The sequence below is a fragment of the Pseudomonas sp. BJa3 genome (assembly GCF_026343815.1).
Lineage (GTDB): Bacteria > Pseudomonadota > Gammaproteobacteria > Pseudomonadales > Pseudomonadaceae > Aquipseudomonas > Aquipseudomonas soli.
In genome coordinates this window covers 1-53,521 of sequence record NZ_JAOXMC010000023.1, presented here as the reverse complement: position 1 = coordinate 53,521, position 53,521 = coordinate 1, and the positions used below count along the sequence as shown (strand labels likewise).

Genomic DNA, 53,521 nt, shown 5'->3' with positions numbered 1-53,521 from the left:
AACGAACTCCGCAGGCACCTGGTTGGGGTGGTCGGTCACGGTGTCTCCCTGAAATGTTGATAGCCCCGTTGCACGGGGGTGATGTCCTGGCCTTGCGGGTCACGCAAGGTCACGCCCTGGCCTTCCAATACACGACCGATGACGTGCACCTCGCGGGCCAGGGCCGTCAGTGCGCTTTCCGGCACGGTGAACGCCAGCACGTAGTCGTCACCACCAGTGAGCGCTGCATGCAAGGCCGCTTCTCGACCGAGGAAAGCCTGTAAAGGAGCAGACACGGGGACCTGCGCCAGGTTCACCTGCAGCGCCACGCCGGACGCCTTGGCGATATGCCCGCAGTCCGCCAGCAGGCCATCGGAAATATCCAGCGCCGCCGTGGCCAGGCCGCGCAAGCGCTCGCCCAGTTGCAGTTGCGGCACGGGCGACCAGTAATGCTCGAGCAATGGCCCGGCCACATCGGCTGCCGCCTCGCGTTCGCCCAGCACCAACGGCAAGGCCCCTGCCGCATTACCAAGGAAACCACCAACACACAGCAGGTCGCCCGGCTGCGCGCCGCTACGGCGCAGCGCCTGGCCGGTCGGCACCCGGCCGAACACGGTCACGGTAATGCTCAACGGGCCGCGTGTAGTATCGCCACCAATCAGGCTGATAGCGCAGCGCGCGGCCATGCGGCCGAGCCCGTCGGCAAAGCCGGCAAGCCATTGCGCGCCGACCTGGGGCAAGGTGAGGGCAAGGGTGAAGCCGATGGCCGTGGCGCCCATGGCCGCCAGGTCACTGACCGCCACGGCCAGCGCGCGCTGGCCGAGCAGCAACGGGTCGCAGACTGCGGGGAAATGCACACCGGCCACGAGCGTGTCGGTGGAGATCGCCAGCTGCTCGCCGGCAGGCAGGTCCAGCAAGGCACAGTCGTCGCCGATCCCCAGGGCCACACCCACGCCGCCCTGCGCACAGGGCGCGGCGGCGAAGTAGTGACGGATCAGCTCGAACTCACCCATGGCTGGTCAGCGCCGCGATCAGCGCTTGTTCGCCTTGACTTCCGCCTCACGCAGACGCGGAGCCAGCTTGTCGAGCACGCCGTTGACGAACTTGTGCCCGTCGGTGGCACCGAAGACTTTCGCCAGTTCCACACCTTCGTTGATGACCACGCGGTACGGTACGTCGACGCGCATCATGAACTCCCAGGTGGACAGGCGCAGCACGGCCAGTTCGACCGGGTCGAGCTCTTCCAGTGGCGTGTCCAGGCAAGGCTTGAGCGCCTCGTCGATCTCGGCCTTCTTCGCTGGGACCCCGTGCAGGATCTCGCGGAAGTAGGCGCCGTCGATATCGGTGAAATCGTTGTCGACCCGGAACTGCGCTTCGACCTCGTTCAGCGAATGCTTGGCCATGTGCCACTGGTAGAGCGCTTGCGTGGCGAGCTTGCGGGCTTCGCGACGCTTGGCGCTCTTCGAGGGCTTGCCGGCATCCGCGGGTTTTGGATCGCGCGGGTTGAAACGATCGCTTTCGTCGCTAATCACTTGGCCTCCAACTGCGCCAGCAGGCTGACCATTTCCAGAGCGGACAGGGCAGCTTCGGCACCTTTGTTGCCGGCCTTGGTGCCGGAACGCTCGATGGCCTGTTCGATGGAGTCGACGGTCAGTACGCCGAAGGCCACCGGAACACCGAACTCCATGGACACCTGGGCCAGGCCCTTGGTGCACTCGCCCGCCACGTATTCGAAGTGCGGGGTACCGCCACGGATCACCGCGCCCAGGGCGACGATCGCGTCATAAGCGCCCTGCTGGGCGACTTTCTGTGCCACCAGCGGGATTTCGAACGCGCCCGGGGCACGGATGATGGTGATGTCGCTTTCGCTGACGCCGTGGCGTACCAGGGCATCGACTGCACCGCTTACCAGGCTTTCGACGACGAAGCTGTTGAAGCGGCCAACCACCAAAGCATAGCGACCTTTGGGGGCGATGAAGGTACCTTCGATGGTCTTCAGGGTCATTCCGGAGTTCTCATCTTCAAGAGCGAGGCCGCGCTGTGGCGGCCTCGGGAGGGTTTTGACTCGAGCTTAGGGGCGATCAGGGCGCCTCAAGTCACTCGGAGGGCACGTATTCTACAACTTCCAGATCGAATCCGGATATCGCATTGAACTTCATCGGCGAACTCATCAGGCGCATCTTGCGCACACCGAGGTCGCGCAGGATCTGCGAACCGGCACCGACAGTGCTGTAGGTGGTGGGTGCCTTGGGCTGCGCATCGCCCGCGCTTTCGCGGATGTGCGCCAGCAGCACGTCGCCGTCCAGCGGGTGGCCCAGCAGCAGGACCACGCCGCTGCCGGCCTCGGCCACCGCGGCCATGGCCGCGCGCAGGCTCCAGCGCCCCGGCTGCTTGACCAGCAGGAGGTCGCGCAGCGGGTCCATGTTGTGCACCCGCACCAGCGTCGGCTCTTCGGCGCAGATCTTGCCCAGTGTCAGGGCCATGTGCACGTCGCCTTCCACCGCGTCACGGTAGGTGACCAGGTTGAATTCGCCCAGCTCGCTCTCGATCGGCTGCTCGGAAACGCGCTGCACGGTGCGCTCGTGGATCATGCGGTAGTGGATCAGGTCGGCGATGGTGCCGATCTTCAAGCCATGCTCGGCAGCGAACACTTCCAGCTCGGCGCGGCGCGACATGGTGCCGTCGTCGTTCATCACCTCGCAGATCACCCCGCTCGGCTCGAAACCGGCCATGCGCGCCAGGTCGCAGGCGGCCTCGGTATGGCCGGCGCGGGCCAGGGTGCCGCCGGGCTGGGCCATCAGCGGGAAGATATGCCCAGGGCTGACGATGTCTTCGGCCTTGGCGTCCTTGGCCGCGGCGGCCTGCACGGTGCGGGCGCGGTCGGCGGCGGAGATGCCGGTGGTGACGCCTTCGGCGGCTTCGATCGACACGGTGAACTTGGTGCCGAAGCCCGAACCGTTGCGCGGCGCCATCAGCGGCAGCTTCAGGGTTTCGCAGCGCTCGCGGGTCATCGGCATGCAGATCAGGCCGCGGGCGTGCTTGGCCATGAAATTGATGTGCTCGGGCAGGCAGCACTCGGCCGCCATGATGATGTCGCCTTCGTTCTCGCGGTCTTCGTCATCCATGAGGATGACCATTTTGCCCTGGCGGATGTCTTCGACCAGTTCTTCGATGCTGTTGAGCGCCACGCGGCACCCCCTTCTCAATCAGGATTTCAAGAAGCCGTTGGCGGCCAGGAAGCTTTCGGTGATGCCACTGCCTTTGCTCGGCTCGGCGGCCTTGTCGCCCAGCAGCAGACGCTCCAGGTAACGGGCCAGCAGGTCGACCTCAAGGTTCACCCGACGCCCTGCGCGGTAGTCGGCCATGATGGTTTCAGACAGGGTGTGCGGGACGATGGTCAGCTCGAACTCGGCGCCATCGACTTCGTTGACCGTCAGGCTGGTGCCGTCGACGGTGATCGAGCCCTTGTGGGCGATGTACTTGGCCAGCTCCTTGGGCGCACGCACGCGGAACTGGATGGCGCGGGCGTTATCAGCGCGCGAAACGATTTCGCCGACACCGTCGACGTGGCCGCTGACCAGGTGTCCGCCCAGGCGAGTGGTCGGGGTCAGGGCCTTTTCCAGGTTGACCCGGCTGCCGCTCTTGAGGTCGACCATGGCGGTACGCTTGAGGGTCTCGACGCTGACGTCGGCCCAGAAGCCGTCGCCGGGCAGCTCGACGGCGGTCAGACACACGCCGTTGACCGCGATGCTGTCGCCAAGCTTGACGTCGGCCAGGTCGAGCTTGCCGGTTTCAACGTAGACGCGCACATCACCGCCCTTGGGGGTGAGGCTGCGGATGGTGCCGATGGATTCGATGATGCCGGTGAACATACTGTTCTCCTCAAGTACGGGCTGCGCGAAGCAAGCCAGGCATTATACGCCGGGGGCCGGCAGGGGGATGGCAGTGACTCGCCAGTCATCGCCGACCGCGCGCATGTCGGTGATCTTCAGCCGCGGCGCCTCGCTCATTTTCGACAGCGGCCAGTCCAGCAGCGGACGGGCGTCGGAGCCGAGGAAGGTGCCGGCGACGAACAACTGGTACTCGTCGACCAGGCCCTGGCGGGCGAAGGCGCCGACCAGACCGGCGCCGGCTTCCAGGAGGATTTCGTTGACGCCCCGCCCGGCCAGCACCCGCAGCAGGGCCGGCAAGTCGACGCGGCCGTCGCTGCCGGGCAGGTCAAGCAACTCATGGCCGGCGGCGGCATAACGAGGGTCCTCGCCGGCGGCGGTCACCACCAGCGCCGGGCCGGCCTGGAAGAACGGCGCGTCCAGTGGCAGGCGCAGGCGCCCATCGATCAGCACGCGCAGCGGCGGGCGCGACACGGCCAGGGCGGTGAGCGCCTCATCCAGGCCAAGTTCCTCGCCACGCACGGTCATGCGGGCGTTGTCGAACAGCACGCTCTCGGCGCTGGTCAGCACCACGCTGGACCGGGCGCGCAAGCGCTGGACCGCGGCACGAGCGGCGGGGCCGGTGATCCACTGGCTCTCGCCGCTGGCCATGGCAGTGCGACCGTCCAGGCTCATCGCCAGCTTGGCGCGCACGAATGGCAGGCCGTGCTCCATACGCTTGAAGAAGCCTGTGTTGAGGGCGCGAGCCTCGGCTTCGAGCACCCCGCTGGCGACCTCGATGCCGGCCTCGCGCAGACGGCGCAGGCCATTGCCGGCCACTTGCGGGTTGGGGTCCTGCATGGCCGCGACCACCCGCGCCACCCCGGCGTTGACCAGGGCTTCGGCGCACGGCGGCGTGCGGCCATGGTGGCTGCAGGGTTCGAGGGTGACGTAGGCACAGGCGCCTCGGGCGCGCTCGCCGGCCTGGCGCAGGGCATGGACCTCGGCGTGCGGCTCGCCGGCACGCACATGCCAGCCCTCGCCGACCACCTCGCCATCGCGCACGATCACGCAGCCCACGCGGGGGTTTGGGTGGGTGCTGTACAGGCCCTTGCGGGCCAGTTCCACGGCCCGGGCCATGTAGTGGGCGTCGAGAATGGCTTGGCTGGACATGCTTACTCTTTGGCTGGCTCGCGGGCCAGGCGGTCGATTTCTTCGCGGAATTCGTCGAGGTCCTGGAAACGTCGGTAGACCGAGGCGAATCGGATGTAGGCCACTTCGTCGAGCTTGCGCAGCTCGGCCATCACCATCTCGCCGACCACCAGCGATTTCACTTCGCGCTCGCCGGTGGCACGCAGGCGGCTCTTGATGTGCGCCAACGCCGCTTCCAGGCGCTCGACGCTGACCGGGCGCTTTTCCAGCGCGCGCTGCATGCCGGCGCGCAGCTTGTCTTCATCGAAGGGCTGGCGCGTGCCGTCCTGCTTGATCAGCCGCGGCAGCACCAGCTCGGCGGTTTCGAAGGTGGTGAAACGTTCGCCGCAGGCGACGCACTCGCGACGGCGACGCACCTGTTCGCCCTCGGCGACCAGGCGCGAGTCGATGACCTTGGTGTCGTTGGCCCCGCAAAACGGACAGTGCATGGTGACAGGCAACAAAAAAAGGGAGGGCCATGGTAGCGCATTGCACTGGCAAGACAAGCCAAAGGGGTTACCATCCATGCAAATCTGCCCGTGAAGGACGACCCCATGTACCCTCGAGCGCTCGTCGTGCTGTGTTGCGCCGCCCTGCTCGCCGCCTGCGGCAGCGACCGCCCAAAGCCGGAGCAAGCCCCGGCCCCGGTGCCGGCCAAGGTGGCAAAGAAGACCGAACCCCTGGGCCCGCTGCCGGCCTACCAGCGCGAGCTGAGCGGTACCCTGATGGAAATCCCGGCAGGTGCCGATGTGGAGCTGGCCCTGCTGGTAATCGACGAGCGTGGCCGCCCGCAGCAACTGCTGGCCAGCAGCACCCTGAGCGGCACCGGCCAGGCCTTGCCCTACCGACTGCGCTTCAACCCCGAAGCCTTCCCGGCCGGCGCGCGGGTCGAACTGCGCGGCCGCGCCAGCCGCTCCGGCCAGTTGATCCTGCACCTGCCTCCGGTACCCATCGCCCAGGCCCAGACCCAGGCCACCGGCCCGCTGCGTTTCGAAAAGGCACCATAGATGGCCCCGCTGGCCCTGCAACAGGCCTTGAGCGGCCTGATCGGCGAAGCACGCCTGATCGTCAGTGAACTGCCCGAGTGCGACCTGAAACTCTGGTTGATCGACGACCAGAACATGGATCGCGCATTCAGCAGCGAGGAAACCCGGCGCATTCTCGAAGAGCCTCCCTACTGGAGCTTCTGCTGGGCCAGCGGCCTGGCCATGGCGCGCTACCTGGCCGAGCAACCGCACTGGGTGCGTGGCAAGCGCGTGCTGGACTTCGGCGCCGGCTCCGGCATCGCCGGGATCGCCGCCGCCCGGGCCGGCGCGCTGGAGGTGGTGGCCTGCGACCTCGACCCGCTGGCCCTGGACGCCTGCCGCGCCAACGCCGCACTGAACAACGTGACACTGGGCTACAGCAGCGACTTCTTCGCCGAGGCCGACCGCTTCGACCTGATCCTGGTCGCCGATGTGCTCTACGACCGCGCCAACCTGCCGTTGCTGGACGCATTCCTCGGCCGTGGCCGCCAGGCGCTGGTGGCCGACTCGCGGGTGCGCGATTTCAGCCACCCGCTGTACCGTCCGCTCGGCGTGCTGGAGGCGCTGACCCTGCCGGATCTGGCCGAGCCGCACGAATTCCGCCGGGTCAGCCTGTACCACGCCAGCCGCGAGCCCTTATAGTGGGGGCATTCACGGATTTGCGAGAGTCACGATGAGCCAGGAAACACCATTTATCTTCGATGCCACCGATGCCACCTTCCAGCAGTTGGTCATCGAGAACTCCTTCCACAAGCCGGTACTGGTCGACTTCTGGGCCGAATGGTGCGCGCCGTGCAAGGCGCTGATGCCGCTGTTGGCGAAGATCGCCGAGGGCTACCAGGGCGAGCTGCTGCTGGCCAAGATCAACTGCGACGTCGAGCAGCAGGTCGTCGCCCAGTTCGGCATCCGCAGCCTGCCGACCGTGGTGTTGTTCAAGGATGGCCAACCGGTCGACGGCTTTGCCGGCGCGCAGCCCGAGTCGGCCATCCGCGCCATGCTCGAACCCCATGTGCAGATGCCCGCGCCGCCCGCCGCCGCGCCGCTGGAGCAGGCCAAGGCGCTGTTCGCCGAAAGTCGCTTCAGCGAGGCCGAGGCCCTGCTGCAGGTGCTGCTGGGTGAAGACAACAGCAATGCCGAGGCGCTGATCCTCTACGCCCGCTGCCTGGCCGAGCGTGGCGAGCTGGGCGAGGCCCAGGTGGTGCTCGACGCGGTCAAGACCGACGAGCACAAGGCCGCACTGGCCGGCGCCAAGGCCCAGCTGACCTTCCTGCGCCAGGCCGCCAGCCTGCCGGAAGCCGCGGAGCTGAAGAGCCGCCTGGCGCAGAATCCGCAGGATGACGAAGCAACCTACCAGCTGTGCATCCAACAGTTGGCACGCCAGCAGTACGAGGCCGCAATGGATGGGTTGCTGAAGCTGTTTCAGCGCAACCGCGCCTACGAGAACGGCCTGCCGCAGAAGGCGCTGCTACAGGTGTTCGAGCTGCTGGGCAACGAGCATCCGCTGGTCAGTGTGTACCGCCGCAAGCTGTCCTCAGCGTTGTTCTGAGGCTGCTGGGGCTGCTATGCAGCCCCTCATCCCACCCAGCGATACACCGGCGCATCCACGCCACTTTCCACCTTCACCTCACTGCTATGGCGCAACCGCACCAGCAGCCGCTTGCCTGCCGCCACGCTTCCGGCCAAACCTTCCAGACGCTCCAGCAGTTCCGGACCACCCATCTGCCCCGCCTGACGCAGCACTTCACGCGCCGCCACCCACTGTCCGTCATCCTGTCGGGGTACGGGGCTGGCGCTGACCGGCGCAGCTTCCACCGGGGCCTGGACATCCATCCTACGCCCCAGCTGCGCCCACTCATGCGGCTCCAGCTCGACAGTCAGGTCCACCGGCCACGCGCCGATCTGCCCACGAATTCTCACGATTATTTCCTTGTTTCCAGGCTCGATTACGCCATGCTCCCACGAACATGAAACCTGTGCCAGGCAGGCTGGCGGGGCAAATGCAAATTGTTATAACATCACAAATTCATCCTAAGCCGCCTGTGGAGCCGTCCATGCGTCGTCTGTTGCTCGCCCTGCCCTTTGCCCTGCTTCCCCTGGCCGTGGCCCATGCCCACGACGATCACGACCATGATCACGATCACGCCCATGGCACCCTCGGCGCCCATGAGCACGGCGTGGCCAAGCTCAACGCGGTACTCGACGGCAACGTCCTCGAGCTGGCGCTGGACAGCCCGGCAATGAACCTGGTGGGCTTCGAACACGCCGCCAGCAGCGACGCCGACAAAGCCAAGGTCGCCGCCGCCCGCCAGCAGCTCGAACAACCCCTGAAGTTGTTCGCCATCGCCCAGGCCGCCGGTTGCAAGGAGGAGGCCCAGGACCTGGAAAGCCCGCTGTTCGGTAATGCCCCCGAGGCTGGCGGCGACGCGCATCAGCACGCCGACATCAATGCTCGTTACCAACTGACCTGCGCCACCCCGGGCAAACTCACCCAGATCGACCTCGGCCGCCTGTTCAAAACCTTCCCGCAAACCCAGAAGATCAACGTGCAACTGATCGGCCCGAATGGCCAGAAAGGCGTGGAAGCCACCCCCGCCAAGGCCGTGGTCGAGTTCTGAATGAGCCAGCCGCTGATCGAACTGCATGACCTGGTGTTCGCCTGGCCTGGCCAGGCGCCGCTGCTGGAGATCCCGGCGTTTCGCCTGGAGCCCGGCGAGGCGTTGTTCCTCAAGGGCCCCAGCGGCAGTGGCAAGACCACCCTGCTCGGCCTGCTGGGCGGGGTCAACCGCCCAGGCCAGGGCAGCATCCGCCTGCTCGGCCAGGACTTGGCGACCTTGGGCCAGGGCGCGCGCGACCGCTTCCGGGTCGATCACACCGGCTACATCTTCCAGCAGTTCAACCTGCTGCCGTTCCTCTCGGTGCGCGAAAACGTCGAGCTGCCCTGCCGCTTCTCGAAAAGCCGTGCCGTTCGCGCCGCCCAGCGCCACGGCAGCATCGACCAGGCCGCTGCCCAGTTGCTCGCTCACCTGGGTCTGGACGACCCGGCCCTGCTCGCCCGCCGCGCCGACAGCCTGTCGATCGGGCAGCAGCAGCGAGTCGCCGCGGCCAGGGCGCTGATCGGCCAGCCCGAGCTGGTGATCGCCGACGAGCCGACCTCGGCCCTCGACGCCGACACCCGCGAGGCGTTCATCCGCCTGTTGTTCGACGAATGCCGCGACGCCGGCGCCAGCCTGCTGTTCGTCAGTCATGACCAGAGCCTGGCGCCGCTGTTCGACCGCCATCTGTCCCTGGCCGAGCTCAATCGCGCCGCCAAGCCCCGGGAGGCCTGATGTACCTGCTTCGCCTTGCCCTGGCCAGCCTGGCCAACCGCCGTTTCACCGCCCTGCTCACCGCGTTCGCCATCGCCCTGTCGGTGTGCTTGCTGCTGGCCGTCGAGCGGGTACGCACCGAAGCCCGCGCCAGTTTCGCCAGCACCATCAGCGGCACCGACCTGATCGTCGGCGCCCGTTCGGGGTCGGTGAATCTGCTGCTGTACTCGGTGTTCCGCATCGGCAATGCCACCAACAATATCCGCTGGGACAGCTACGAGAATTACGCCAAGGATCCACGGGTGAAGTGGGCGATCCCGATTTCCCTGGGCGATTCGCACCGCGGCTACCGGGTGATGGGCACCAGCGCCAACTACTTCAGCCATTACCAGTTCGGTCGCCGCCAGCACCTGGCACTCGACCAGGGCCGGGCGTTCGCCGACGATCCGTTCGAAGTGGTGCTGGGTGCCGAAGTCGCCGAGGCGCTGCACTACAAACTGGGTGACAAGCTGGTGCTGGCGCACGGCGTGGCCGCCATCAGCCTGGTCAAGCATGACGACAAGCCATTCACCGTGGTCGGCGTGCTCGAGCGCACCGGCACCCCGGTGGACCGCACCCTGCACATCAGCCTGGCAGGGATGGAGGCGATTCACATCGACTGGCACAACGGCGTCCCGGCCCGTGGCGCCGGACGCATCAGTGCCGAGCAGGCCCGCGCCATGGACCTGCAACCCACCGCCATCACCGCCTTCATGCTCGGGCTCAACAGCAAGATCGCCACTTTCAGCCTGCAGCGCGAGATCAACGAGTACCGTGCCGAGCCCCTGCTTGCGATCCTGCCCGGCGTGGCCCTGCAGGAGCTGTGGAGCCTGATGGGCACGGCCGAGCAGGCACTGTTCGTGGTGTCGTTGTTCGTCGTGCTCACCGGCCTGATCGGCATGCTCACCGCGATTCTCACCAGCCTCAACGAACGCCGCCGGGAAATGGCCATCCTGCGCTCGGTGGGGGCCCGTCCCTGGCACATCGCCGGGCTGCTGGTGCTCGAGGCACTGGCCCTGGCATTGTCGGGCATCGCCGCCGGGCTTGGCTTGCTGTATGCCTGCATAGCCCTGGCACAGGACTATGTGCAGGCCAATTACGGGCTGTACCTGCCATTGGCCTGGCCAAGCGCCCATGAGTGGACGCTGCTGGCTATCATCCTTGGCGCGGCGCTGCTGATGGGCAGCGTGCCGGCCTGGCGCGCCTACCGACAGTCGCTGGCCGATGGCCTGTCGATTCATCTTTGAGAACCTTCATGAGCGCGACGTCCATGGACAAAAGGCAGGCTTCCACCGCTTGGCATTACCTGTTACTGGCAGTGGTGTTGCTGGCATCCACGGTGTGCGCCGCCGAACCTCGTGAACTGGACTGGCCCGCCCTGATCCCCGAAGGCGCGCCGATCATCCCGCCGCAACTGACGCCACTGCACGACCTGTCGCAGATCAGCGACGCGCTGGCCGCCGAGGCCGCCCCCGCCGCGCGCCAGCAGGCGCCCAACGCGCCGGTGGTGAAGGCACTGGACGGCCAGCCGGTGAAGATCCCCGACTACATCGTGCCACTGGAGGTCAGCGACGAAGGCCGCACCACCGAATTCCTGCTGGTGCCCTACTACGGCGCTTGCATCCACGTGCCACCGCCACCCTCGAACCAGATCGTGCACATCTTCAGCGAGATGGGCGTGCGCATCGAAGACCTCTATCAACCCTACTGGATCGAAGGCACGATGCAGGTCAAGGCTTCCAGCAGCGAGCTGGCGGATGCGGGCTACCAGATGGAAGCCGAGAAAATCTACGCTTATGAGCTTAAGTGAGAACTGTGCACGCCCGTTTGAAGAGGCTTCGTTGAGCTGGGTCAAACTTTCTGTTTAGTCAGCTTCGTACCATTGGACTACTCGATTACTCACGTCCTCTGGGAGCTTCCATGAACAAGTCCTTGCTCAGTGCCTCGCTCGTCGCGTTGGCGCTCGCAGCCCCTGTTGCCCACGCCCACCAGGCGGGGGATTTCATCCTCCGCGCCGGCGCCATCACCACTGCGCCGAACGAAAGCAGCGGTGACATCAAGCTCGATGGCGCCAAGGTCTCGGGCACCAAGGCGACCCTGGACAGCGACACCCAGCTGGGCCTGGCCTTCGCCTACATGCTCACCGACCACATCGGCCTCGAGCTGCTGGCTGCCACGCCGTTCCAGCACACCGTCGGCGTCAAGGGCCTCGGCCCAGGCCTGGACGGCAAGCTGGCCGACATCAAGCAACTGCCACCGACCCTGTCGCTGCAGTACTACCCGATGGAGCCAAGCTCCAAATTCCAGCCCTACGCCGGCGTGGGCATCAACTACACGATGTTCTTCGATGAAGACCTGAAGAGCAATCGTAAGGCCCAGGGCTTCAGCAACATGAAGCTGAAGGACTCGGTGGGTATCGCCGGCCAGCTGGGCATGGACTACATGCTTACCGACAACCTGCTGCTCAACGCCGCGGTCTGGTACGTCGACATCGACACCAAGGCCAGCATCGATGGCCCGAGCGCCCTGGGCGTCGGCAAGACCAAGGTCGACGTGGACGTCGATCCATGGGTCTACATGGTCGGCATCGGCTACAAGTTCTGATCCGCAGGCAAGCCCGTTCCTTCTGGAGCGGGCTTGCCCCGCGCCGTCTCGCCCCACCACAGGTACCCCCAGTAGCCCAAGGCAACCGCGCTTATCCCCGCCCCCAGCCCGCACACCGCCACCCAGCCCCACTGCCCATACACCCAGGTCGCCACGACCGCACCCACCCCGCTGCCCACTGAATAGCAGCACATGTAGGCACCGATCAGCCGGCTGGCCATCTCGCCGCGCCCCGCCAGCAACAGGCTCTGGTTGGTCACATGCACGGCCTGCACGGCCAGGTCCAGCATCAGCACCCCGATCACCAGCGCCAGCAATGACTGCTCCAGGTAGGCGCTGGGTAGCCATGACAGCGTCAACAGCCCGAGGGCCCAACCGCTCACCCGCCGGCCATGCCCCTGATCCGCCAGGCGCCCGGCACGCGATGCCGCCAGCGCGCCAGCCACGCCGGCCAGGCCGAACAACCCGACCTGGGTGTGATCGAGCGCCAGCGGCGGGGCGCTCAGGGGCAACACCATCGCGCTCCACAGCACGCTGAACGCCGCGAAGATCAGCACCGCAAACACACCGCGCTGACGTAGCAGACGGTCATGCCGGTACAAGCGCAGCACTGAAACCAGCAGTACCCGATAGCGCTGCCTCGGCCCCTGCGGTTTGACAGCAGGCAAGCGCCAGGCCAGCAACAACGCTATGGCCAACGCCAGCCCCGCAGCCACGACGTATACGCCGTGCCAGCCCAGCAGGTCAGCCAGTGCACCCGAGACCAAGCGCGCTGACAGGATGCCCAGCACCACGCCACTGGTGACAGTCCCCACCGCCTGCCCCTGCTGAGCTGGCGTGGCCAGTGTGGCGGCATGCGCGACCATCACCTGCACCACCACCGCAGCCAGGCCGACCATGGCCATCACCGCCAGCAACATGGCCCAGTCCACGGCAAACGCCACGGCCAACAACGCGCCGGCCGATGCCAGCAACTGACCAACGATCAGCCGGCGGCGATCGACCAGGTCGCCCAGCGGCACGATCAGCAACAGACCCAAGGCATAGCCGGCCTGGGTCATGCCCACCACCAGGCCGGCGTGCGCAGCGCTTACGCCGAGGCTTGCGGCCATGGCCTCCAGCAGCGGCTGGGCGAGGTACACCGTGGCCACGGCCAGGGCGCAGGCGGCAGCCAGCAACAGCGTCAATCCGCGGGTGAGCGGTGGCATCAGCAATCCCTCCAAATCTGGTTTCAATTTAAAACCATGAAACTGGATTTCTGGCAAACATGGTTTTATTCTGCAACTAGATCACCCCCAAGGAACGCCTCATGCTCGACGAGAACAACCAGCAATGCCCAGTGGCCCGCGCCCTGGAGGTGCTCGGCGACCGCTGGGCGCTGATGATTCTGCGCGATGCCTTCGATGGCCCGTGCCGTTTCAGCGAATTGCAGAAAAACCTCGGGCTGGCGAAGAACATCCTCGCTGCGCGTCTGAAACTGCTGGTGGAGGCCGGGCTACTGGCACAGCAGCCTGCATCCGATGGCAGTGCCTACAAGGAATATGTGCTGACGGAGAAGGGCCGTTCGGTGTTTCCGATCGTGATCGGCTTGCGCCAATGGGGGGAGCGGTACCTGTTCACGTCAGGAGAGTCACGCTCGCAGTTGGTCGATGATCGCGGCCAGGGGCTGGAGACGTTGCAGGTGCGGGCCCGGGACGGGCGAGTGCTGGGGCCGGAGGATTGCCGGCGACAGCTGATCCGGCATTCGTGACATCATCGCGGGGCAAACCCCGCGAGAGGCTCAAGCTTTGCCGAGCAAGCGGGCGAGGCCTTCGACAAACGGCGTCGGCTCAGGGAAGTCGAAACGTGCCAGCAAACGCGAGTTGTCCGCCCGCGAATGGCGGATGTCCCCCGACCGTGCCTGGCCGTAGCTGATTGCAGGCAAGCCGCCCACCACCTGCTCCAGCGCCTTGAGCAACTGGTTCAGCGAGGTCGCCTGGTTCAGGCCGATGTTGACCGCGCCCTCTTCCACCGCCTGCTGCTCGAGCGCCTGCACCATTACCTGGACCAGGTCACCGACAAACAGGAAGTCGCGGGTCTGCTCGCCATCACCGAACACCGTGATCGGCTTGCCACTGGTGGCGCGCTCGCAGAAGATGCTGATCACCCCGGAATACGGCGAGGAAGGGTCCTGGCGTGGCCCGAAGATGTTGAAGAAGCGGAACACCACCGGCTCCAACCCGTGCTGGCGGCGGTAGAAGTCCAGGTACTGCTCGCTGGCCAGCTTGTCCACCGCGTAGGGGGTGAGCGGCGCCTTGGGGGTATCTTCGGCAATCGACTGGCCTTCGCCGTTGTTGCCGTACACCGCCGCGCTGGAAGCGAACAGCACGCGGCGGATGCCGTTCAGGCGCATCGCCTCGCACACGTTCAGCGTGCCGATGAAATTGCTCTGATGGGTCTTCACCGGGTCTTCCACCGAGGCCTGCACCGAGGCCACCGCGGCCAGGTGCACCACCGCCTGGCAGCCAGCGGCGGCACGGGCCACCAGCGCGGCATCGGCGACATCGCCCTCGAGCAGTTCCAGGCGCGGGTGGCCAAGCTGCAGGTTGTCGCGCTTGCCGGTCGACAGGTCGTCGAGGATACGCACTGCGTAGCCTTTCTCCAGCAAAGCATCGCACAGGTGCGAGCCAATGAAGCCGGCACCGCCGGTGATCAGGATGGGGGCATCAGCCATGTCGGTAGAATCGGTCCAGTAGGGGCGGCAAGCCGGCGCGCCAGGCGCGTGGCTTGATGCCGAAGGTATGAAGGATCTTCTTGCAGGCCAGGACCGCGTGCTGCGGCTCCTCGCTGGCATCCGGGCGGGCGGCGTGGGCCTGGGCGGTAGGCGCCTGCACGGCCAGCTTGCGCCACTGGGTGGCCTCGGTGAGGATCGCCTGGCCGAGCACCAACGGCGTGGTGGCCTCGTTGCCGGCGTAGTGGTAGGTACCCCACAGCGGCGCCTGGCAATCGAGTTGCTTGAGCACTGAGAGGATCACCCGCGCGGCGTCGTCCACCGGCGTCGGGTTGCCGCGGCGATCATCGGCCAGCAGCAGTTCCTGGGGCTGCTCGGCACGGGTCAGGAAACGCCCGAGCGCGCCATCGAGGCTTTCATCCAGCAGCCAGCCGAAACGCAGCAGCACATGCTGCGGGCAGGTGGCGCGCACACTCTGCTCGATGCGCCACAGCGCCTGGCCACGCAGGCCGAGCGGTACCGGCTCGTCCTTCTCGCTGTAGGCCGTGGCGCGCGAACCATCGAACACCCGATAGCTGGACGGCTGCACGAGGATCATCTCGTGGTGCTGGCACAGTTCGGCGAGCCGCTCCACCGCCCGCTCCTGCTGGGCCAGGCGTTGCTCGCTGACCGACTCGGCCTGGAACCAGTCGAAGTAGTAGGCCAGGTTGATCACGGTGTGCGGGCGCTGCTCGTCGAGCAGCAGGGTCAGGCTGGCCGGATCCCAGCCGTTTTCCGGAGGGCGAGGCGCCAGGAAAGCGATATCTTCCTCGGCCCCGAGACGAATCAGCGCTTGCCCGAGGGCATTGCCACCACCCAACAGCATCAGGCGCATACGCATAGAGTCAACAGGTCCGGTCTGGTCGATGGAGGAAAGGGTTCATTTTGCTGTTTCCGACAGGGGAAGTCCAACCCAGGCAAGGCCTGGCGCGCACCGCGTGCCGATTGGCGCCGATCGGACGGGTGTTCCGCCTTTGCCGACAGCTACTTATACTGCGCATGGCCTGTTCAAGGAGATCAACATGGATGCCGAGTCGAACACCGCGCTGCGCGCCAGATGGCAATACGACGAACCCGCTCCCGGCCCGGAACGCTTCATCGACGAGGCTTTCGACGGTTATCGGCAACAGGCCCGCCTGCTGCTCCCGGTACATGAGTGCGCCCCCACGGTCTTTGTGGTCGGCGGCGCCCGCTCCGATTTCACCCGCCTGAACCCTTTGCTCTATCGCCTGCAACAGCAGGGGATCGGCTCGCTGACCGGCAACCTCTCCGGCCACAGCCTGGCCAGCGAGCCTGGCGCAAAGGACGCGTCGTTGGCCAGCAACCTGCAGGAAGCCCTGCGCTTCCACCAGCATCTGGATGCGCGCAGCGACACCCTGGTCGGTCACAGCCTGGGCGCCGCCATCGCCCTCAAGCTGGCCGCCCAGCGCCCCAACGTGCGCAAGCTGGTGCTGATCTGCCCGGCGGTCTATCCCGATGCGGCCCATGTCGCCCCCTTCGGCCCAGCCTTCAGCGAAGCGATTCGCAAGCCTTATGCGTTCCTCGACTGCGACAGCTATGCCTTCCTGCGCCAGTTCCAGGGCCGGGTACTGTTGGTGATCGGCGAATATGACGGGCTCAACTCCAAGGTCCACGGCCAGGAACCCGGGACCTCGGCCGGGACCCGGCGCCTGGCGGGTGTCGAGCGCTACAGCCCGATCCCCGAGGAAGTCACCCACGCCTTGTTGCGTTCGGTGCCGGCGCCCCATGTGGAATGCCTGATGCTCACCGACTGCGACCACGGCATCGCCGCGCACCTGCGTGACCGGCCACAGGTGGCGGATCAGGTGGCCGACGCGGTGGCGGCGTTCATTCTCGACTAGCTCTGCGGGCGCCCACGAGTCAATGCGCCATCAACGTTGATTCACTCGATCTCGAACAACCCGTTGCTGATCATCCCCGCACTGAGGCGGTCGCGGATATCGTCGTCGATGCGCGGATCGTCCGGGCGGTAAAGCTTGATCTGGCGGAAGGCGTTGATGCGGTTGATCTCCTCGCCCAGGTATTCCCACACCACGCGGGTGCAGGCCGGGTTGCGCCGGTCACCGCTGGAAACCCCGGTCTTGAGGCCGTTCAGGCGGCTGATACGGCTCTTGAAGCTGGGGATGAGCACGGTCTGGCTCATCTCGTTGAGGGTCAGCGACTCGTAGTCGATCAGGAACATCCGGTCCTGCAGCTGGAACGCCGCACCCAGGTAGCGGCAGCGCACCTCGGCATGCCGGTCGAGGCCGCTGCTGCGCTCCTGGCGTTCCTGGCGCTCGAACAGGAAACTGCCGCGCTCCTCCCACAGGTGCACCAGCGACACCAGGATCGAACCGGGCACCGACATGCAGTTGGAGTATTCGAAGTAGTAGCCGCAATAGCGCGAGAGGTTGCCGGCTTCTTTATGCAGTGGCTTGAACAGCTCGCTGATGGGGTCGTCCTGGGGGCCGACAGGCTGCTGCTGGTTGCGTGCGCCGATCAGGCGGGCGAACTGCTCGGGCGGCAGGCCCAGCTCGTAGTCCTCCACACCGAAGAAGTCGCCGATGCGCTTTAGGTTGTAGGCCGTCGGACGGCTCTGGCCGCTCAGGTACTTGTTGAACTGCGCCCGGTTGATCGACAGCTGCCGGCAAACCTCGGAGATAGAGCGGTAATGGCTGCAGGCCAATTTGAGGTTGATAGCGAAATGATCGCCCATGATACGCGGGTCCAGGTGATGCGAGTGGCGTCATTCTAGCATCAACTCGCACCAAAATGGAGCAACCCGCGAAATTGTAACCATAGTTGTCATGGCCAACCATGCGCCCCCAATGAATAGCGGTGCGCCTGCCGTCCGCTGGTCTTTCCACGCGAAGAATAAGAATCGAGGTCATTTTCCAATGCTCGAAGCACTCAACGATTTCCTTTCGGGGAAACTCCTCATCGTGCTGATCGTCGGACTCGGCGGTTACTTCACCATCCGCTCGCGGTTCGTCCAGTTCCGTCACTTCGGCCACATGTTCGGCGTCTTCAAGGAATCCCTTCGCGGCCAGGCAGGCCAACTGAGCTCGTTCCAGGCCCTGATGCTGAGCCTCGCCGGCCGCGTCGGCGCCGGTAACATCGCCGGTGTCGGTATCGCCGTGACCCTCGGCGGCCCAGGCGCCGTGTTCTGGATGTGGGTCACCGCACTGGTGGGCATGTCCAGCAGCTTCTTCGAATGCACCCTGGCCCAGGTCTACAAGCGCGCCGACGGCGACGGCCTGTACCGCGGCGGCCCGGCGTACTACATCCAGCACGGCCTGAAGCTGAAAAGCATGGCCATCGTGTTCTCGATCCTGCTGCTGGTCACCTACGGCTTCGCCTTCATCGGCCTGCAGTCGTACACCGTGACCCACTCGCTGCAGAACGCCTTCGCCTTCGATCCCAAGCAGACCGGCATCGTCCTCGCCGTGCTGCTGGCCATCACCTTCATCGGCGGCATCAAGCGCATCGCCGCAGTGTCCGACCTGCTGGTACCGGTCAAGACCCTGGCCTACATCGGCGTGACCCTGTACGTGATCGGCACCCAGATCGAACACGTGCCAGCCATGCTGGAAACCATCTTCAAGAGCGCCTTCGGCCTCGACCCGGCGTTCGGCGGCCTGCTCGGCAGCGCCATCGTCATGGGCGTGAAGCGTGGCGTGTTCGCCAACGAAGCGGGCCTGGGCAGCGCACCGAACGTGGCCGCCGTGGCTGCCGTGAAGCACCCGGGCGCCCAGGGCGTGGTCCAGGCCTTCAGCGTGTTCCTCGACACCTTCGTGATCTGCACCTGCACCGCGCTGCTGATCCTGCTGTCGGGCTTCTACACCCCGGGCTTCGAAGGTGACGGCATCGTCCTGACCCAGAACTCGCTGGCCGCCGTGGTCGGTGACTGGGGCCGCATCTTCGTCAGCGTCGCGCTGTCGCTGTTCGTCTTCACCTGCATTCTCTACAACTACTACCTGGGCGAGAACAGCCTGCAGTTCCTCAGCCGCAACCGTGCCGTGCTGATGACCTTCCGTGGCCTGGTGCTGGCGCTGGTGGTGTGGGGTTCGACCCAGGACCTGTCGACCGTGTTCGCCTTCGCCGACATCACCATGACCTGCCTGGCCTTCGTCAACCTGATCGCCCTGGCCATGCTGTTCAAGGTCGGCCTGCGCGTGATGCGCGACTACGACGCACAACGCAAGGCGGGCATCAAGCAGCCGGTGTTCGACTCCAGCAAGTTCGCCGACCTGGACCTGGACCGCGCCGCCTGGCCGGCCAACCCGCAGGCTGAAACAGCCGCTGACAAAGCCGCCGCCCCGGCGTCAGCGCAGCACTGATACCCTGCCCTGCCACAACCGCCCCGCCCGGGGCGGTTGTCTCTTTCTTTCGCTACATCGCTACGGAATACTTCCATGCGTGCAGTCAAGAATCTGCTTGTCCTATACACCGGTGGCACCATCGGCATGCTGCAGACCGCCGAAGGCCTCGCGCCGGCCGGTGGCTTCGAAGCGCGCATGCGCGAACACTTTGCCGCCTGCGGCGAAGCGCCCAAGGTGCAATGGGCGCTGCGTGAACTCAATCCGCTGATCGACAGCGCCAACATGCAACAGGCCAACTGGCTGGCGATGCGCGATGCCATCGTCGAGGCGGTCGAACGCGACGGGCATGACGGCGTGCTGGTGCTGCATGGCACCGACACTCTGGCGTATAGCGCTGCTGCCCTGTCGTTCCTGCTGCTGGGCCTGCCGGTGCCGGTGCTGCTTACCGGCTCGATGCTGCCGGCCGGCGCGCCGGACAGCGATGCCTGGGCCAACCTGGTCGGCGCGCTCAATCTGTTCGAAAACGGCCTGGAAGACGGCGTGCAGCTGTATTTCCATGGCCAGTTGCTGCACGGCTGCCGCGCCTCGAAACTGCGCAGCGAGGCGTTCGACGCCTTCACCGTGCTGCCGCGCCATCGTGATGGCGAGCGTGCCGCGGAACTGCCGACCCGCCTGGACTACCGCCAGCCACGCCAGCCGGTCAAGCTGGCGGTCATGCCGGTGTTCCCGGGCCTTGCGGCCGAACACCTGCGCGGCCTGTTCGACAGCGGCATCCAGGGCCTGGTGCTGGAGTGCTACGGCAGCGGCACCGGCCCGTCGGATGACCAGGCGCTGCTCGACGCGCTGCACGATGCCCGCCAGGGTGGCGTGATGATCGTTGCCATCAGCCAGTGCCCGGAAGGCTCGGTGGTGTTCGACACCTACGCCGCCGGCAGCCGCCTGCGCGACACCGGGCTGGTCAGTGGCGGCGGCATGACCCGCGAGGCGGCGCTGGGCAAGCTGTTCGCGTTGCTGGGCTCGGGGCTGGATGTACAGGCCGCGGAGCACTGGTTCGCGCTGGACCTGTGCGGCGAGCGCGCCTGACTCGCAGATCTTCCGTTCGCCATCGCGGGGCAAGCCCGCTCCCACAAATCCGTGGGAGCGGGCTTGCCCCGCGATGGTTTCAGCATCTGGAAAAGTGGCGGAAGGCAGCGGGAGTCGAACCTGCCCGGGAACGGCTGCCGTCCCCAACCGGGTTTGAAGCCCGGCCGCGCCACCGGGCGCGATTGCCTTCCTTGAAATCAGGGCCCGTGTTGCGGTTGGGCCAGGGCGCTGTCGACGCGAATATGACGCAGGTCGCCAACTCGTCGGGTCAAGCCAACGCGGTCGAAATACTCGAGAATCTGCACACTGCGCTTGCGACCGATGGCCAAACCATCGCGAAACGCCGCGACCTGCACTATCGGCGATGTCGCGGCCTGGCGCAACAGCAGCTCTGCCATGCGCCTGAGCGTCGTCTCCGGGTAGAACAGGTCACGCACCACCTGATGCACAACGCCCAATCGGGCCAGCTTGCGCAACAACAGCCGGACATCAGCCTCTTCGCAGCCCTCCTCGCCGGCCAGGGTCCTTACCCAGGGCGGGTCGAACTCACCTGCCAACAGGCGCGGCAACAGCCGCTCCCACAACGCGTTGTCCGCGTCGTTCAACTGGACCCGGTGGTCCGGCAGGTGCAGCCATGGGCCACTGCTGCTGATCGCACCTGCGCCCAGCAACTCATCCAGCAAGCTGACAAACGCGGGGCGCTCCAATGGCAAGGCGGTAAAGCGGCGCAAGCGATCCCGGTCCGGGCCAAGCTGGTCAGGTTCCTGCTCATGGAACTGCGCCAGACGCTCCAGCACCTGTCTCTTGAGTGCCTGCCACTGTAAGCGATCGAACAACAGCTGACCTTGACGGGTGGCAATCACCAGCACCGAATCCGGCAACTGCCAGGTCTCGCGCAGGCGGTTGAACTGGCGCTCCAGACGCCGGGGCTCGAGACCGCCGGGGGCCGCCTCGAGCAGGGCCGACAGCGCTTGCTCGAGATTGTCGGCTTCGCGCAGCACCTGCAACTGACGCAAGCGCGCCTCGCTGCGCCGTTGCCGACTCGGGGCGAACGGGTCGAGCACACGCCCACCACCCAGCGTGCACTGGGCGCGCTGGTCACGCAGTACCAGGCGATCCCCATGCACCGCCTGCAGCGGGGCATTGAGCAGCAACTGGGCGAACATGCGCTGGCCGGTGGCGAGCCGTTCACCTTCGAGCAAGGCAACCCGGGCGGTGACATCCTGGGTGCCCAGGTGCACGTGCACCGCGCTGAAATGCTCGAAGGTGCGGGTTTCGCCCGGCAGCAGGGTGAAGTCGATATCGACCCGCACGCTGGGCGCATGCAGCCACTGCGGCACAAGCCAGTCGCCACGATGCACCTGCTCGGCCGAAAGCTTTTCCGCGCTGATGTTCAAGGCCACCCGCTGCCCGGCTGCGGCGACCAGGGCCGCCTGGTTCTGGGCATGCAGGCCACGCACCCGCACCGCTTTGCCGGCCTTGCCCAGCAGCAAGGTATCACCGACGCTGACCTGCCCGGCCAGCGCCGTGCCGGTGACCACGACTCCCGCTCCGGAAACTGCGAAAGCCCGGTCTACCGCCAGGCGGAAACCGCCACGCACGCTGCGCTGGCGAACATGCGCTTCAGCCGCCAGCAAAGCCTCGCGCAGGGCGTCGATCCCCTCGCCGGACAGGCTCGAAACCGCAAACTGCCTGGCCCCGGCGAAGGGGCCGGGCGCGAGCAGTTCGGTGACCTGGGCCCGGACTTCGCTCAACCGCGACGGCTCGACCCGGTCGCACTTGCTGATCACCACCAACGCCTGGGGAATGCCCAGCAACTCGATGATCGAGAGGTGCTCACGGGTCTGCGGCATCACCCCATCGTCAGCGGCCACCACCAGCAGGACCAGGTCGATGCCATGGGCTCCGGCCAGCATGTTGTGGATAAACCGCTCGTGGCCCGGCACATCGATGAAACCGGTCAGCGGCGCTCCTTCCGTCAGCGCCGCGTAGCGATAACCGAGGTCGATGGTCATGCCCCGGTCGCGCTCCTCCCGGCGGGTGTCGCCGGCCTGGCCGGTCAGGGCCTGGAGCAGCGCGGTCTTGCCATGGTCGATGTGGCCGGCAGTCCCGACAATCACTGCACCGGCCCCAGTTGCAACGCCGGCAGTTGCGCCAGCCACTGGGCCTCGTCGTCCAGCTGGCGCAGGTCGAGCCACAGGGCATCGTCGTCGATACGCCCGAGCACCGGCACCGGCAGGTCGCGCAACGCGCGCTCCAGCACATGCAAGCTACGCCCGCGCAGTTTCTTCGACACCTGCGGGCGCAGGCACAGCGCCGCGCTGGGCAGCCGCGCCACCGGCTGGCTGCCGCTGCCGATCATGCCCAGGGCCGGCTCGACGCTCACCACCCATTGCGCGCCGAGACGAGCAGCCAACTCAGGCGCCAGACGCTCTGCCTGGGCGGCGATCTCGGCTTGCGCACGGGTCAGCAGGCGCAGGCTGGGCAGGCGGTCAGCCAGGCGATCGGGGTTGCGATAGAGCTGCAGCACCGCCTCCAGCGCGGCAAGGGTAATCTTGTCGACCCGCAGGGCACGCTTGAGCGGGTTCTTCTTGATCTTCGCGATCAGTTCCTTGCGCCCGACGATGATCCCCGCCTGCGGGCCCCCCAGCAGCTTGTCGCCGCTGAAGGTGACGATGTCGGCGCCGTCGGCCAGCGCCTGGCGCACCGTCGGCTCGGCCGGCAGGCCCCAGCGGGTCAGGTCGAGCAGGCTGCCGCTGCCCAGGTCTTCGAGCAGCGGCAACTGATGGTCGTGGGCGATGCGCGCCAGCTCGGCGGTGGGTACCTGGGTGGTGAAGCCCTGGATGCTGTAGTTGCTGCAATGCACGCGCATCAGCAGGCCGGTACGCGGGTTGATCGCGCCTTCGTAGTCGCGGGCGTGGGTGCGGTTGGTGGTGCCGATCTCGTGCAGCTTCACCCCGGCGCGGGCCATGATGTCGGGGATGCGGAACGCACCGCCGATCTCGATCAGCTCGCCGCGGGAGATGATGCCCTCCTTGCGTGCGCCCAGGCTGTTGAGCGCCAGCAGCACGGCGGCGGCATTGTTGTTGACCACGGTGACGGCTTCGGCACCGGTCAGCTCGCGGATCAGGCCTTCGATCAGGTCGTCGCGGTCACCCCGCTTGCCGGTGGCCAGGTCGAACTCCAGGTTCAGCGGATAGCGGGCAGCGACCTGCATCGCCTCCACTGCCTCCTCCGGCAGCAAGGCGCGGCCGAGGTTGGTGTGCAGCACCGTGCCGGTGAGGTTGAAGACCCGGCGCACCTGGCTGCGTTGCTGGATGGCCAGGCGCTCGCCCGTGCGCCCGAGCAGGACGTCGGCGCTCAGTTCCACGGCACCAAGCTGACCCAGGCGAGCTGGTTCGCGCAAGTCGTCGAGGAGCTGGCGCAGGGTGGCCAGGGTAGCGTCGCGGCCATGACGGTCGAGCAGCGGCTGGCAGGCCGGGTGGCGCAGCAGGGTGTCGATGGAGGGCAAGCGTGGGGTGTCGCTGGCGGGGCTTGGAGACATGCGGTACTACCTGTGACTGATCCGTTGTCTGTTCGGGCCCTATCGCTGGCAAGCCAGCTCCCACAGTTCCAGCGCCAGACTCGAGGCTTGCGCTGTACCTGTGGGAGCCGGCTTGCCGGCGATGGGGGCAACTCGATAGCGAAGTGTAGACACTCACCCACCACCCGGTGCCAACATAAGGTTCGGCGCCAGCCGATGGAAGCCCTCCTCGTCCAGCCGCATGTCCAGCGCCAGGCTCGCCAGGTCATCGGCCAGCGGCTCGGCCGCCGCGTCGTTCTCCAGGTAGCTCTGCTTCAGGTAGCCCTGGCACCCCGGACAGCACTCGGCGCGCAGCGGTGCCTTTCCCGGTGCATGGCGGTCATCCTCGAGGCTGCTGTAGCGCAGGTCCTTGCTCGACTCGCAGTACACGCACTTGACCCGCACCACATGCCATTCGCAGGCACACAGCGAACAGGCCAGGTAGCGCAGGCCGTTGTGCTTGCCACGATTGCGCACCACACCGGCCATGGCCGGCGAGCCGCAGGCCGGGCACTGGGCCAGGCTGCCACCAGGCTTGAGCTCAGGCTCTGGCAGCGCCAGCAACCAGCTCGACCAGGCGGCCTGCAACGCCGCGCCCAAGAAGGGCACCAAGGCCGCCGGTACGGCGTCGTACTGGCCACCGAGCAGCGCGACGGCCCAGCCCTTGCGCTGCTCGTCACCACTCTCGCGCAGGCTGCCCAGCGCCGCTGCCAGTGGCCCTTCGGGCGCCGGCTCGCAGCGATCGAGCAGCGCTTGCAGCCACACCAGCCACTGCCTTTCGCGCACCAGGCCGTCCGCTGCCAGGGGTGGCAGGCCATGACTTACGCAAAGGCGCTGACGCTCCTCGGCCACCGGCAAGCCACCGGGCGGGTTATCCACAAGCTGCTGCTGGATCCGGCACAGCCGCGCGACCAGACGCAGGTACTCACCAAGGGCATTGCCCTCGGCCAGGTGCTCCAGGCGCTCGGCCCGCACTGCGAACAGGTTGGTGGGCGGCAGATGCAAGAACGGCGGCATTACCGCCGACGCTTCGATCTGCCCTGGTTCAAGAATCGTGCTCAAACGCTCATCCTTCTTTTCTACCGTGGTTGTGCGGCGTCTTTTCGCCGGTGACTTCCCGGTACCAAAGTTCATGGTGCTTGCGTGCCCAGGCGCGGCTGACCCAGCCATGCAGCATGGCGCCGATCGAGCCCTTGATCCAGATCCCGGCGTAGATGTGCACGATGATGCTGAGGATCAGCACGAACGCCGCCAGGGCATGCAGCAGCGCCGACAGGCGAATGACGTCGATGCCGAACCAATGGCTGAAATACGTGCGCCAGATCACCACGCCACTGACCAGCAGCACCAGCATGCACGCCAGCAACGTCCAGAACAGCAGCTTCTGCCCGGCGTTGTACTTGCCGATCGGCGGCACGCCCTCTTCCTTGTTGAGCATCACCCGATCGATGCGGCGCAGCCACAGGCGGTCGTTGGCGGTGATGAAGTTGGCGCGCCAGAAGCGCAGCACCAGGCCCAGGAAGAACACGAACATCGCCACGCCGATGAACGGGTGGAGGATCCGTGTCCACGGCCCGCCGCCGAACAGGTGGCTGAGCCAGAACAGCGCCGGGTGGAACAGCGCCAGCCCCGACAGGCCGGCCAGCACGAACAGGATCGCAACGATCCAGTGGTTGCTCCGCTCGTTGGCGTTGTAGCGCAGGATAGGCTTGTTGTCGTTCATGGCCGCTGCTCCCCCTGCCCGCCCGGGCGGTTCGGATCATAGACATGCACCGCCGGGTCCATCTGGTGGACATCGTTATCCACAGGTGCCGGATGCTCGTCTTCCTCGACCCGCTGCGGGCCGACACGTACGTAGTGGAAGAACCCGGCCAGCACCGCCGCGCCCATGGCCAGCAGCGCCAGCGGCTTGCTGAAGCCCTTCCACAGCCCGACCAGCGGGCTGATCACCGGTTGGTCCGGCAGGCCGGCGTAGATCCGCGGCGTGTCGGCATGGTGCAGCACGTACATCACGTGGGTGCCACCGACACCGTCCGGATCGTACAACCCGGCGTTGTCGTAGCCCCGCGACTTCAGATCGACGATGCGCTCGTCGGCGTGCACCTTCATCTCCTCCTTGCTGCCGAAGACGATCGCCCCGGTCGGGCAGGTCTTCACGCAGGCCGGCTCCAGGCCCACGCTCACGCGGTCGGAACACAGGGTGCACTTGTACGCCTTGTGATCCTTCTGCGAAATGCGCGGGATGTTGAACGGGCAGCCGGTGATGCAGTAGCCGCAACCGATGCAGTGGTCCTGGTTGAAGTCGACGATACCGTTGGCATGCTTGATGATCGCCCCCGGGCTCGGGCACGCTTTCAGACAACCCGGATCGGCGCAGTGCATGCAGCCATCCTTGCGGATCAGCCACTCCAGGTTGCCGTCGTCGCGCTCATGCTCGGTGAAACGCATCAAGGTCCAGGTTTCGGCACTGAGGTCCTGAGGGTTGTCGTAGGTGCCATGGTTGTGGCCGACCTCGTCACGCAGTTCGTTCCACTCCGAGCACGCCACCTGGCAGGCCTTGCAGCCGATGCACTTGGTGGTGTCGATCAGCTTGGCGACTTCCTGCTGCTGGCGTACCGAAGGCGGCACGGTGGTGGTGGCCGAGCGGGCAATGATGTCTTGGCTGGCCATTAGAGTTTCTCCACTTTGACGAGGAACGACTTGGACTCCGGCGTCTGCGTGTTGCCATCACCGAGGAACGGCACCAGGGTGTTGGTCAGGTAACCGTGTCGCGTGGCGCCGGTGAACCCCCAATGCAACGGGATGCCGATCTGGTGCACGGTCTGGTTGTTGACCTGCAGCGGACGGATCCGCTTGGTCACCACCGCCACCGCGTCAATATGCCCGCGCTTGCTCGACACCCGCACCCGGTCGCCGGCCTTGATGCCCTTCTCGTTCGCCAGCACCTCGCCGATCTCGACGAACTGCTCGGGCTGGGCGATGGCGTTGAGCCGGCAATGCTTGCTCCAGAAGTGGAAGTGCTCGGTCAGCCGGTAGGTGGTCGCCGCATGGGGGAACTCGTCGTGGGTGCCCAAGGTGTCCCACACCGAATCGAAGATGCGCCCGGCCGGGTTGCTGGTGGCCTTCTTGTTCTGCGGGTGCAGCGGGTTGATGCCGATCGGCGTCTCGAACGGTTCGTAATGCTCGGGGAACGGCCCTTCGGCCATCTTGTCGATGGCGAAGAAACGCGCCACGCCCTCAGGGTTCATGATGAATGGGTTCATCCCCGCTTCCGGCGGCGAGTCGACCTTGAAGTCGGGCACGTCGGTGCCGGTCCAGGCCTTGCCGTTCCACCACACCAGGCGCTTCTTCTCCGGATCCCACGGTTTGCCCTGCGGGTCGCTGGAAGCGCGGTTGTAGAGGATGCGGCGGTTGGCCGGCCAGGCCCAGGCCCAGTTCTGCACCTGGTGCATGCCATAGGGGTCGCTGTTGTCGCGACGGGCCATCTGGTTGCCCTGCTCGGTCCAGCTGCCGGCAAAGATCCAGCAACCGGAGGCGGTGCTGCCATCGTCCTTCAGCTGGGCGAATCCGGCGAGCTGTTGCCCGGCCTTGAGCGTGGCGCCGGTGGCGTCGGTGAGATCGCTGACCGCCCAGCCGTTCATCTCCTTGGCCAGTTCTTCCGGCGAAGGCTCCTCAGGGACCTTGTACGGCCAGCTGATGTTGAGCAGCGGGTCCGGATAGGCGCCGCCCTCGGCCTGGTAGCGCTTGCGCAGGCGCAGGAACAGCTCGCTCATGATGTGCACGTCGGTACGGGTCTGGCCCGGCCCATCGGCGCCCTTCCAGTGCCACTGCAGCCAGCGGCTGCTGTTGACCAGCGAGCCATCCTCTTCGGCGAAGCAAGTGGTGGGCAGGCGGATTACCTCGGTCTGGATGTTGGCCGTGTCGACATCATTGAACGGGCCAGCGTTGCGCCAGAACTCGGAGGTCTCGGTAGCCAGCGGGTCCATGATCACCAGCCACTTGAGCTTGGCCAGCGCAGCGGTGACGCGGTTCTTGTCCGGCAACGCAGCGATTGGGTTGAAGCCTTGGCACATGTAGCCATTGACCTTGCCCTGGCCCATCATCTCGAACATGCGCAGCACGTCGTAGGCCGGCACGTCGAGCTTGGGCAACCAGTCATATCCCCAGTTGTTCTCCGCCGTGGCATTGGCGCCGTACCAGGCCTTCATCAGGCTGACGTGGAACTTGCCGTAGTTCTGCCAGTACGACAGCTGCCCCGGGCGCAACGGTTTGGAGGCGCGCTTGTCGATGTAGGCGGCGTAATCCTGCTCGGCGTCGCCGGCCAGCGTGAGGTAGCCCGGCAGCGAGTTCGACAGCAGACCCAGGTCGGTCAGGCCCTGGATGTTGGAGTGCCCGCGCAGGGCGTTGACCCCGCCACCGGGCATGCCGACGTTGCCCAGCAGCAACTGCACCATCGCCGCGCTGCGGATGATCTGCGCGCCGATCGAGTGTTGGGTCCAGCCCAGGGCGTAGAGGATCGTCATGGTCTTGCCCGGCACCGAGCAGGTGGCGATCTCTTCCCAGACTTTCATCATCTGGTCCTGGGGCATGCCACAGGTCATGCTCGCCAGCTCTGGCGTGTAGCGGCTGTAGTGCTGCTTCATCAGCTGGTACACGCAACGCGGGTGCTGCAGGGTCGGGTCGACCTTGGCAAAACCGTCCTCGCCCAGCTCATAGCCCCAGCCGGACTTGTCGGCATACACGCGCTTGGCCGCGTCGTAGCCGCTGAACAGCCCGTCCTCGAAGCCATAGCTCTCTTTGACGATGAACGACACATCGGTGTAGTTGCGCACGTACTCGTGCTGGATCTTGTCGTTGCTCAGCAGATAGTTGATCAGCCCGCCCATGAAGGCGATGTCGCTGCCGGTACGGATCGGCGCGTAGTAATCGGCCACCGAGGCGGTACGGGTGAACCGCGGGTCGACCACGATCAGCCGCGCCTTGTTGTGCGCCTTGGCTTCGGTCACCCACTTGAAGCCGCACGGGTGCGCTTCAGCGGCGTTGCCGCCCATCACCAGGACCAGGTTTGCGTTGGCGATATCGGACCAGTGATTGGTCATCGCGCCACGGCCATACGTCGGGGCAAGACTTGCCACCGTCGGGCCGTGTCAGACACGCGCCTGGTTATCGAACCCCAGCATGCCGGTTGCACGGACCACCTTGTGCGTCAGGTAGCCCGCTTCGCTGGAAGCGGCGGACGCAGCAAGGAACCCGGTGGTGAGCCAGCGGTTGACCGTCTGGCCCTGGGCATTCTTCTCGATGAAGTTGGCGTCGCGGTCCTGTTTCATCAGGTCGGCGATGCGGTCGAGGGCTTCGTCCCACTCGATGCGGGTCCACTCGTTGCTGCCCGGCTTGCGCACCTCGGGGTACTGCAGGCGGCTCGGGCTGTGGATAAAGTCCAGCAGGCCCGCGCCTTTCGGGCACAAGGTGCCGCGGTTGACCGGATGGTCCGCGTCGCCCTCGATATGGATGATGTTCTGTTTGACGTTCTTGCCCGCATCACCCTGGCTGTACAGGATCAGGCCGCAGCCGACCGAGCAGTAGGGGCAGGTGTTACGGGTTTCCTTGGTGTGCGCCAGCTTGAAGTGGCGCACCTGCTCGGCGAACGCGGGGGTCGGGGCCATGCCCAACGCCGCGAGGCTCGAGCCTCCAAGGCCGACGGCGGCGACCTTGAAGAATTGCCGACGGTTGAGGTCCATCGTGCACTCCTGATCAGGTTCTCGGGCGCACAGGACTTGGCCGGCGCCTCAGGGACTTCACGGTGGCGGTGGACAGAGACCGCCAACTGTTAAGCCTAGTCAAGAATCTGGGAAGTGGGGTGATATAGATCAGGTTGTAAGTAAATCGCCACCTTATTCATACAGGTGCAGAAGTACAGCGCCCGCCAGTACCAGGGCCACCCCGACGACCTGTAGCAGGGACAGACGCTCGCGGTAGAACAGGAAGCCAAGAATGGCGGCAATGCCTCCGGACAAGGTGCTGATCACCGTAACGACTGCGATCGAGCCATGCAGCGCGCCCCAGGAAAACGCCGAGAAACCTCCCAGATTGAAAAGACTGGCACCACACAAGGTCCCCCAGGTCTTGAGCCTGACCGTAATCAGGCCTCGAAACATTCGCAGCGCTGCGGGCAGCAGGAACAGAACCCCCACCCCATAGCCGAGCGCCAGCATGTTCACTGGCCCCAGCACCGGTAATACGTATTTTCCCTGGACCCAGAAGCTGATGCCATACAGCAGCGCGGCTAGCAGGGCGAAACCGACTGACAGACGACTGCCCGCAGGCGCTTGCCCACTGCCGCCCTTTGCCTCACGGCTGGCCAGGACCACGCCCAGAAAGCAGGTCAGCAATCCGAAGATCTGCCAGGTGCCCAGCACCTCGCCCCCCAACCACGCCAGCAGCGTGGTGAACACGCCATAGGAAGTCACCAACGGCGCCACCACCGATGTCTGGCCGATCGCGAACGCCTTCGAAAGCGCCAATGCGCCGATCAGGGTACACAGTGCCGCCATACAGGCGAACAGCAGCACGCTTGTCGGGGCCGCGACCATCTTGGTGAGCTGTTGAGAAGATCCGGCAATGATGAGCCCCATCAACAACAGGCCCAACAACTGCCCGAAGAATACCGCCCGCCTTACGCCGACCGCCCGGGCATTCATGCCAACCAGAAAGTCGGTGGCCCCCCAGAGTGCGGCAGCCAGCAGCCCCATTAGTACATCCATGTCTCAATTCCTGGATGGAAGGGGGTGACGATAGCCATCGCCTCTCCCCAAGTAAAGTTCAGGTACTCAAGGGCAGCCTTGAATCGGCAATGGCAAAGTCCTGCATCACAATCAGAGTTCAACTGCATGGCTGTGCTTGCCCTTTATCAGGCCTGCCTGCAAGGCAGATCATTTAAATACCTACCATAACTATAAAGCTGCCACTAGTTGCAATAGGTCCCGGATACATCTGTACATATTGAATCAGGCCCGGCCCAATTCCCCGATCATATATAATGGTTTCCGGCCATAGAATTCAACTGCATGTCGATTTCCTGCTTATCTTCAGCGGTCATCTTTACACCCCAGCAGAGAAAGTCCAACAGCTTAAACCACGCCTCTCTCCCGGCCACACCAAAAAGTAAACAAAGAACCGTCCTACATAACTATTTACTAAGTTTTTCGCTTACCCACCATGCATTTCAAAATCCCAAACCAACATCTCGAATCAATCTCACCCCTTGAAAAAACATAAAACTACCAGAGTGACGGTGCTTAACCGCCGAGTAGCTGAACGGTTACCTTTAAACAGGATGAGATGGCGCAAGCAGCAGCAGAGCAAAATGCCCCACACAACATTAGGAAAGGTCTTACACCGAGTGCACGAACTTGCTTGCTAGGTTGGTAATACACATGGACGAGGTATTTATCATGAACGTGAAACGCTCACTCGGCAGCCTTCTGCTCGGCGCCGCGATACTCCCCTCCCTCACCGTGGCAACCTCACTGGACAGTGACGCCGCGCCTCAAGTCACCGCCCATCAAGCACGCGCCATCGCCAATGCCGCTGAACGTGCCGCCCGTGCCCAAGGCTTCGCCATCGTCATCAGCATCGTCGACAACCACGGCAACCTGAAGCATTTCCACCGCATGGACGGCACCAGCAGCGGTAGTGTCCAGGTAGCGCAGCTTAAGGCCGCTACATCTGCACGCTTTCCACTTTCATCCCGCTCACTGGGTGAACGCAGCGCCGCGTTGCCAGCCAACCCCTACGCTTCGCTGCCAGGTTTCACTTTGCTGGAAGGCGGGCTGCCAATCATGGATGCGAACGGCAGGCATATCGGCGGTATAGGCATCAGCGGAGCAACACCAGAGCTAGATGCACAGTTTGCCCAGGCGGCGCTCGAAGAAAGCTGACAGGCAAAAAGAAACCCGCTTCATGCCTGAAGCGGGTTTCTTGTCACAGCTCCGTTCACCTGTGGCACCTAGTGCCTATAGGCAAGGATCAGAACGGAATATCGTCGTCGAAGCTGTCGAAGTCAGCGGCAGGCTGCGGAGCCGGCTGTTGCGGCGCTGGGCGCTGCGGCGCTTGTTGCGGGCGCTGGGCCTGCTGGCGCGGAGCCTGGTTGTACTGTTGCTGCTGACCGCCCTGGTTGTAGTTGTTGCCACCACCCTGGTTGTACTGGTCGCCACCGCCCTGCTGGCCCTGCGGACGACCGCCGAGCAGCTGCATGGTGCCGTTGATGTCGACGATGATCTCGGTGGTGTAGCGCTTGATGCCGTCCTTTTCCCACTCGCGGGTCTGCAGCTTGCCCTCGATGTAGCACTGCGAACCCTTGCGCAGGTATTCGCCCGCGATTTCGGCGACCTTGCCGAACAGCGAGACACGGTGCCACTCGGTGCGCTCGACCTTCTGGCCCGACTGCTTGTCGGTCCACTGCTCGCTGGTGGCCAGGCTCAGGTTGGTCACGGCGTTACCGTTGGGCAGGTAGCGGACTTCGGGATCCTGACCGCAGGTACCGACCAGAATGACTTTGTTAACCCCACGGGCCATAACGTTCTCCTAGGCTTCGCACGCCGCAGAGGCTGGGTTCACCAGACGCTCGAGGGTCGCACGGTCCAAAATTTTCGTATCCAGTTTGATATAGATGGCGGCTTCTTCTGCCACCACCACGGCGTCGGTCACACCCGGCACGGCCATCAAGCGCTCGGTCAGCCCGGCTTCCCGGACCGCTTCCGGCGTCAGCGGCATGCGCAGGCTGGTCACGTACGGCGGCTCGTTCATGCGCAACGCCGTGAGCAGCCAGAAGGCGCACAAGCCAGCGCAGCCGAGGAACACCATGCTCAAGCCACCGTGCTGGAACAACCAGCCACCGAGGATGCCACCCAGTGCCGCGCCAAGGAACTGGCTGGTGGAGTACACCCCCATCGCCGTGCCCTTGCCGCCGGCAGGCGACACCTTGCTGACCAGCGAAGGCAAGGATGCCTCCAGCAGGTTGAATGCAGTAAAGAATACCACGGTGCCGATCACCAGTCCGCGCAAGTTGTCAGCCCACTGCCAGAAGAACACCTCCACCAGCAGCAGGACACTGACCGCGCCGAGCAACACGCGTTTCATCTTGCGCTTCTTTTCCCCGTAGATGATGAAGGGGATCATTGCAAAAAATGAAACCAGCAGCGCGGTCAGGTACACCCACCAGTGCTGCTCCTTGGGCAGCCCGCCACGCTCGACGAAGGCCAGGGGCAGTGCCACGAAGCTGGCCATCAGGATCGCGTGCAGCACGAAAATACTGATGTCCAGGCGCAGAAGGTCCGGATTGCGCAGGGTCGGGCCGAGGGCCTGGCGGGCGACACCGGACTCGCGATGGCTCAGCACACTGTGCGAGCTGGGCACGACGAAGGCGATCAGCGCGATGCCGACCAGGGCAAGTCCTGCAGTGGCCAGGAATAATCCTGACAAACCAAAGGCGCGGGTCAACAGCGGGCCGACCACCATCGCCACGGCGAACGACAAGCCGATGCTCATGCCGATCATGGCCATGGCCTTGGTCCGGTGCTGTTCGCGGGTCAGGTCGGACAACAGCGCCATGACCGCCGCGGAAATCGCCCCCGCGCCCTGCAGGATGCGCCCGGCGATAACGCCCCAGATCGAGTCGGCCTGGGCCGCCAGCACACTGCCCAGGGCGAAGATCACCAGCCCCACATAGATCACCGGTCGGCGACCGATGCGGTCGGAAATCACCCCGAACGGAATCTGCAGCACCGCTTGCGTCAGACCATAGGCGCCGATGGCCAGGCCGATCAGGGCCGGTGTGGCGCCGGCCAGGTCCATGCCGTAGGTGGCCAGCACCGGCAGCACCATGAACATGCCCAGCATACGAAAGGCAAAGACCAGGGCCAGGCCGCTCGCGGCGCGGGTTTCGCTGCCACTCATGCGCTCGTTGTGGGTGTCGTGCATGGATTAACCTCGTGTGAACCGGCGGCGATTCTAACAGTCCGACGCCTTGACGGCATATACGCGACGCTTTGCCGCGTACTGGCAGCGCGCCGTATACTGCTTTGTTTATGCCCGCCGAGCGAGGCCGTAGTGGACAAGATCCTGATCCGTGGGGCGCGTACCCACAACCTGAAGAACATCGACCTGACCCTGCCCCGGGACAAACTGATCGTGATCACCGGCCTGTCCGGGTCCGGCAAGTCCTCGCTGGCGTTCGACACGCTTTACGCCGAAGGCCAGCGACGCTATGTCGAGTCGCTGTCGGCCTATGCCCGGCAGTTCCTGTCGATGATGGAAAAGCCCGACGTCGACACCATCGAAGGATTGTCGCCGGCCATCTCCATCGAGCAGAAGTCGACCTCGCACAACCCGCGCTCGACCGTCGGCACCATTACCGAGATCTACGACTACCTGCGCCTGCTCTATGCCCGCGTCGGCACCCCGCGCTGCCCGGACCATGACATCCCGCTTGAGGCGCAAACGATCAGCCAGATGGTCGACCTGGTGCTGGAAAAGCCCGAAGGCAGCAAGCTGATGCTGTTGGCGCCGGTGATCCGCGAGCGCAAGGGTGAGCACCTGGCGGTGTTCGACGAGCTGCGCGCCCAAGGCTTCGTACGCGCCAGGGTCAACGGCAAGCTGTACGAGCTCGACGAGTTGCCCAAGCTCGACAAACAAAAGAAACACAGCATCGATGTGGTGGTAGACCGCTTCAAGGTCCGCGCCGACCTGCAGCAGCGCCTGGCCGAGTCCTTCGAGACCGCGCTCAAGCTGGCCGACGGCATCGCCCTGGTGGCGCCGATGGACGACGAGGAAGGCGAAGAAGTGATCTTCTCGGCGCGCTTCGCCTGCCCGGTGTGCGGCCATGCGATCAGCGAGCTGGAGCCGAAGCTGTTCTCCTTCAATAACCCGGCTGGCGCCTGCCCGACCTGCGATGGCCTGGGGGTCAAGCAGTTCTTCGACACCAAGCGCCTGGTCAACGCCGAGCTGACCTTGGCCGAAGGCGCGATTCGCGGTTGGGACCGGCGCAACATCTATTACTTCCAGATGCTCGGCTCGCTGGCCGCGCATTACGGCTTCAGCCTGGAAGAACCATTCGGCGAGCTGTCCGCCGAGCACCAGAAGGTCATCCTGAACGGCAGTGGCAAGCAAAGTGTCGACTTCAAGTACCTCAACGACCGTGGCGACATCGTCAAGCGCTCGCACCCGTTCGAAGGCATCGTGCCGAACCTTGAGCGTCGCTATCGCGAGACCGAGTCGGCCACCGTGCGTGAAGAGCTGGCCAAGTTCCTCGGCACCCAGCCCTGCCCTGATTGCCGCGGCACCCGCCTGCGCCGCGAAGCGCGCCATGTCTGGGTGGGCGAGAAGACCCTGCCGGCAGTGACCAACCTGCCGATCGGCGAAGCCAGCAACTACTTCGGCGCGCTGACCCTCACCGGTCGGCGTGGCGAGATCGCGGCGAAGATTCTCAAGGAGATCTGCGAGCGCCTGCAGTTCCTGGTCAACGTAGGCCTCGACTACCTCACCCTCGACCGCAGCGCCGATACCCTGTCTGGAGGCGAGGCCCAGCGCATCCGCCTGGCCAGCCAGATCGGCGCAGGCCTGGTGGGCGTGATGTACATCCTCGACGAGCCCTCGATCGGCCTGCACCAGCGCGATAACGACCGCTTGCTGGCGACGCTCAACCACCTGCGCGACCTCGGTAACACGGTGATCGTGGTCGAGCACGACGAGGACGCCATCCGCCTGGCCGACTACGTGGTGGACATCGGCCCGGGCGCTGGTGTGCATGGCGGGCAGATCGTCGCCGAGGGCTCGCCCGAGGAGGTGATGGCGCATCCCGACTCGCTGACCGGCAAATACCTGTCCGGGCGCAAGAAGATCGTCGTGCCGGCCAAGCGCACCCCGCGCAACAAGAAACTGTCGCTCAAACTCAAGGGCGCGCGCGGCAACAACCTGCAGAACGTCGACCTGGAAGTGCCGATCGGCCTGCTGACCTGCGTGACCGGTGTGTCCGGCTCGGGCAAATCGACGCTGATCAACAACACCTTGTTCCCCCTGGCCGCCACCGCCCTCAACGGCGCGAGCAGCCTGGAAGCGGCGCCGCACGCCAGCGTCGATGGCCTACAGCACCTGGACAAGGTGGTCGATATCGACCAAAGCCCGATCGGCCGTACGCCACGGTCGAACCCCGCGACATACACCGGCATCTTCACGCCGATCCGCGAGCTGTTCGCCGGCGTGCCGGAATCGCGCTCGCGCGGATACGGTCCGGGGCGCTTCTCGTTCAACGTCAAGGGTGGGCGCTGCGAGGCCTGCCAGGGCGACGGCCTGATCAAGGTCGAGATGCACTTCCTGCCTGACATCTACGTGCCGTGCGACGTGTGCAAGAGCAAGCGTTACAACCGCGAGACCCTGGAGATCAAGTACAAGGGCAAGAACATCCACGAAGTGCTGGAAATGACCATCGAGGATGCCCGCGAATTCTTCGACGCAGTACCTGCCCTGGCGCGCAAGCTGCAGACCCTGATGGATGTGGGCCTGTCGTATATCAAGCTGGGGCAATCGGCGACCACGCTGTCAGGCGGCGAAGCGCAGCGGGTCAAGCTGTCTCGCGAACTGTCCAAGCGCGACACTGGCAAGACCCTGTACATCCTCGACGAACCCACCACTGGCCTGCACTTCGCCGACATCCAGCAACTGCTGGATGTACTGCACCGCCTGCGTGACCACGGCAATACCGTGGTGGTGATCGAGCACAATCTGGATGTGATCAAGACCGCCGACTGGCTGGTGGACCTGGGGCCGGAAGGCGGGTCCAAAGGCGGCCATATCATTGCCTGTGGCACCCCAGAAGAGCTGAGCAAGATGAAGCAGTCGTACACTGGCCACTACCTCAAGCCGCTGCTTGAGCGTGACCGGGCCTGAGTGCCGTCGGCGACATGAAAAAGCCCCTGGTACCATCGGTGCCAGGGGCTTTTTCGTAGGGCTGTGGATAACCTACATCTGCGACTGCAGATAGTTCTCCAGGCCGATGGCCTTGATCAGACCCTGCTGCTTCTCCAGCCAGTAGGTATGATCTTCTTCGGTGTCGGCCAGCTGCGCGCGCAGGATGTCGCGGCTGATGTAGTCCTTGTGCAGTTCGCACAGCTCGATGCCCTTGCACAGCGCGGCACGTACCTTGTACTCGAGCTTGAGGTCGGCCTCGATCATTTCCGGCACGGTGCTGCCCACTTCCAGGTCGTCGGCGCGCATGTCCGGAGTACCTTCGAGCATGAGGATACGGCGCATCAGGGCATCGGCGTGCTGCGTCTCTTCTTCCATCTCGTGGTTGATACGCTCGTAGAGCTTGGTCAAGCCCCAGTCTTCGTACATGCGCGAGTGGATGAAATACTGATCGCGTGCTGCCAGTTCGCCCTTCAGCAACGTGACGAGATAGTTGATTACGTCCGGGTGACCTTGCATCGCCCTGCTTCTCCGTGTGAATACATCAATAGGGCCTAGTGTGAACCAGGTTTTGCTCGCGGTCACTGAAAAACGCGCAATTAGAAGCAAAAAATCGGCTAAACAGTAGTGATATTCATTGAAAAACCGCCCAAATGAGGGCGGTTCTTCTTATCACTTCGACTTAGGCGAGATTCACACCCAACGCCTTCGCGATCCCTTCTCCATAGGCCGGATCAGCCTTGAAGAAGTACTGCAGCTGACGCTGGATGACATCGTCGCTGACACCGGCCATGGTCCCGGCGATGTTGTTGATCAACAGCGCCTTTTGTTCATCGCTCATCAGGCGGAACAGTGCCCCGGCATGGCTGTAGTAATCGTTGTCCTCACGGTGATCGTAACGATCCGCCGAGCCGTTCAGCGCCAGAGCGGGCTCGGCATGCCGCGGAGATTGCTTCGGCGCGCTCGCATGGCTGTTGGGCTCGTAGTTGGGAGCGCCGCCGTATGCGCCGATGGCCATGGAGCCGTCGCGCTGATAGCTGTTCACCGGGCAGCGCGGCGCATTGACCGGCAGTTGCTGGTGGTTGGTGCCTACGCGGTAGCGATGCGCATCGGCATAGGCGAACACACGGCCCTGCAGCATGCGGTCTGGCGACAGGCCAACCCCGGGGATCATGTTGCTGGGCCCGAACGCCGCCTGCTCGACCTCGGCGAAGTAGTTGAGCGGGTTGCGGTTGAGCTCCAGCACACCGACTTCGATCAACGGGTAGTCCTTCTGCGACCAGGTCTTGGTCACATCGAACGGGTTTTCGTCGCGGCTGGCCGCCTCGGCCTCGCTCATCACCTGGATGCACACGGTCCAACGCGGGAAATCTCCGCGCTCGATGGCCTCGAACAGGTCACGCTGGGCGTAGTCCGGGTCGCTCCCGGCCAGGCGTGCGGCATCGGCCGGCGCCAGGTTCTTGATGCCTTGCTGGGTCTTGAAGTGCCATTTGACCCAGCTCCGCTCGCCCTGGGCGTTGATCAGGCTGTAGGTGTGGCTGCCGAAGCCGTGCATGTGGCGGTAGCCATCGGGAATGCCGCGATCAGAGAACAGGATGGTGACCTGGTGCAGTGCCTCGGGCGAATGCGACCAGAAGTCCCACATCATTTGCGCGTTCTTCAGGTTGGTCTGTGGGTGGCGCTTCTGGGTGTGGATGAAGTCGGGGAACTTCAGCGGATCACGAATGAAAAACACCGGGGTATTGTTGCCGACGATGTCCCAGTTACCTTCCTCGGTGTAGAACTTCACCGCGAAACCACGTGGGTCTCGCTCGGTGTCCGCGGAGCCGCGCTCACCACCCACGGTGGAGAATCGCAGGAACGTCTCGGTCTGCTTGCCGATAGCCTCGAACAGCCTGGCACTGGTGAGCTCGGTGATATCACGAGTGACGGTGAAGGTACCGTAGGCGCCGGAGCCTTTGGCGTGAACGCGACGTTCCGGGATGTTCTCGCGGTTGAAGTGGGCAAGCTTCTCGAGCAGGTGGAAGTCGTCGAGCAGCAGCGGGCCACGGGGGCCTGCGGAACGGGAGTTCTGGTTGTCGGCTACGGGTGCACCGCTGGCGGTAGTGAGAATCTTGCTCATGGGCTCTCCTGATCGGTCTTGAATTGCCGGCTAATCGGCTTGAGGAGAGTATTGTCGAGCGAAGCTACAAGAACAAATTCATTAGATGACTTGCATCAATAGAAAATAACAATTCACCAGACAACAAAAAACCGGGCCTAGGCCCGGTTTCTTGTAGCAGACAGAACGTCTTACTCGGCAGCTTCTACAGCACCACCGACCGGACGATCAACCAGCTCGACGTACGCCATAGGCGCGTTGTCGCCAGCGCGGAAACCGCACTTCAGGATACGCAGGTAGCCGCCCTGACGGGTGGCGTAGCGCTTGCCCAGGTCGTTGAACAGTTTGCCAACGGCGGACTTCGAACGGGTACGGTCGAAGGCCAGACGACGGTTGGCAACGCTGTCTTCCTTGGCCAGGGTGATCAGCGGCTCGGCAACGCGGCGCAGTTCCTTGGCTTTCGGCAGGGTGGTTTTGATCAGCTCGTGCTCGATCAGCGACACAGCCATGTTCTGGAACATAGCTTTGCGGTGAGAGCTGGTACGGCTCAGGTGACGTCCACTTTTACGATGACGCATGATTCATTCCTTACCAAACACAACGTTCGGTGATTACGACGATCAGGCAGTCGCCTTGTCGTCTTTCTTAAGGCTTGCAGGCGGCCAGTTGTCGAGGCGCATGCCGAGAGACAGACCACGGGAGGCCAGGACGTCCTTGATTTCAGTCAGGGACTTCTTGCCCAGGTTAGGAGTCTTCAACAGCTCTACTTCGGTACGCTGAATCAGGTCGCCGATGTAGTAGATGTTCTCCGCCTTGAGGCAGTTGGCCGAACGTACGGTCAGTTCCAGGTCGTCAACCGGGCGCAGCAGGATCGGATCGATCTCGTCTTCCTGCTCGACCACAACCGGCTCGCTGTCACCTTTGAGGTCGACGAACGCGGCCAGCTGCTGTTGCAGGATGGTCGCGGCACGACGGATGGCCTCTTCAGGATCCAGGGTACCGTTGGTTTCCAGATCGATGACCAGCTTGTCCAGGTTGGTACGCTGCTCAACACGGGCGTTCTCGACCACGTAGGCGATACGACGCACCGGGCTGAACGAAGCGTCCAGCTGGAGACGGCCAATGCTGCGGCTTTCGTCTTCGTCGGTCTGACGGGAGTCGGCCGGCTCGTAACCGCGACCACGAGCTACAGTGAGCTTCATGTTCAGGGCGCCGTTGGACGCCAGGTTCGCGATTACGTGATCGGGGTTGACGATCTCGACATCGTGATCCAGCTGAATATCGGCAGCGGTAACCACCCCCGAACCCTTTTTCGACAAGGTCAGCGTAACTTCGTCACGACCGTGCAGTTTGATAGCCAGGCCTTTCAGGTTCAACAGGATTTCAATGACGTCTTCCTGTACACCTTCGATCGCGGAGTACTCGTGGAGTACGCCATCAATCTCGGCCTCGACTACTGCACAGCCAGGCATGGAGGACAACAGGATGCGGCGCAGCGCGTTGCCCAGGGTATGGCCGAAGCCACGCTCGAGAGGCTCGAGCGTGATCTTGGCGCGGGTTGGACTGACAACCTGCACGTCGATGTGACGGGGTGTCAGAAACTCATTTACCGAAATCTGCATGGATGCACCTATTTTCTAGCCCTTACTTGGAGTAGAGCTCGACAATCAGGTTTTCGTTGATGTCGGCGGACAGGTCGCTGCGAGCAGGAACGTTCTTGAAAACGCCCGACTTTTTAGCAGCATCCACATCAACCCACTCAACGCGGCCACGCTGGGCGCACAGTTCAAGGGCTTGAACAATGCGCAGCTGGTTCAGCGACTTCTCGCGAACCGAGACCACGTCACCCGGACGAACTTGGTAGGATGGAATGTTTACGGTTTTACCGTTGACGCTGATAGCTTTGTGCGAAACCAGCTGACGGGACTCGGAACGAGTCGAGCCGAAGCCCATACGGTAAACGACGTTATCCAGACGGCACTCGAGCAGTTGCAGCAGGTTCTCACCAGTTGCGCCTTTTTTCGAGGCAGCAGCTTGGTAGTAACCGCGGAACTGACGCTCCAGAACACCGTAGATACGACGAACTTTTTGTTTCTCGCGCAGCTGGGTACCGTAGTCGGACTGACGGCCACGGCGCTGGCCGTGGATACCTGGGGCTGCTTCGATGTTGCACTTCGATTCCAGAGCGCGAACGCCGCTCTTCAGGAACAGGTCAGTGCCTTCACGGCGAGACAGTTTGCATTTTGGACCAATGTAACGTGCCATTTATCTGTCTCCTGATTACACGCGACGCTTCTTCGGCGGACGGCACCCGTTATGCGGGATTGGCGTCACGTCGGTGATGCTGGCGATCTTGTAGCCGCAGCTGTTCAGTGCACGAACGGCGGACTCACGACCTGGACCTGGACCCTTGACGTTCACGTCGAGGTTCTTCAGACCGTATTCCAGCGCAGCTTGACCAGCACGCTCAGCAGCGATCTGTGCTGCGAACGGGGTGGATTTGCGCGAACCACGGAAACCCGAACCACCGGAAGTAGCCCAGGACAGCGCGTTGCCCTGACGGTCGGTGATGGTCACGATGGTGTTGTTGAAAGACGCATGGATGTGGGCGATGCCATCAACCACTGTCTTTTTGATTTTTTTACGAGGACGAGCAGCAGGTTTTGCCATGTCTATATTCCTGGGCGATTACTTGCGGATCGGCTTACGCGGGCCCTTACGGGTGCGTGCGTTGGTCTTGGTGCGCTGACCGCGAACCGGCAGACCTTTACGATGACGCAGGCCGCGGTAGCAACCCAGGTCCATCAAGCGCTTGATCTTCATGTTGATGTCACGGCGCAGGTCACCTTCGGTGGTGAACTTCGCGACTTCGCCACGCAGGGTTTCGATTTGCTCGTCGCTCAGATCCTTGATCTTAGCGGCTGGGTTTACACCAGCATCTGCACAGATTTTCTGTGCAGTTGTGCGACCGACACCATAGATGTAGGTCAGCGAGATAACAGTATGCTTGTTATCTGGAATGTTGACGCCTGCAATACGGGCCATTCAGTGGGACTCCAATTGACAGCTACCTACGCCCCGGAAGCCAAGAAATAGGGCGCGAGATAATATCGCTGTAGAAACGAATAATCAACCCAGCAGCACACTAGCTGCTGGGTTTGAAGCGCGGATCACACTCAGCCTTGGCGCTGCTTGTGACGCGGTTCCGCGCTGCAGATCACGCGCACGACACCTTCGCGACGAATGATCTTGCAGTTGCGGCACAGCTTTTTCACCGATGCACGAACTTTCATTACCGACTCCTCGAACCTTAAGGGGCTAAATCAGCGCAGCAGACCGCTGCCGCCGTAGCCTTTCAGGTTGGCTTTCTTCATCAGGGATTCGTACTGGTGCGAAACGAGGTGCGATTGTACTTGGGACATGAAGTCCATCACAACCACTACCACAATCAGCAACGAGGTCCCGCCAAGGTAGAACGGCACGTTTGCTGCTACCACCAGGAACTGGGGCAGAAGGCACACGGCCATCATGTAAAGAGCACCGAACATGGTCAAACGGGTCAGAACGCCATCAATGTAGCGCGCCGACTGCTCACCAGGACGGATGCCCGGAATAAAGGCACCGGACTTCTTCAGGTTTTCCGCTACGTCTTTCGGGTTGAACATCAACGCTGTGTAGAAGAAGCAGAAGAAAATGATCCCTGCACTAAACAGCAGAATGTTCAACGGCTGACCAGGAGCGATCGACTGCGAGATGTCCTGCAGCCAGCCCATACCTTCAGACTGACCGAACCAGGCACCCAGCGAAGCCGGGAACAGCAAGATGCTGCTCGCGAAAATGGCCGGGATTACCCCCGCCATGTTCACTTTCAGCGGCAGGTGGCTGGTCTGCGCAGCGAAGACCTTGCGGCCCTGCTGACGCTTGGCGTAGTGAACGGCGATACGACGCTGACCACGCTCGATGAACACCACGAAGCCGATAATCGCTACTGCCAGCAAACCGATTGCGACCAGGGCGAAGATGTTGATATCGCCTGTGCGTGCAGACTCGAAAGACTGCCCGATTGCTCTCGGAAGACCGGCAACGATACCTGCGAAGATCAACATCGAGATACCGTTGCCCACACCGCGCTCGGTGATCTGCTCGCCCAGCCACATCATGAACATCGCGCCCGCCACGAAGGTGGAGACGGCGACGACATGGAAGCCGAGGCCAACAGAAAACGCCACGCCCTGGTTGGCCAGGCCAATGGACATGCCAATGGCTTGGACCAGCGCCAGGATAACGGTGCCGTAGCGGGTGTACTGGCTGATCTTGCGACGGCCAGCTTCACCTTCCTTCTTCAACTGCTCCAGCTGCGGGCTGACAGCGGTCATGAGCTGCATTATGATCGATGCCGAGATGTACGGCATGATCCCCAGTGCAAAGATGCTCATGCGCTCCAGCGCGCCGCCGGAAAACATGTTGAACAAGCTAAGAATGGTCCCCTCATTCTGCCGGAACAGATCCGCGAGACGGTCCGGGTTAATGCCTGGTACCGGGATGTGCGCGCCAATCCGATAGACGATGATCGCCATGAACAGAAAACGCAGACGAGCCCAGAGTTCCGACATCCCGCCCTTACCGAGCGAAGAGAGAGCACCTTGCTTAGCCATTTATTCCTCGAACTTGCCGCCAGCTGCTTCGATAGCCGCACGTGCACCTTTGGTGACGGCGATACCCTTGAGGGTGACTGCGCGAGTGACTTCGCCCGACAGCATGATTTTCACACGCTGTACGTGCTGGCCGATCACGTTTGCGTCCTTCAGGGACTGAACGGTGATCAGATCGCCTTCCACCTTGGCCAGCTCGGACAGACGCACTTCAGCGCGGTCCATGGCTTTCAGGGAAACGAAGCCGAACTTCGGCAGGCGACGGTGCAGCGGCTGTTGACCGCCTTCGAAGCCTGGAGCGATGGAACCACCAGAACGGGAGGTCTGACCTTTGTGACCACGGCCACCGGTCTTACCCAGACCGCTACCGATACCACGGCCCGGACGGTGCTTCTCGCGACGGGAACCCGGCGCTGGACTCAGATCATTGAGTTTCATCGATTAACCCTCGACCTTCAGCATGTAGTAAGCCTTGTTGATCATCCCGCGGTTCTCGGGAGTATCCTGGACTTCTACAGTGTGACCGATACGACGCAGACCCAGACCCTTCACGCACAGTTTGTGGTTAGGGATACGGCCCGAGACGCTCTTGATCAGCGTAACTTTTACGGTTGCCATGATCAGATGATCTCCTCAACAGTCTTGCCGCGCTTGGCAGCAATGGACTCAGGGGATTGCATGGCCTTCAGACCCTTGAAGGTGGCGTGAACCACGTTCACCGGGTTGGTCGAACCGTAGCACTTGGCCAGGACGTTCTGAACGCCAGCAACTTCCAGGACGGCACGCATTGCGCCACCGGCGATGATACCGGTACCTTCCGAGGCAGGCTGCATGTAGACCTTCGAGGCGCCGTGGGCGGCCTTGGTGGCGTACTGCAGGGTGGTGCCCTTCAGGTCAACCTGAATCATGTTGCGACGAGCAGCTTCCATGGCTTTCTGGATCGCGGCAGGTACTTCGCGCGATTTGCCACGGCCAAAGCCAACACGACCCTTGCCATCACCTACCACGGTCAGCGCGGTGAAGGTGAAGATACGGCCGCCTTTAACGGTTTTGGCTACGCGGTTAACTTGAACCAGCTTCTCGATGTAGCCTTCGTCGCGCTTTTGATCGTTATTTGCCATAACTTAGAACTCCAGCCCGCCTTCACGAGCAGCATCAGCCAGCGCCTTGACGCGGCCATGGTACTTGAAGCCGGAACGGTCAAAGGCAACTTGAGATACACCGGCGGCTTTCGCGCGCTCAGCTACCAGCTTGCCAACCTTAGTGGCCGCGTCGATGTTGCCAGTGGCGCCATCACGCAGTTCTTTGTCCAAGGTCGAGGCGCTTGCCAGAACCTTGCTGCCGTCGGCCGAAATGACCTGGGCATAGATGTGCTGCGAGGAGCGGAACACGCACAGACGCACGGCTTCGAGCTCGTGCATTTTCAGGCGTGCTTTGCGAGCGCGACGCAGTCGAATAACTTTTTTGTCGGTCATTTGCTAGGCCCTACTTCTTCTTGGCTTCTTTACGACGGACTACTTCGTCCGCGTAACGCACACCCTTGCCCTTGTAAGGCTCTGGCGGACGGAAACCGCGGACTTCAGCGGCCACCTGACCCACCAGCTGCTTGTCGATTCCCTTGATCAGGATGTCGGTCTGGCTTGGGGTTTCAGCAGTGATACCGGCTGGCAGTTCGTAATCCACTGGGTGCGAGAAGCCCAGAGCCAGGTTCAGGACGGTGCCTTTGGCCTGAGCTTTGTAACCAACACCGACCAGCTGGAGCTTGCGCTCGAAGCCTTGGCTTACGCCGTGGACCATGTTGTTCACCAGGGCGCGGGTGGTACCGGCCATGGCGCGAGCTTGCTGGTCACCGTTGCGAGCGACGAAACGCAGCTCACCAGCTTCTTCGGTAACTTCAACAGACGAGTGAACGTTCAGTTCGAGAGTGCCCTTGGCACCCTTTACCGAAAGCTGCTGACCGGCGAATTTGACTTCGACGCCTGCTGGCAGCTTAACGGGGTTCTTAGCGACGCGAGACATGCCTATCTCCCCTTAGAACACTGTGCACAGAACTTCGCCGCCGACACCGGCAGCGCGCGCAGCGCGGTCAGTCATCACACCTTTGTTGGTGGAGACGATAGACACGCCCAGGCCGCCACGTACTTTCGGCAGCTCAGAGACGGCCTTGTACTGGCGCAGGCCAGGACGGCTGGTACGCTTCAGTTCCTCGATGACCGGACGGCCTTCGAAGTACTTGAGTTCGATCGACAGGGAAGGCTTGGCTTCGCCGTTGACTTCGTAGCCGGCGATGTAACCTTCGTCTTTCAGTACTTTGGCAACCGCGACCTTCAGGGTAGAAGAAGGCATGCTTACGACAGACTTTTCAGCCATCTGGGCATTACGGATGCGAGTTAGCATGTCCGCTAACGGGTCCTGCATACTCATGGGCTAGATGCTCCTGATACAAGAATTATTAGCCTTGCGGCTATCACAACCACCCGAGCAGGCAGGGCAAAAAACCCGGGCTCAGGTGAGCCGGTCATTCTAGACACAAGGCAGAAACGAAACAAGCCCCATATAGGGGCTTGTTTCAATGCGAGGTCACCGGCGGTCGGAAGATCACTCCCCTTCCACCGGTGGTCACGCCAACCGGGATTACCAGCTGGCCTTGACCAGACCTGGCACGTCACCACGCATGGCGGCTTCGCGCAGCTTGTTACGGCCGAGGCCGAACTTGCGGTACACGCCGTGCGGACGACCGGTGATGCGGCAACGGTTACGCATGCGCGAAGCGCTGGCGTCACGTGGTTGCTTCTGCAGGGCGACAACGGCAGCGAAACGCTCTTCTGGAGAGGCGTTCAGGTTGACGATGGTCGCTTTCAGCTCGGCACGCTTTTTGGCGTACTTGGCTACCGTGAGCTGACGCTTCAGCTCGCGGTTTTTCATGCTCTTCTTGGCCATTTTCCTACTCCAATCAGTTGCGGAACGGGAACTTGAAAGCACGCAGCAGAGCGCGGCCTTCGTCGTCCGAACGAGCAGTGGTGGTCAGGGTGATGTCCAAACCGCGCAGAGCATCGATCTTGTCGTAGTCGATTTCCGGGAAGATGATCTGCTCTTTCACGCCCATGCTGTAGTTGCCACGACCATCGAAGGACTTGGCATTCAGGCCGCGGAAGTCGCGAACCCGAGGCAGGGAGATCGCCAGCAGGCGGTCCAGGAATTCGTACATCTTGTCGCTACGCAGGGTCACCTTGACGCCGATCGGCCAGCCTTCACGGACTTTGAAGCCCGCGATGGATTTACGAGCGAAAGTCACGACCGGCTTTTGACCGGTGATCTTTTCCAGGTCGGCAACAGCGTGCTCGATGACTTTCTTGTCGCCGATCGCTTCGCCCAGACCCATGTTCAGGGTGATTTTGGTAACGCGCGGAACTTCCATCACGTTCGACAGCTTAAGTTCTTCCTTAAGCTTGGGAGCGATTTCGTTCCGGTAAATCTCTTTCAGTCGTGCCATGGTCTTCTACCTAGCAGTGTTCAAGCATCAACCGCTTTTTGGGTCGACTTGAAGACACGAATTTTCTTGCCTTCTTCTACTTTGAAGCCAACGCGGTCAGCCTTGTTGGTTTCGCTGTTGAAGATGGCAACGTTGGAAGCGTGCAGTGGCGCTTCTTTTTCGACGATACCGCCCTGAACGCCCGCCATCGGGTTAGGCTTGGTATGACGCTTGACCAGGTTCACACCACCGATGACCAGACGGTCATCAGCCAGAACCTTCAGCACCTTACCGCGCTTACCCTTGTCTTTGCCGGCGATCACGATGATCTCGTCGTCACGACGAATCTTTTGCATGTCGGATCTCCTTAGAGCACTTCAGGGGCGAGCGAAACGATCTTCATGAACTTCTCGGTACGAAGTTCACGGGTCACTGGCCCGAAGATGCGAGTACCGATCGGCTCTTGCTTGGTGTTCAGCAGAACAGCAGCGTTGCCGTCGAAACGAATGATGGAACCGTCAGCGCGACGTACACCGTGACGGGTACGGACGACAACAGCGGTCATCACCTGGCCTTTTTTGACCTTACCGCGAGGAATTGCTTCCTTGACGGTAACTTTGATGATGTCACCGATACCGGCGTAACGACGGTGGGAACCGCCGAGCACCTTGATGCACATGACGCGACGAGCGCCGCTGTTATCGGCCACATCGAGCATGGATTGAGTCTGAATCATAAAATTTCTCCGACCCCTAGCCCTTAGACTTCAACAGCGCGTTCGAGGACTTCAACCAGTGCCCAGGACTTGGTCTTGGCCAGCGGACGGGTTTCACGGATGGAAACCTTGTCGCCGATCTTGCACTGGTTGGCTTCGTCGTGCGCGTGCAGCTTAGTCGAACGCTTAACGTATTTACCGTAGATCGGGTGCTTTACGCGACGCTCGATCAGAACGGTGATGGTCTTGTCCATTTTGTCGCTGACGACACGGCCAGTCAGCGTACGGACGGTTTTTTCAGCTTCAGCCATGATCACTTACCTGCCTGCTGGTTGAGCACAGTTTTCACGCGAGCGATGTCACGCTTAACTTGCGAGAGCAGGTGCGACTGCCCCAACTGGCCAGTTGCTTTCTGCATGCGCAGATTGAACTGGTCGCGCAGCAAGCCGAGCAGTTGCTCATTCAGTTGCTGTGCGGATTTTTCACGAAGTTCATTCGCTTTCATCACATCACCGTCCGCTTAACAAAGGAGGTGGCGAGTGGCAGCTTTGCAGCAGCCAGGGCGAAAGCTTCGCGCGCCAGCTCTTCAGAAACACCCTCGATCTCGTACAGGACTTTGCCTGGCTGAATCTGGGCAACCCAGTATTCCACGGAACCCTTACCTTTACCCATCCGCACTTCGAGAGGCTTCTTGGTAACCGGCTTGTCCGGGAACACACGGATCCAGATCTTGCCGCCACGCTTAACGTGACGGGTCAGGGCACGACGTGCCGACTCGATCTGGCGAGCGGTGAGACGACCGCGGGCGACAGCTTTCAGAGCGAACTCGCCGAAGCTGACCTTGCTACCGCGCAGTGCCAGACCACGGTTGTGGCCGGTCATCTGCTTGCGGAATTTTGTACGCTTTGGTTGCAACATTTGGCGTACCCCTTACTTAGCAGCTTTTTTACGAGGCGCTGGTGCTTGCGGCTTCAGCTCTTCCTGGCGACCACCAATAACTTCGCCTTTGAAGATCCAAACCTTCACACCGATCACACCGTAGGTGGTGTGAGCTTCGTAGGTGTTGTAGTCGATATCGGCACGCAGGGTGTGCAGGGGCACACGACCTTCGCGATACCACTCGGTACGTGCGATCTCGGCACCGCCGAGACGACCGCTCACCTGGATCTTGATGCCCTTGGCACCAATACGCATGGCGTTCTGCACGGCGCGCTTCATGGCGCGACGGAACATTACGCGGCGCTCCAGCTGCTGGGCTACGCTCTGAGCAACCAGCATGGCGTCGAGTTCCGGCTTGCGGATCTCTTCGATGTTGATGTGCACAGGCACACCCATCTGCTTGGTCAGGTCCTGACGCAGCTTCTCAACATCTTCACCTTTCTTGCCGATAACGATACCGGGACGAGCGGTGTGGATGGTGATGCGTGCAGTTTGAGCCGGGCGATGGATATCGATACGGCTAACGGACGCGCTTTTTAGTTTGTCTTGGAGGTACTCGCGAGTTTGCAGATCCTTCAGCAGGTAATCTGCGTAAGTCGCGCCGTCTGCGTACCAGACGGAGGTGTGCTCCTTGACGATTCCCAGGCGAATGCCAGTGGGATGTACTTTCTGACCCATCTGATCGACTCCGTTACTTGTCCGCAACCTTGACAGTGATATGGCAAGACCGCTTGACGATGCGATCAGCACGGCCTTTGGCACGTGGCATGATGCGCTTCAGCGAACGCCCTTCGTTGACGAAGACGGTGGAGACCTTCAGGTCATCAACGTCTGCGCCTTCGTTGTGTTCGGCGTTGGCAACGGCCGACTCGAGGACTTTCTTCATGATTTCAGCGGCTTTTTTGCTGCTGAAGGCCAACAGGTTGAGCGCTTCGCCCACCTTCTTCCCGCGGATCTGGTCGGCGACCAAGCGGGCTTTCTGGGCGGAGATGCGAGCGCCCGACAACTTAGCGGCTACTTCCATTTCCTTACCCCTTAACGCTTGGCTTTCTTGTCAGCCACGTGCCCGCGGTAGGTGCGGGTACCGGCGAACTCGCCCAGTTTGTGGCCGACCATGTCTTCGTTCACGAGAACTGGGACGTGTTGGCGACCGTTGTGTACCGCGATGGTCAGACCGACCATTTGTGGCAGGATCATCGAACGGCGCGACCAGGTTTTAACTGGCTTGCGATCGTTCTTCTCCACCGCCACTTCGACCTTCTTCAACAGGTGAAGATCGATAAAAGGACCTTTTTTCAGAGAACGTGGCACTGTCGTATCCCTCTAGTTACTTGCGACGACGGACGATCATGTTGTCGGTACGCTTATTACCACGGGTTTTAGCACCCTTGGTTGGGAAGCCCCATGGCGATACCGGATGACGACCACCGGAGGTACGACCTTCACCACCACCATGCGGGTGGTCAACCGGGTTCATGGCAACACCACGAACGGTTGGGCGAACGCCGCGCCAGCGTTTGGCACCAGCTTTACCCAGCGAACGCAGGCTGTGCTCGGAGTTCGAGACTTCGCCCAGGGTCGCACGGCACTCAGCCAGGACTTTACGCATTTCACCAGAGCGCAGACGCAGGGTCACGTAGACACCTTCACGAGCGATCAGCTGAGCCGAAGCACCAGCGGAACGAGCGATCTGAGCACCTTTACCCGGCTTCAGTTCGATGCCGTGAATGGTGCTACCTACTGGAATGTTGCGCAGTTGCAGGGAGTTACCGGCCTTGATTGGGGCCAGGGCACCTGCGATCAGCTGGTCGCCAGCGCTCACGCCTTTAGGGGCGATGATGTAGCGACGCTCACCGTCTGCGTAGCACAGCAGGGCGATGTGAGCAGTACGGTTTGGATCGTATTCGATACGCTCGACAGTGGCTGGGATGCCATCTTTGTCGTTGCGACGGAAGTCGACCAGACGGTAGTGCTGCTTATGACCACCACCCACGTGACGCGTGGTGATGCGGCCATTGTTGTTACGACCACCAGACTTCGATTTCTTCTCGATCAGCGGTGCGTGAGGAGCGCCTTTGTGCAGCTCCTTGTTGACCACCTTGACCACGAAACGGCGGCCAGGGGAAGTCGGTTTGCATTTAACGATTGCCATGATGCACCCCTTCCTTACTCAGCACTGCTGCTGAAATCGAGATCTTGGCCTGGCTGAAGGGAGACGATCGCCTTCTTCCAGTCATTACGCTTGCCCAGACCACGTGCGGTACGCTTGGTTTTACCCAGAACGTTAACGGTCGACACGTTTTCAACTTTTACGTTGAACAGGCCTTCGACAGCTTTCTTGATTTCCAGCTTGGTTGCATCGGTAGCAACCTTGAATACGAACTGGCCTTTTTTCTCAGCCAGAACGGTAGCCTTCTCGGAAACGTGCGGGCCAAGGAGGACTTTGAATACGCGTTCCTGGTTCATCCCAGCAGCTCCTCGAATTTCTTCACGGCCGAGACAGTGATCAACACTTTCTCGTATGCGATCAGACTGACCGGGTCGGAACCTTGAACGTCACGTACGTCGACGTGCGGCAGGTTACGAGCAGCCAGGTACAGGTTCTGATCAACAGCGTCCGAAACGATCAGTACGTCGCTCAGACCCATGCCGTTCAGCTTGTTCAGCAGGTCTTTGGTTTTCGGTGCTTCAACAGCGAAGTCCTGAACCACGACCAGACGGTCGCTACGCACCAGCTCGGCGAGAATGGAGCGCAGGGCTGCGCGGTACATCTTCTTGTTGAGCTTCTGCGAGTGATCTTGAGGACGAGCTGCGAAGGTTACACCACCGCCACGCCAGATCGGACCACGGGTAGTACCGGCACGAGCACGGCCAGTACCTTTCTGACGCCATGGGCGCTTACCGCCACCGGCTACGTCAGAACGGGTCTTCTGCTGCTTGGTGCCCTGACGGCCGCCGGCCATGTAGGCCACGACTGCTTGGTGTACCAGCGTCTCGTTGAATTCGCCACCGAAAGTCAGTTCGGAAACTTCGATCGCCTGAGCGTCATTTACATTAAGTTGCATGTCAGTTTCCCCTTACCCGCGAGCCTTGACAGCTGGACGCACAACCACGTCGCCGCCAGTAGCGCCTGGAACGGCACCCTTGATCAGCAGCAGGTTGCGTTCAGCGTCTACGCGTACTACTTCCAGGGACTGCACAGTCACGCGCTCAGCGCCCATGTGACCGGACATTTTCTTGCCCTTGAATACACGACCAGGAGTCTGGCACTGGCCGATGGAGCCAGGGACACGGTGCGATACGGAGTTACCGTGGGTGTTATCTTGACCACGGAAGTTCCAGCGCTTGATGGTACCGGCGAAGCCTTTACCTTTGGACTGACCGGTTACGTCTACCAGCTGGCCTGCAGTGAAGAGTTCAGCTTTGATCAGATCGCCAGCCTGGAAATCGCCTTCTTCAAGACGGAACTCCCAGACACCGCGACCAGCGGCAACGTTGGCCTTGGCAAAGTGGCCTGCCTGAGCGGCGGTCACACGCGAAGCACGACGCTCGCCGACAGTGACTTGCACTGCACGGTAGCCATCAGTTTCTTCGGTTTTGAACTGGGTGACGCGATTCGGCTCGATCTCGATGACCGTGACCGGAATGGAGACACCTTCTTCGGTGAAAATACGGGTCATGCCCGCTTTCCGACCGACTACACCAATAGTCATGTTGTAAACCTCATGAGTGTACGGGGCTTTCACCCGCTATGGCCGCCCATTTCAGAGCGTTACACGACCAGACCGAAGTCTTAGCCGAGGCTGATCTGTACTTCCACGCCGGCCGCCAGATCGAGCTTCATCAGCGCGTCAACGGTTTTATCCGTTGGCTGGACGATGTCCAGAACACGCTTATGAGTGCGGATCTCGTACTGGTCACGCGCGTCTTTGTTGACGTGCGGGGAGACCAGAACGGTGAAACGCTCTTTGCGGGTAGGCAGTGGAATTGGACCACGCACTTGTGCACCAGTACGTTTCGCGGTTTCCACGATTTCCTGGGTGGATTGGTCGATCAGGCGATGGTCGAAAGCCTTCAACCTGATACGGATTTGCTGATTTTGCATTGGATTTCAGACTCCAGGCTGTTCCCAACGGACGCACTACGCCCGCTAAAAGGAGGCGTGATTCTATAGACGCCCCAATTTAGTGTCAACCCAATAAAAAAAGCCCCCGCTGAGCGGGGGCTTTTTCAATCGGTCGAGTGATTACTCGATGATTTTGGCTACGACGCCGGCGCCGACGGTACGACCGCCTTCACGGATGGCGAAACGCAGACCGTCTTCCATTGCGATGGTCTTGATCAGGGTGACAGTCATCTGGATGTTGTCACCTGGCATTACCATTTCAACGCCTTCCGGCAGTTCGCAGTTACCGGTCACGTCAGTGGTACGGAAGTAGAACTGAGGACGGTAGCCTTTGAAGAACGGAGTGTGACGGCCGCCTTCTTCCTTCGACAGGACGTAGACTTCTGCGGTGAACTTGGTGTGCGGCTTGACCGAACCTGGCTTGACCAGAACCTGGCCACGCTCAACGTCGTCACGCTTGGTACCACGCAGCAGAACGCCGCAGTTCTCGCCAGCACGACCTTCGTCCAGCAGCTTGCGGAACATCTCAACACCGGTGCAGGTGGTGGTGGTGGTGTCACGCAGACCAACGATTTCCAGGGCGTCCTGAACGCGGACGATACCACGCTCGATACGACCGGTAACAACGGTACCACGACCCGAGATCGAGAATACGTCTTCGATCGGCATCAGGAACGGCTGGTCGATGGCACGAACTGGCTCAGGGATGTAGGCATCCAGAGTTTCTACCAGCTTCTTGACAGCGGTAGTACCCATTTCGTTGTCGTCTTTGCCTTCCAGCGCCATACGAGCCGAACCGATGATGATCGGGGTGTCGTCGCCTGGGAA

The 53,521-nt window shown here is 62.7% G+C and carries 67 protein-coding genes and 1 tRNA gene (1 of these 68 cut by a window edge); 14 read left to right on the top strand and 54 right to left on the bottom strand.

What is annotated here, in order from left to right; translation table 11 throughout:
• The 8 genes from OH705_RS23590 to nrdR all read right to left on the bottom strand — a co-directional run.
• Positions 1–39, bottom strand: partial view of a phosphatidylglycerophosphatase A gene (locus OH705_RS23590; protein ID WP_023632630.1) — the 5' portion only. Its footprint begins 465 nt before the window's first position; 39 of the gene's 504 nt are visible here — the first part of the coding sequence; its start codon is at positions 37–39; its stop codon lies beyond the left edge, outside the window.
• Complete coding sequence (thiL, locus tag OH705_RS23585; RefSeq protein WP_267303089.1) at positions 36–992, bottom strand: thiamine-phosphate kinase; 957 nt, start codon at positions 990–992, stop codon at positions 36–38. The genes OH705_RS23590 and thiL overlap by 4 nt, the downstream gene beginning before the upstream one ends.
• An 18-nt stretch (positions 993–1,010) precedes the next feature.
• Positions 1,011–1,511, bottom strand: coding sequence for a transcription antitermination factor NusB (gene nusB, locus OH705_RS23580; RefSeq protein ID WP_023631200.1), 501 nt, complete (start codon positions 1,509–1,511; stop codon positions 1,011–1,013).
• Positions 1,508–1,984 (bottom strand): 6,7-dimethyl-8-ribityllumazine synthase, encoded by a 477-nt coding sequence (gene ribE, locus OH705_RS23575; RefSeq protein ID WP_023631199.1) that lies wholly within the window; start codon positions 1,982–1,984, stop codon positions 1,508–1,510. Before ribE ends, nusB begins: the two co-directional genes overlap by 4 nt.
• Before the next feature lie 91 nt (positions 1,985–2,075).
• The gene (gene ribBA, locus OH705_RS23570; RefSeq protein WP_038707258.1) at positions 2,076–3,167 is read right to left on the bottom strand and encodes a bifunctional 3,4-dihydroxy-2-butanone-4-phosphate synthase/GTP cyclohydrolase II; all 1,092 of its coding nucleotides are present in this window, start codon (positions 3,165–3,167) and stop codon (positions 2,076–2,078) included.
• A gap of 18 nt (positions 3,168–3,185) precedes the next feature.
• Positions 3,186–3,851 carry a riboflavin synthase gene (locus OH705_RS23565; protein WP_023632720.1) on the bottom strand — a complete coding sequence of 222 codons (666 nt, stop codon included), beginning with the start codon at positions 3,849–3,851 and terminating at the stop codon, positions 3,186–3,188.
• Between the two features lie 42 nt (positions 3,852–3,893).
• A complete protein-coding gene (gene ribD, locus OH705_RS23560; RefSeq protein WP_038707257.1) occupies positions 3,894–5,021 on the bottom strand; it encodes a bifunctional diaminohydroxyphosphoribosylaminopyrimidine deaminase/5-amino-6-(5-phosphoribosylamino)uracil reductase RibD in 1,128 nt (375 codons plus the stop codon).
• Positions 5,022–5,023: 2 nt separating this feature from the next.
• Positions 5,024–5,488: a transcriptional regulator NrdR gene (gene nrdR, locus OH705_RS23555; RefSeq protein WP_009685710.1), complete on the bottom strand. Its 465-nt coding sequence runs from the start codon at positions 5,486–5,488 to the stop codon at positions 5,024–5,026.
• 105 nt (positions 5,489–5,593) lie between these two features.
• Between nrdR and OH705_RS23550 the strand changes: the two genes are divergently transcribed.
• The 3 genes from OH705_RS23550 to trxA are packed head-to-tail and all read left to right on the top strand — an operon-like array spanning position 5,594 to position 7,610.
• Positions 5,594–6,046 (top strand): YbaY family lipoprotein, encoded by a 453-nt coding sequence (locus OH705_RS23550; RefSeq protein ID WP_038707256.1) that lies wholly within the window; start codon positions 5,594–5,596, stop codon positions 6,044–6,046.
• Complete coding sequence (locus OH705_RS23545; RefSeq protein WP_094012312.1) at positions 6,047–6,706, top strand: class I SAM-dependent methyltransferase; 660 nt, start codon at positions 6,047–6,049, stop codon at positions 6,704–6,706.
• A gap of 31 nt (positions 6,707–6,737) precedes the next feature.
• The gene (gene trxA / locus OH705_RS23540; RefSeq protein WP_038707255.1) at positions 6,738–7,610 is read left to right on the top strand and encodes a thioredoxin; all 873 of its coding nucleotides are present in this window, start codon (positions 6,738–6,740) and stop codon (positions 7,608–7,610) included.
• Between the two features lie 26 nt (positions 7,611–7,636).
• On the opposite strand, the gene OH705_RS23535 is transcribed toward trxA, so the two are convergent.
• Positions 7,637–7,981: a hypothetical protein gene (locus tag OH705_RS23535; RefSeq protein WP_023632921.1), complete on the bottom strand. Its 345-nt coding sequence runs from the start codon at positions 7,979–7,981 to the stop codon at positions 7,637–7,639.
• Between the two features lie 134 nt (positions 7,982–8,115).
• On the opposite strand from OH705_RS23535, the gene OH705_RS23530 reads away from it, so the two are divergent.
• From OH705_RS23530 to OH705_RS23510, 5 genes are all read left to right on the top strand, one after another.
• The gene (locus OH705_RS23530) at positions 8,116–8,679 is read left to right on the top strand and encodes a DUF2796 domain-containing protein (RefSeq protein ID WP_023632922.1); all 564 of its coding nucleotides are present in this window, start codon (positions 8,116–8,118) and stop codon (positions 8,677–8,679) included.
• Positions 8,680–9,390 carry an ABC transporter ATP-binding protein gene (locus OH705_RS23525; protein WP_110605257.1) on the top strand — a complete coding sequence of 237 codons (711 nt, stop codon included), beginning with the start codon at positions 8,680–8,682 and terminating at the stop codon, positions 9,388–9,390. It abuts the gene before it with no gap.
• Positions 9,390–10,655: an ABC transporter permease gene (locus OH705_RS23520; protein ID WP_267303088.1), complete on the top strand. Its 1,266-nt coding sequence runs from the start codon at positions 9,390–9,392 to the stop codon at positions 10,653–10,655. Before OH705_RS23525 ends, OH705_RS23520 begins: the two co-directional genes overlap by 1 nt.
• A gap of 8 nt (positions 10,656–10,663) precedes the next feature.
• Positions 10,664–11,218, top strand: a complete 555-nt coding sequence (locus OH705_RS23515) for a DUF3299 domain-containing protein (protein ID WP_416383588.1) — start codon at positions 10,664–10,666, stop codon at positions 11,216–11,218.
• 110 nt (positions 11,219–11,328) lie between these two features.
• On the top strand, positions 11,329–12,012 hold the full coding sequence (locus OH705_RS23510) for an OmpW/AlkL family protein (RefSeq protein ID WP_023631912.1): 684 nt from the start codon (positions 11,329–11,331) through the stop codon (positions 12,010–12,012).
• Here OH705_RS23510 and OH705_RS23505 read toward each other — a convergent pair.
• Positions 12,000–13,223, bottom strand: a complete 1,224-nt coding sequence (locus tag OH705_RS23505; RefSeq protein WP_267303104.1) for an MFS transporter — start codon at positions 13,221–13,223, stop codon at positions 12,000–12,002. The two genes, OH705_RS23510 and OH705_RS23505, sit on opposite strands and share 13 nt — an antisense overlap.
• A 98-nt stretch (positions 13,224–13,321) precedes the next feature.
• Here OH705_RS23505 and OH705_RS23500 point away from each other — a divergent pair, with 98 nt between their 5' ends.
• Entirely contained in the window at positions 13,322–13,762 is a 441-nt protein-coding gene (locus tag OH705_RS23500) for a winged helix-turn-helix transcriptional regulator (protein ID WP_094012316.1), read from the top strand.
• A gap of 30 nt (positions 13,763–13,792) precedes the next feature.
• Here the strand turns inward: OH705_RS23500 and OH705_RS23495 are convergent, their stop codons facing one another.
• Positions 13,793–14,725, bottom strand: coding sequence for an NAD-dependent epimerase/dehydratase family protein (locus OH705_RS23495; protein ID WP_094012317.1), 933 nt, complete (start codon positions 14,723–14,725; stop codon positions 13,793–13,795).
• Complete coding sequence (locus tag OH705_RS23490; RefSeq protein ID WP_038707252.1) at positions 14,718–15,602, bottom strand: sugar nucleotide-binding protein; 885 nt, start codon at positions 15,600–15,602, stop codon at positions 14,718–14,720. The genes OH705_RS23495 and OH705_RS23490 overlap by 8 nt, the downstream gene beginning before the upstream one ends.
• 181 nt (positions 15,603–15,783) lie before the next feature.
• Between OH705_RS23490 and OH705_RS23485 the strand changes: the two genes are divergently transcribed.
• On the top strand, positions 15,784–16,623 hold the full coding sequence (locus OH705_RS23485) for an alpha/beta hydrolase (protein WP_267303087.1): 840 nt from the start codon (positions 15,784–15,786) through the stop codon (positions 16,621–16,623).
• A gap of 41 nt (positions 16,624–16,664) precedes the next feature.
• Here OH705_RS23485 and OH705_RS23480 read toward each other — a convergent pair whose 3' ends face one another.
• The gene (locus tag OH705_RS23480; RefSeq protein WP_023632678.1) at positions 16,665–17,477 is read right to left on the bottom strand and encodes a helix-turn-helix domain-containing protein; all 813 of its coding nucleotides are present in this window, start codon (positions 17,475–17,477) and stop codon (positions 16,665–16,667) included.
• 181 nt (positions 17,478–17,658) lie between these two features.
• Here OH705_RS23480 and OH705_RS23475 point away from each other — a divergent pair, with 181 nt between their 5' ends.
• Positions 17,659–19,101, top strand: a complete 1,443-nt coding sequence (locus OH705_RS23475; protein ID WP_094012319.1) for an alanine/glycine:cation symporter family protein — start codon at positions 17,659–17,661, stop codon at positions 19,099–19,101.
• Between the two features lie 75 nt (positions 19,102–19,176).
• Positions 19,177–20,166, top strand: a complete 990-nt coding sequence (locus tag OH705_RS23470) for an asparaginase (protein WP_267303086.1) — start codon at positions 19,177–19,179, stop codon at positions 20,164–20,166.
• Between the two features lie 95 nt (positions 20,167–20,261).
• Here the strand turns inward: OH705_RS23470 and OH705_RS23465 are convergent.
• From OH705_RS23465 to OH705_RS23430, 8 genes are all read right to left on the bottom strand, one after another.
• A tRNA-Sec gene (locus OH705_RS23465) sits at positions 20,262–20,357 on the bottom strand.
• Positions 20,358–20,363: 6 nt separating this feature from the next.
• The gene (gene selB / locus OH705_RS23460; protein ID WP_267303085.1) at positions 20,364–22,286 is read right to left on the bottom strand and encodes a selenocysteine-specific translation elongation factor; all 1,923 of its coding nucleotides are present in this window, start codon (positions 22,284–22,286) and stop codon (positions 20,364–20,366) included.
• The gene (gene selA, locus OH705_RS23455) at positions 22,283–23,710 is read right to left on the bottom strand and encodes an L-seryl-tRNA(Sec) selenium transferase (protein ID WP_104444566.1); all 1,428 of its coding nucleotides are present in this window, start codon (positions 23,708–23,710) and stop codon (positions 22,283–22,285) included. The genes selB and selA overlap by 4 nt, the downstream gene beginning before the upstream one ends.
• Positions 23,711–23,863: 153 nt before the next feature.
• On the bottom strand, positions 23,864–24,790 hold the full coding sequence (fdhE, locus tag OH705_RS23450) for a formate dehydrogenase accessory protein FdhE (RefSeq protein ID WP_038707247.1): 927 nt from the start codon (positions 24,788–24,790) through the stop codon (positions 23,864–23,866).
• A 4-nt stretch (positions 24,791–24,794) separates the two neighbouring features.
• Positions 24,795–25,451 (bottom strand): formate dehydrogenase subunit gamma, encoded by a 657-nt coding sequence (locus OH705_RS23445; protein WP_267303084.1) that lies wholly within the window; start codon positions 25,449–25,451, stop codon positions 24,795–24,797.
• The gene (gene fdxH, locus OH705_RS23440) at positions 25,448–26,398 is read right to left on the bottom strand and encodes a formate dehydrogenase subunit beta (RefSeq protein ID WP_267303083.1); all 951 of its coding nucleotides are present in this window, start codon (positions 26,396–26,398) and stop codon (positions 25,448–25,450) included. The genes OH705_RS23445 and fdxH overlap by 4 nt, the downstream gene beginning before the upstream one ends.
• Positions 26,398–29,466 (bottom strand): formate dehydrogenase-N subunit alpha, encoded by a 3,069-nt coding sequence (gene fdnG, locus OH705_RS23435; protein ID WP_267303082.1) that lies wholly within the window; start codon positions 29,464–29,466, stop codon positions 26,398–26,400. The genes fdxH and fdnG overlap by 1 nt, the downstream gene beginning before the upstream one ends.
• Positions 29,467–29,619: 153 nt before the next feature.
• The gene (locus OH705_RS23430) at positions 29,620–30,489 is read right to left on the bottom strand and encodes a DMT family transporter (RefSeq protein WP_267303081.1); all 870 of its coding nucleotides are present in this window, start codon (positions 30,487–30,489) and stop codon (positions 29,620–29,622) included.
• A 672-nt stretch (positions 30,490–31,161) separates the two neighbouring features.
• Here OH705_RS23430 and OH705_RS23425 point away from each other — a divergent pair.
• Positions 31,162–31,665 (top strand): GlcG/HbpS family heme-binding protein, encoded by a 504-nt coding sequence (locus tag OH705_RS23425; protein WP_267303080.1) that lies wholly within the window; start codon positions 31,162–31,164, stop codon positions 31,663–31,665.
• An 88-nt stretch (positions 31,666–31,753) separates the two neighbouring features.
• Here the strand turns inward: OH705_RS23425 and OH705_RS23420 are convergent, their stop codons facing one another.
• Positions 31,754–32,302, bottom strand: a complete 549-nt coding sequence (locus OH705_RS23420; protein ID WP_023629920.1) for a single-stranded DNA-binding protein — start codon at positions 32,300–32,302, stop codon at positions 31,754–31,756.
• 9 nt (positions 32,303–32,311) lie between these two features.
• Positions 32,312–33,706, bottom strand: a complete 1,395-nt coding sequence (locus OH705_RS23415; protein WP_046857339.1) for an MFS transporter — start codon at positions 33,704–33,706, stop codon at positions 32,312–32,314.
• Positions 33,707–33,835: 129 nt separating this feature from the next.
• On the opposite strand from OH705_RS23415, the gene uvrA reads away from it, so the two are divergent.
• The gene (uvrA, locus tag OH705_RS23410; protein ID WP_267303079.1) at positions 33,836–36,670 is read left to right on the top strand and encodes an excinuclease ABC subunit UvrA; all 2,835 of its coding nucleotides are present in this window, start codon (positions 33,836–33,838) and stop codon (positions 36,668–36,670) included.
• Positions 36,671–36,742: 72 nt separating this feature from the next.
• Here the strand turns inward: uvrA and bfr are convergent, their stop codons facing one another.
• The 31 genes from bfr to OH705_RS23255 all read right to left on the bottom strand — a co-directional run.
• Positions 36,743–37,207, bottom strand: a complete 465-nt coding sequence (bfr, locus tag OH705_RS23405; RefSeq protein ID WP_028690240.1) for a bacterioferritin — start codon at positions 37,205–37,207, stop codon at positions 36,743–36,745.
• A 163-nt stretch (positions 37,208–37,370) separates the two neighbouring features.
• The gene (locus tag OH705_RS23400; RefSeq protein ID WP_160291306.1) at positions 37,371–38,810 is read right to left on the bottom strand and encodes a catalase; all 1,440 of its coding nucleotides are present in this window, start codon (positions 38,808–38,810) and stop codon (positions 37,371–37,373) included.
• Between the two features lie 170 nt (positions 38,811–38,980).
• Positions 38,981–39,367: a 50S ribosomal protein L17 gene (rplQ, locus tag OH705_RS23395; RefSeq protein WP_003255451.1), complete on the bottom strand. Its 387-nt coding sequence runs from the start codon at positions 39,365–39,367 to the stop codon at positions 38,981–38,983.
• Positions 39,368–39,409: 42 nt separating this feature from the next.
• Positions 39,410–40,411 (bottom strand): DNA-directed RNA polymerase subunit alpha, encoded by a 1,002-nt coding sequence (locus OH705_RS23390; RefSeq protein ID WP_003255452.1) that lies wholly within the window; start codon positions 40,409–40,411, stop codon positions 39,410–39,412.
• Positions 40,412–40,433: 22 nt separating this feature from the next.
• On the bottom strand, positions 40,434–41,054 hold the full coding sequence (gene rpsD, locus OH705_RS23385; protein WP_023629185.1) for a 30S ribosomal protein S4: 621 nt from the start codon (positions 41,052–41,054) through the stop codon (positions 40,434–40,436).
• 15 nt (positions 41,055–41,069) lie between these two features.
• Entirely contained in the window at positions 41,070–41,459 is a 390-nt protein-coding gene (rpsK, locus tag OH705_RS23380; RefSeq protein WP_012270237.1) for a 30S ribosomal protein S11, read from the bottom strand.
• 18 nt (positions 41,460–41,477) lie between these two features.
• Positions 41,478–41,834, bottom strand: a complete 357-nt coding sequence (rpsM, locus tag OH705_RS23375) for a 30S ribosomal protein S13 (RefSeq protein ID WP_003255457.1) — start codon at positions 41,832–41,834, stop codon at positions 41,478–41,480.
• A gap of 131 nt (positions 41,835–41,965) precedes the next feature.
• Positions 41,966–42,082 carry a 50S ribosomal protein L36 gene (rpmJ, locus tag OH705_RS23370; protein ID WP_002555468.1) on the bottom strand — a complete coding sequence of 39 codons (117 nt, stop codon included), beginning with the start codon at positions 42,080–42,082 and terminating at the stop codon, positions 41,966–41,968.
• A gap of 30 nt (positions 42,083–42,112) precedes the next feature.
• Complete coding sequence (secY, locus tag OH705_RS23365) at positions 42,113–43,444, bottom strand: preprotein translocase subunit SecY (protein WP_003257108.1); 1,332 nt, start codon at positions 43,442–43,444, stop codon at positions 42,113–42,115.
• Positions 43,445–43,879 (bottom strand): 50S ribosomal protein L15, encoded by a 435-nt coding sequence (gene rplO, locus OH705_RS23360; RefSeq protein WP_011531896.1) that lies wholly within the window; start codon positions 43,877–43,879, stop codon positions 43,445–43,447. It lies immediately after the preceding gene.
• Between the two features lie 3 nt (positions 43,880–43,882).
• Positions 43,883–44,059, bottom strand: a complete 177-nt coding sequence (gene rpmD / locus OH705_RS23355; protein ID WP_011531895.1) for a 50S ribosomal protein L30 — start codon at positions 44,057–44,059, stop codon at positions 43,883–43,885.
• Positions 44,060–44,061: 2 nt separating this feature from the next.
• Positions 44,062–44,562 carry a 30S ribosomal protein S5 gene (gene rpsE / locus OH705_RS23350; RefSeq protein ID WP_023629184.1) on the bottom strand — a complete coding sequence of 167 codons (501 nt, stop codon included), beginning with the start codon at positions 44,560–44,562 and terminating at the stop codon, positions 44,062–44,064.
• A gap of 3 nt (positions 44,563–44,565) precedes the next feature.
• Positions 44,566–44,916, bottom strand: a complete 351-nt coding sequence (rplR, locus tag OH705_RS23345; protein ID WP_023629183.1) for a 50S ribosomal protein L18 — start codon at positions 44,914–44,916, stop codon at positions 44,566–44,568.
• A gap of 10 nt (positions 44,917–44,926) precedes the next feature.
• Positions 44,927–45,460 (bottom strand): 50S ribosomal protein L6, encoded by a 534-nt coding sequence (gene rplF, locus OH705_RS23340; RefSeq protein WP_038707244.1) that lies wholly within the window; start codon positions 45,458–45,460, stop codon positions 44,927–44,929.
• A 12-nt stretch (positions 45,461–45,472) separates the two neighbouring features.
• On the bottom strand, positions 45,473–45,865 hold the full coding sequence (gene rpsH, locus OH705_RS23335; RefSeq protein WP_023629182.1) for a 30S ribosomal protein S8: 393 nt from the start codon (positions 45,863–45,865) through the stop codon (positions 45,473–45,475).
• A 210-nt stretch (positions 45,866–46,075) separates the two neighbouring features.
• A complete protein-coding gene (rpsN, locus tag OH705_RS23330; RefSeq protein ID WP_023629181.1) occupies positions 46,076–46,381 on the bottom strand; it encodes a 30S ribosomal protein S14 in 306 nt (101 codons plus the stop codon).
• A 13-nt stretch (positions 46,382–46,394) separates the two neighbouring features.
• Positions 46,395–46,934 carry a 50S ribosomal protein L5 gene (gene rplE / locus OH705_RS23325; protein ID WP_003255474.1) on the bottom strand — a complete coding sequence of 180 codons (540 nt, stop codon included), beginning with the start codon at positions 46,932–46,934 and terminating at the stop codon, positions 46,395–46,397.
• 20 nt (positions 46,935–46,954) lie between these two features.
• Positions 46,955–47,269 (bottom strand): 50S ribosomal protein L24, encoded by a 315-nt coding sequence (gene rplX / locus OH705_RS23320; RefSeq protein WP_023629180.1) that lies wholly within the window; start codon positions 47,267–47,269, stop codon positions 46,955–46,957.
• Positions 47,270–47,280: 11 nt separating this feature from the next.
• Positions 47,281–47,649 (bottom strand): 50S ribosomal protein L14, encoded by a 369-nt coding sequence (gene rplN, locus OH705_RS23315; RefSeq protein ID WP_008089810.1) that lies wholly within the window; start codon positions 47,647–47,649, stop codon positions 47,281–47,283.
• A gap of 23 nt (positions 47,650–47,672) precedes the next feature.
• Positions 47,673–47,939 carry a 30S ribosomal protein S17 gene (gene rpsQ, locus OH705_RS23310; RefSeq protein ID WP_003255478.1) on the bottom strand — a complete coding sequence of 89 codons (267 nt, stop codon included), beginning with the start codon at positions 47,937–47,939 and terminating at the stop codon, positions 47,673–47,675.
• 2 nt (positions 47,940–47,941) lie between these two features.
• Positions 47,942–48,133, bottom strand: coding sequence for a 50S ribosomal protein L29 (rpmC, locus tag OH705_RS23305; RefSeq protein WP_002555481.1), 192 nt, complete (start codon positions 48,131–48,133; stop codon positions 47,942–47,944).
• On the bottom strand, positions 48,133–48,546 hold the full coding sequence (gene rplP, locus OH705_RS23300) for a 50S ribosomal protein L16 (protein WP_009397508.1): 414 nt from the start codon (positions 48,544–48,546) through the stop codon (positions 48,133–48,135). Before rplP ends, rpmC begins: the two co-directional genes overlap by 1 nt.
• A gap of 12 nt (positions 48,547–48,558) precedes the next feature.
• Positions 48,559–49,245 (bottom strand): 30S ribosomal protein S3, encoded by a 687-nt coding sequence (gene rpsC, locus OH705_RS23295; protein ID WP_011531889.1) that lies wholly within the window; start codon positions 49,243–49,245, stop codon positions 48,559–48,561.
• 13 nt (positions 49,246–49,258) lie between these two features.
• The gene (gene rplV, locus OH705_RS23290) at positions 49,259–49,591 is read right to left on the bottom strand and encodes a 50S ribosomal protein L22 (protein ID WP_003103908.1); all 333 of its coding nucleotides are present in this window, start codon (positions 49,589–49,591) and stop codon (positions 49,259–49,261) included.
• An 11-nt stretch (positions 49,592–49,602) separates the two neighbouring features.
• A complete protein-coding gene (gene rpsS / locus OH705_RS23285; protein WP_003255482.1) occupies positions 49,603–49,878 on the bottom strand; it encodes a 30S ribosomal protein S19 in 276 nt (91 codons plus the stop codon).
• A 16-nt stretch (positions 49,879–49,894) separates the two neighbouring features.
• The gene (gene rplB, locus OH705_RS23280) at positions 49,895–50,719 is read right to left on the bottom strand and encodes a 50S ribosomal protein L2 (protein WP_003255483.1); all 825 of its coding nucleotides are present in this window, start codon (positions 50,717–50,719) and stop codon (positions 49,895–49,897) included.
• 14 nt (positions 50,720–50,733) lie between these two features.
• A complete protein-coding gene (gene rplW, locus OH705_RS23275; RefSeq protein WP_003255484.1) occupies positions 50,734–51,033 on the bottom strand; it encodes a 50S ribosomal protein L23 in 300 nt (99 codons plus the stop codon).
• Positions 51,030–51,632 carry a 50S ribosomal protein L4 gene (gene rplD, locus OH705_RS23270; protein ID WP_003255485.1) on the bottom strand — a complete coding sequence of 201 codons (603 nt, stop codon included), beginning with the start codon at positions 51,630–51,632 and terminating at the stop codon, positions 51,030–51,032. Before rplD ends, rplW begins: the two co-directional genes overlap by 4 nt.
• 12 nt (positions 51,633–51,644) lie before the next feature.
• On the bottom strand, positions 51,645–52,280 hold the full coding sequence (gene rplC / locus OH705_RS23265; RefSeq protein ID WP_011531887.1) for a 50S ribosomal protein L3: 636 nt from the start codon (positions 52,278–52,280) through the stop codon (positions 51,645–51,647).
• Positions 52,281–52,360: 80 nt separating this feature from the next.
• The gene (rpsJ, locus tag OH705_RS23260) at positions 52,361–52,672 is read right to left on the bottom strand and encodes a 30S ribosomal protein S10 (RefSeq protein WP_003186070.1); all 312 of its coding nucleotides are present in this window, start codon (positions 52,670–52,672) and stop codon (positions 52,361–52,363) included.
• A 141-nt stretch (positions 52,673–52,813) separates the two neighbouring features.
• A partial coding sequence (locus OH705_RS23255) for an EF-Tu/IF-2/RF-3 family GTPase (RefSeq protein ID WP_267303076.1) occupies positions 52,814–53,521 on the bottom strand: 708 nt, incomplete at its 5' end.

Excerpts from the sequence above, each read along its gene's own strand:
- thiL (WP_267303089.1), bottom strand. The coding sequence starts at position 992 with ATGGGTGAGTTCGAGCTGATCCGTCACTACTTCGCCGCCGCGCCCTGT.
- ribE (WP_023631199.1), bottom strand. The coding sequence starts at position 1,984 with ATGACCCTGAAGACCATCGAAGGTACCTTCATCGCCCCCAAAGGTCGC.
- OH705_RS23565 (WP_023632720.1), bottom strand. The coding sequence starts at position 3,851 with ATGTTCACCGGCATCATCGAATCCATCGGCACCATCCGCAGCCTCACC.
- ribD (WP_038707257.1), bottom strand. The coding sequence starts at position 5,021 with ATGTCCAGCCAAGCCATTCTCGACGCCCACTACATGGCCCGGGCCGTG.
- nrdR (WP_009685710.1), bottom strand. The coding sequence starts at position 5,488 with ATGCACTGTCCGTTTTGCGGGGCCAACGACACCAAGGTCATCGACTCG.
- OH705_RS23550 (WP_038707256.1), top strand. The coding sequence starts at position 5,594 with ATGTACCCTCGAGCGCTCGTCGTGCTGTGTTGCGCCGCCCTGCTCGCC.
- OH705_RS23545 (WP_094012312.1), top strand. The coding sequence starts at position 6,047 with ATGGCCCCGCTGGCCCTGCAACAGGCCTTGAGCGGCCTGATCGGCGAA.
- trxA (WP_038707255.1), top strand. The coding sequence starts at position 6,738 with ATGAGCCAGGAAACACCATTTATCTTCGATGCCACCGATGCCACCTTC.
- OH705_RS23530 (WP_023632922.1), top strand. The coding sequence starts at position 8,116 with ATGCGTCGTCTGTTGCTCGCCCTGCCCTTTGCCCTGCTTCCCCTGGCC.
- OH705_RS23525 (WP_110605257.1), top strand. The coding sequence starts at position 8,680 with ATGAGCCAGCCGCTGATCGAACTGCATGACCTGGTGTTCGCCTGGCCT.
- OH705_RS23520 (WP_267303088.1), top strand. The coding sequence starts at position 9,390 with ATGTACCTGCTTCGCCTTGCCCTGGCCAGCCTGGCCAACCGCCGTTTC.
- OH705_RS23515 (WP_416383588.1), top strand. The coding sequence starts at position 10,664 with ATGAGCGCGACGTCCATGGACAAAAGGCAGGCTTCCACCGCTTGGCAT.
- OH705_RS23510 (WP_023631912.1), top strand. The coding sequence starts at position 11,329 with ATGAACAAGTCCTTGCTCAGTGCCTCGCTCGTCGCGTTGGCGCTCGCA.
- OH705_RS23500 (WP_094012316.1), top strand. The coding sequence starts at position 13,322 with ATGCTCGACGAGAACAACCAGCAATGCCCAGTGGCCCGCGCCCTGGAG.
- OH705_RS23495 (WP_094012317.1), bottom strand. The coding sequence starts at position 14,725 with ATGGCTGATGCCCCCATCCTGATCACCGGCGGTGCCGGCTTCATTGGC.
- OH705_RS23490 (WP_038707252.1), bottom strand. The coding sequence starts at position 15,602 with ATGCGTATGCGCCTGATGCTGTTGGGTGGTGGCAATGCCCTCGGGCAA.
- OH705_RS23485 (WP_267303087.1), top strand. The coding sequence starts at position 15,784 with ATGGATGCCGAGTCGAACACCGCGCTGCGCGCCAGATGGCAATACGAC.
- OH705_RS23480 (WP_023632678.1), bottom strand. The coding sequence starts at position 17,477 with ATGGGCGATCATTTCGCTATCAACCTCAAATTGGCCTGCAGCCATTAC.
- OH705_RS23475 (WP_094012319.1), top strand. The coding sequence starts at position 17,659 with ATGCTCGAAGCACTCAACGATTTCCTTTCGGGGAAACTCCTCATCGTG.
- OH705_RS23470 (WP_267303086.1), top strand. The coding sequence starts at position 19,177 with ATGCGTGCAGTCAAGAATCTGCTTGTCCTATACACCGGTGGCACCATC.
- selA (WP_104444566.1), bottom strand. The coding sequence starts at position 23,710 with ATGTCTCCAAGCCCCGCCAGCGACACCCCACGCTTGCCCTCCATCGAC.
- OH705_RS23445 (WP_267303084.1), bottom strand. The coding sequence starts at position 25,451 with ATGAACGACAACAAGCCTATCCTGCGCTACAACGCCAACGAGCGGAGC.
- fdxH (WP_267303083.1), bottom strand. The coding sequence starts at position 26,398 with ATGGCCAGCCAAGACATCATTGCCCGCTCGGCCACCACCACCGTGCCG.
- OH705_RS23430 (WP_267303081.1), bottom strand. The coding sequence starts at position 30,489 with ATGGATGTACTAATGGGGCTGCTGGCTGCCGCACTCTGGGGGGCCACC.
- OH705_RS23425 (WP_267303080.1), top strand. The coding sequence starts at position 31,162 with ATGGACGAGGTATTTATCATGAACGTGAAACGCTCACTCGGCAGCCTT.
- OH705_RS23420 (WP_023629920.1), bottom strand. The coding sequence starts at position 32,302 with ATGGCCCGTGGGGTTAACAAAGTCATTCTGGTCGGTACCTGCGGTCAG.
- OH705_RS23415 (WP_046857339.1), bottom strand. The coding sequence starts at position 33,706 with ATGCACGACACCCACAACGAGCGCATGAGTGGCAGCGAAACCCGCGCC.
- bfr (WP_028690240.1), bottom strand. The coding sequence starts at position 37,207 with ATGCAAGGTCACCCGGACGTAATCAACTATCTCGTCACGTTGCTGAAG.
- OH705_RS23400 (WP_160291306.1), bottom strand. The coding sequence starts at position 38,810 with ATGAGCAAGATTCTCACTACCGCCAGCGGTGCACCCGTAGCCGACAAC.
- rplQ (WP_003255451.1), bottom strand. The coding sequence starts at position 39,367 with ATGCGTCATCGTAAAAGTGGACGTCACCTGAGCCGTACCAGCTCTCAC.
- OH705_RS23390 (WP_003255452.1), bottom strand. The coding sequence starts at position 40,411 with ATGCAGATTTCGGTAAATGAGTTTCTGACACCCCGTCACATCGACGTG.
- rpsD (WP_023629185.1), bottom strand. The coding sequence starts at position 41,054 with ATGGCACGTTACATTGGTCCAAAATGCAAACTGTCTCGCCGTGAAGGC.
- rpsK (WP_012270237.1), bottom strand. The coding sequence starts at position 41,459 with ATGGCAAAACCTGCTGCTCGTCCTCGTAAAAAAATCAAAAAGACAGTG.
- rpsM (WP_003255457.1), bottom strand. The coding sequence starts at position 41,834 with ATGGCCCGTATTGCAGGCGTCAACATTCCAGATAACAAGCATACTGTT.
- rpmJ (WP_002555468.1), bottom strand. The coding sequence starts at position 42,082 with ATGAAAGTTCGTGCATCGGTGAAAAAGCTGTGCCGCAACTGCAAGATC.
- secY (WP_003257108.1), bottom strand. The coding sequence starts at position 43,444 with ATGGCTAAGCAAGGTGCTCTCTCTTCGCTCGGTAAGGGCGGGATGTCG.
- rplO (WP_011531896.1), bottom strand. The coding sequence starts at position 43,879 with ATGAAACTCAATGATCTGAGTCCAGCGCCGGGTTCCCGTCGCGAGAAG.
- rpmD (WP_011531895.1), bottom strand. The coding sequence starts at position 44,059 with ATGGCAACCGTAAAAGTTACGCTGATCAAGAGCGTCTCGGGCCGTATC.
- rpsE (WP_023629184.1), bottom strand. The coding sequence starts at position 44,562 with ATGGCAAATAACGATCAAAAGCGCGACGAAGGCTACATCGAGAAGCTG.
- rplR (WP_023629183.1), bottom strand. The coding sequence starts at position 44,916 with ATGACCGACAAAAAAGTTATTCGACTGCGTCGCGCTCGCAAAGCACGC.
- rplF (WP_038707244.1), bottom strand. The coding sequence starts at position 45,460 with ATGTCTCGCGTCGCTAAGAACCCCGTTAAGCTGCCAGCAGGCGTCGAA.
- rpsH (WP_023629182.1), bottom strand. The coding sequence starts at position 45,865 with ATGAGTATGCAGGACCCGTTAGCGGACATGCTAACTCGCATCCGTAAT.
- rpsN (WP_023629181.1), bottom strand. The coding sequence starts at position 46,381 with ATGGCCAAGAAGAGCATGAAAAACCGCGAGCTGAAGCGTCAGCTCACG.
- rplE (WP_003255474.1), bottom strand. The coding sequence starts at position 46,934 with ATGGCACGACTGAAAGAGATTTACCGGAACGAAATCGCTCCCAAGCTT.
- rplX (WP_023629180.1), bottom strand. The coding sequence starts at position 47,269 with ATGCAAAAGATTCGTCGTGACGACGAGATCATCGTGATCGCCGGCAAA.
- rplN (WP_008089810.1), bottom strand. The coding sequence starts at position 47,649 with ATGATTCAGACTCAATCCATGCTCGATGTGGCCGATAACAGCGGCGCT.
- rpsQ (WP_003255478.1), bottom strand. The coding sequence starts at position 47,939 with ATGGCTGAAGCTGAAAAAACCGTCCGTACGCTGACTGGCCGTGTCGTC.
- rpmC (WP_002555481.1), bottom strand. The coding sequence starts at position 48,133 with ATGAAAGCGAATGAACTTCGTGAAAAATCCGCACAGCAACTGAATGAG.
- rplP (WP_009397508.1), bottom strand. The coding sequence starts at position 48,546 with ATGTTGCAACCAAAGCGTACAAAATTCCGCAAGCAGATGACCGGCCAC.
- rpsC (WP_011531889.1), bottom strand. The coding sequence starts at position 49,245 with ATGGGTCAGAAAGTACATCCCACTGGCATTCGCCTGGGAATCGTCAAG.
- rplV (WP_003103908.1), bottom strand. The coding sequence starts at position 49,591 with ATGGAAGTAGCCGCTAAGTTGTCGGGCGCTCGCATCTCCGCCCAGAAA.
- rplB (WP_003255483.1), bottom strand. The coding sequence starts at position 50,719 with ATGGCAATCGTTAAATGCAAACCGACTTCCCCTGGCCGCCGTTTCGTG.
- rplW (WP_003255484.1), bottom strand. The coding sequence starts at position 51,033 with ATGAACCAGGAACGCGTATTCAAAGTCCTCCTTGGCCCGCACGTTTCC.
- rplD (WP_003255485.1), bottom strand. The coding sequence starts at position 51,632 with ATGCAACTTAATGTAAATGACGCTCAGGCGATCGAAGTTTCCGAACTG.
- rplC (WP_011531887.1), bottom strand. The coding sequence starts at position 52,280 with ATGACTATTGGTGTAGTCGGTCGGAAAGCGGGCATGACCCGTATTTTC.
- rpsJ (WP_003186070.1), bottom strand. The coding sequence starts at position 52,672 with ATGCAAAATCAGCAAATCCGTATCAGGTTGAAGGCTTTCGACCATCGC.